This is a genomic window from Kitasatospora sp. NPDC057015, from assembly GCF_042673745.1.
Classification (GTDB): domain Bacteria; phylum Actinomycetota; class Actinomycetes; order Streptomycetales; family Streptomycetaceae; genus Kitasatospora.
On record NZ_JBHUSG010000001.1, the window covers coordinates 204,817 to 259,758 of the forward strand.

Consider the following 54,942-nt stretch of genomic DNA (forward strand, 5'->3'; position numbering starts at 1 on the left):
GGCCGCCCAGCGCGACCCGGCCCCGGACCCCCCGCGTGCCCCCGCCCGGCCGGGCCACCGACGGTGCACCGACCGAGCGGGTCCACAGGTCCACCGGCCCACAGGTCCACCGGCCCGCGGGTCCACGCGCGCCCGCGGACGGTCAGCCCCGGCGCGGCAGGCTCACTCCCCCGGTCCGGCCGCTCCGGCGGCGGTGCCGGGGGCGAAGTCCACGTCGGCGGTCTCGACCGTGCCGGCCGTCCGGCCGGGGGCGCGGTGGTAGCGCCAGTAGAGGTTGGTGTGGGCGATGACCTGGTCGGGCGACGGCGCGCCGTAGGCCGAGAGGTCCTCCGTCGTGTGGGCGTCGCTCACCAGGGCGGCGTCGTAGCCGCGGGTGATCGCGCCGTGCAGCGTCGCGCGGATGCAGGCGTCGGACTGCGCGCCCACCACGACGAGCCGGCCGACCCCGCGCGCCGCCAGCACCGGCTCCAGCTCGGTGTCCTCGAAGGAGTCCCCGTACTCCTTCTGCACCAGCGGCTCGGCCTCGCGCCGCACGAGCTCGGGGACGTAGCGCCAGCTCTCGCTGTCCCGGGGCAGTTCCTCGCTGTTGTGCTGGACCCAGACGACCTCGACCCCGGCGGCGCGCGCCCGGTCGACCAGGGTGCCGATGTTGGCGACGACCTTCTCCCGGTCGTGGGCCTCCGCCACCACGCCGTTCTGCACGTCGACGACGAGCAGGGCGGTGTTGGGCCGGTCGGTGAGCGTGGTCATGAGGCCTCCCGTGACGCGCGGCTGGTAACACCTCTCATGCTAGGTCGGCCCACTGACAGAGCCCCGTGACCTCGCCCGGCGGCGACGGCCCCGCGCCGGTTCATCGTTCGTCCCGTCCGTCCGCCGGCGCGGCCCGCGGGCCCACGGGACGAACGGAGTTCACGCGTGCGGTTCGGCCGGCGGGCCGACGGGGTGGACGGCGCCGAGCGGCGCCAGCACCGCGGCGGCCGATGCCAGGGAGTCGGCGAGCAGGGCCGCCGTCCGGCCGGCTTCGTACAGTTGCTCGCGCGCGTCGCGGGCCGCCCGGAGGGCGTCGTAGCCGGTACCGGCACCCGGGTCCTCTCCGGGGCCCGGGCCTATCCGCCCCGCCGCCTGCTCACTGCTGAGGAACGAGGCGAGCAGGTCGAGGAGTTCGGGCAGCCGCGCGGTCAGCCCCGCCAGCGCGGCGGCGGTCTCGGCGGCGTCCGACGGGTGCACCAGCCCCGGGCGACTGCTCCGTGCCGGAGTGAGGACGGCACTGCGCATCAACTCGGCTGCCTCGGAGGTAAGTTCCGCGATCGACAGGGATGCGGACACGGGATTGCTCACAGCGGTCTCCCTCGGATTTCCACGCTCCGCCCCGCCGGAGGGTCGGGACGGTCGGCGATCCGTCTGCCCCGTCACCGCGACGGCAGGCCCGGCCGTCCGCAGATTGGCCGAGAAACGACCCGCCGGCCCTGGACGCCGTACCCGGGACCTCGTGCCCAGGACACCTGCCCGGTACGTCCCCGACCGCGCCGCCGCGGTTCGCCGCCGACCCCGGGTGGTTCGCGGCCGACCCACGTCCGCTACCGTCTGCCATCATGCAGAAGATCACACAGGTTGCGGCGATCGCCGCCCTCGCCGGCGCGTTCGCCCTGGCGGCGGGCTGTTCCACCGCCCAGCAGGCGGCCCCTCCCGGCGCCACGCGGCCGGCTTCGCCTTCGCCCGCACCGGCATCGCCGTCACCGTCCGTGGCGGACCAACCGGTGGTGGCGAGTCGGGCCGAGTCCGCCGTGGCCGGCGCCGCCGCCGTGATGAACATCCTGTACCGGGGCGGCCGGCCGTCGGCCGAGACGTGCGCAACGCAGTGGAACGAACTGTCACCGGCCAAGCAGGCGAGCCTGGACCGCGCCGGCTTCGACGCGGGCTGCTTCGGAAGCTCCACGCCGGACGTCATCACCTTCGGCCCGGGCGGCGGCCCGAGCCCCACCGGGACTCCCTGACCTCCGGCTCCGGCCACGGCTCCCGCCACGCTCCGGCCACGGTGGGCCCGGGCGCCGGCGATCCCCGCGCGCGATCCACCTGTGCGATCCGCCGGGAGAACGCCGTGCGCCTGGTACTCACCACCAGTCGTCGGTGCGGCTGCGGCGCTGCTTGAATCGGTCACGACCCCGGCGCCACGGGTCGAATCGGGGCGCGGGGGACGGTGCGACGGGCCTGTCTCCTCAAGCGGGCCGGTCGCGCAGTCCCCCGCGCCCCGAACAGTGCACGCCCCCCTCGGAGCGCCCGTGCCGGTCAGGACCCGCCGACCGCGTCCGCGTCCGCCCGCGCCGGCGCGGCGGCGAGGTAGGCCCAGGCCTTCGTGCCCGACTGCAGGACGACCTCGGTCCTGGCGTAGTCGTCGACCTCGTAGTCGTCGGCCGCCGCGAGTTCGGCGTCGGTGATGGCGAAGACACTGCCGTCCACCGCGTCGGAGCCGTCGGAGGAGGCGACGACCAGGGGGTGGCGATCGGTGCCGCTGGCCGCGATCACCTCCGGGTCGGTGATCTCGATGTAGGTGAGCCGGTAGCCGGGCAGTGCGTCGGGGCTCCCTTCCAGCCGCCGGCCGAACCGGCCGAGCTGGACCTCGGGGAGTTGCAACGTCCCGTAGGAGAACAACCGGTGGTACGCCTGCTCGGCCATCAGGAGGGGCCCTTCCGTGGAACGCGACTGCCGGACACGGTGTCCCAACCTATCGAAGGCGCTGCGGACATGACGCCACCGGGCGGCCGCGGGCGCCGGGGCCGAGCGCCGACGGGCCCGCGGGGCCGTGCCGGCGGGCCCGCGGGGCCGTGCAGCCCGGGTTCAGGTCGGGCAGCCGACGTGCGCGAGAGCCCGCTTGAGCAGTGCGCCCCGCCCGCCCGGCATCTCCTGCTGGACCAGCGGCGACGCGGCCTCCTCGGGGCTGAACCAGACCAGGTCGAGGGCGTCCTGCCGCGGTCTGCAGTCGCCGGCCACCGGGACGATGTAAGCGAGGGAGACCGCGTGCTGGCGGGGGTCGTGGAACTCGGTGATGCCCGGCGTGGGGAAGTACTCGGCGACGGTGAACGGCTGGAGCGAGGCGGGGATCCGCGGCAGCGCCACCGGGCCGAGGTCCTTCTCCAGGTGCCGCAGCAGGGCGTCGCGGACCCGCTCGTGGTGCAGCACCCGGCCGGAGACCAGGGTCCGGCTGACCGTCCCGTCCGAGCCGATCCGCAGCAGGAGCCCGATCCGGGTGACCTCTCCGGCGTCGTCGACGCGCACCGGCACGGCCTCGACGTACAGGATCGGCAGCTGGGCCCGGGTGCTCTCCAGGTCCTCGGGAGCGAGCCAGCCCGGCGTGGTTTCCGTCATGTCAGACATTCAGCGATCGTATGCTTTCCGGCGCGCCGCGGGGGTGAAGGCGGTGCGGCGAGCTCGGGCGCGCCGCCGCCCGGGTATGCTCCCGGCCCGACCCGGGGAGCCGGTCCGGCCGCCCGGCGGGCCGCCGCCGCGAGGTGATCGCCGGTCACATCCCGCCCTGGTGACGGCGAACTCCGCCGAAAGATCCTTCTTCCCCTGTACGGCGGATCGAAACCTTCACCACCCCGCGCGGCCACCCGAACGTCGCCACCGTCACAACATCCCCGCAATCGACGGCGGTGGCGCGCACCTCGCGGATCCGTGCGCAGGACCGACCGGTTGGGCGGTGACACCGGCGCCGATCTGCGACAACTCCCTTTAGTACCTCTGGAAGAGACGCATTCTCACCTGTCGACTACTCGTCAAAGGACACGATTGAGCGATGATACGATCATCGCGCTTGCGGAGCGGCAGGCTCACCCTGCACAGCGGGGCATTCAGCAGTCAGCCGTCAGTTCGCCCGAAGAGAGTCCTATGACGAAATACACAGCGAACCCAGTGCTTTGGGGTCTTGCCCTCATCCTTGTCGTCGCGGTCGCCATCGTCGTCCGCCAGCGCAGGGCGGCCCTGGCGTTGCGGCAGGAGCTCGCCGGGCTCAGAGATCACTACTCGGATCTCGAGCACCACTATACGCAGTCCGTCGAGGCAGCCCATGAGCAGGCTGACGAGGCGACCAAGACCGTGCTGAAGTCCGCGATGCGGACCCTGCAGGGCCTTGCCGCCGAGCAGCAGCTGATCCTCTCCCGACTGCAGAGCAAGTACGGGGAGTCGGTCATCCTCCAGGACCTGCTGGAGGTCGACCACACCAACTCGCAGTTCGGGCGCCGCGCCCAGTCCATCGCCGTACTCTGCGGCGGCTGGCTCGGACGTCACCGCGACACCGCCTCGGTCTACGACGTGGTGCGCAGCGCACAGGGCCGCATCCGGCACTTCCGGCGCGTGGAGATCCTGTCCCAGGTGGACTTCGGCGTCTCCAGCCGGGCCGTCGAGCCGGTGGCGCTGGCCCTCGCCGAGCTGCTCGACAACGCCACCAGCTATTCGAGCCCGGACACGGTCGTCGAGATCAACATCCGGACCGTCCCCAAGGGCGTCGTCATCGTGGTCGACGACGCCGGCGTCGGGATGAACGACGAGGAGCGGGCGCGCGCCGAGAAGCTGCTGAGCAGCGAGCGGGTCACGGGCGTCGCGGGCCTCGGCAATCCGCCGCAGTTCGGACTCGCGGTCATCGGCGTCCTCTGCGAGCGCTTCGACTTCGAGGTGTCCGTGGACTCCTCCTCCCCCTACGGAGGGGTGCGCGCGGTGCTCCTGCTGCCGCACGAACTGCTCACGGGCATGCCCGACAAGAGAGTTCCCGCTCCCGCCCGGGCGTCCGCTCCGGTGATGGCGCCGAGCGTGTCCGAGCCCGAGCCGGCCGTCACCTCGACCGCCTCGGCCGGCTCGACCTCCGACGGTCTGCCCCTGCGGCGGCGCAAGCGGCCGATGGCCATCGTGCCGCCCAGTACGGCCCTCCCGGCCGGTTCGGCGCGCTCCGGCTCGGAGACCGCAGCGATCATGGGCGCCTTCCAGCGGGGCACCCGGTCCGGCCGGGCCACACACCCGGACGCGGACCAGACGACCGGCACATCTGGTGCAAGCAGTGAAGGGCCTGAGTTCTCGTGAACGACGATCTGTCATGGATGCTCGACAGTGCCCTGGAGATTCCCGGGGCCCTGCACGCGGTCCTGATCTCCGCCGACGGGCTGCTGATGGCCCGGACGAAGGACTTCCACAAGGACAACGCGGACCGGGTCGCCGCCGCGATGAGCGGCGTGCAGTCGCTCAGCCGCTCGCTCGCGTTCTTCGCGAACGACCCCGGGCAGCGCTGGCAGCAGACGCTGGTCGAGTTCGACGGCGGCTGGGTGTTCCTGATCTCCGCCGGTGAGGGCGCCTACCTCGGCGTCTCCGCCTCCCAGGACATCGACATGCAGGACATCACCTTCCGGATGCAGCAGCTCGTCGGCCAGCTGGGCAAGTTCCTGGCGGCGCCGCCGCGCGAGAACCTGGGGGCCTTCCAGTGACCAATCCCGAGGAGTTCGAGCTCTCGGCCGGTGGCTTAGTACGGGCGTACATCATCACCAAGGGCCGCGGACTGCCCGACGACGACCAGCTCTCGCTGATCACGCTCCTCACCGCGGCGCCGGAGCAGGGGCAGCAGTCCCTGCGGCTGACCCCGGAGGAGCAGCGGCTGCTGGACATCTGTTCCGCCGGCTACCTCTCGGTCGCCGAGATCGCCGGGCACACCAGGCTGCCCCTGGGCGTGGTGCGGATCGTCCTGGCCGGCCTCACCGAGGGCGGCCACCTCGTCACCCGTCCGCCGGTGCCCCGCGCCCGCAGGGCCGACAGGGAGATCCTGCAGGAGGTGCTCAATGGTCTCTACACCAAGTTCGGCTGACAGACAGCGCCTGAACGAGCAGGACTACGTCCCCGACGGTGCGACGCAGACGGCGGTCAAGATCCTCGTCGTCGGTCACTTCGCGGTGGGCAAGACCACGTTCATCGGCTCGATCTCCGAGATCGAACCGCTGTCCACCGAGGAGACGATGACTCGGGCGGCGGAGACGGTCGACGACCTGAAGGGCGTCAAGGGCAAGACCACCACCACGGTCGCCATGGACTTCGGCCGGCTGACCATCAGCGAGCGCGTGGTCCTGTACCTGTTCGGCACGCCCGGTCAGCTGCGGTTCGTCCAGTTGTGGGAGGACATGGCCCGCGGCGCCCTCGGCGCACTGATCCTCGTCGACCCCGAGCGGCTGGCCGACTCCTTCGCGGTCATCGACCTCATCGAGCAGTACGGCCTCGACTACGCGATCGCGGTGAACCACTTCGACGGCAATCCGCAGCGCGCCGAGGCGGCGCTGCGCGAGGCGCTCGACCTCCTCGACGACACCCCCGTCGTCACCTGCGACGCGCGCGACGAGAAGTCGTCGGCCGCCGCACTCACCACACTGGTCCGCTTTTTGCTGGACCGTGCCAGCTAGGAGCCACAACCCGACATGGACGCTCGATCCTCCGCCCCGGTGCCCCCGCCCGGCTGCCCTGCGCACGGCACCGGTGGCCGAGTGCCGCTGTACGGGCCGGAGTTCGCGGCAGACCCGCACGCCTACTACTCCTACCTGCGCAGTTACGGGCCGGCCGCGCCGGTCGAGCTGGCTCCCGGGGTGGAGGCCACGCTCGTCACCGACTACTCGGCGGCGCTGCAGCTGCTGCAGGACTCCGCCTCCTTCCGCAAGGACTCGCGCCGCTGGCGGGCGCTCAACGAGGGACACGTGCCTCCGGACAGCCCGGTCGTGCCCATGCTGGCGTACCGGCCCAACTGCATGTTCAGCGACGGCGTCGAGCACTTGAGGCTGCGGCAGGCCGTCACGGACAGCATGGCCCGCATCGACCAGCGCCGGCTGAGCCACAGCACCGAGCAGGTGTCCAACTACCTCATCGCCCAGTTCGGCGAACGCGGTTCGGCCGACCTGCTCGGTGACTACGCCAAGCAGCTGCCGCTGTTCGTGTTCAACGAACTCTTCGGCTGCCCGGCCGACATCGGCGACCGGGTGCTGTTCGGCATCTCCGGCATCTTCGACGGCATCAACGCCGAGAAGGCGGCCGAGGTGCTGTTCGGCGCCGTCGGTGAGCTGGTGGCACTCAAGCGGAGCCGGCCCGGCGACGACGTCACGTCGTGGCTGATGCAGCACCAGGCCAATCTGACGGACGAGGAGATGGTCCACCAGCTGGCCCTGTTGCTGGGGGCCGGCGCGGAGCCGCTGCGCAACCTCATCGGCAACACCCTGCACCGGTTGCTCACCCACGACGCGTACGCCCACCGGGGCGGACTGATCAACGAGGCCATCGACGACACGCTGTGGGAGAACCCGCCCGTGTCCAACCTCGCGCCGCACTATCCGGCGGCCGACATGGAGTTCGGCGGCCAGCAGCTGCGGGCGGGCGATCTCGTGCTGGTCAGTTTCGCCACCGCCAACAGCAGCCCGGTCCTTTCGGCCGCGCGGCAGGCGGGCAGCCGGGCCCACCTGGCGTGGAGCGCGGGCCCGCACGCGTGCCCGTCCAAGGACCCTGCCCGCCAGATCTCGGTGACCGCCATCGAGAACCTGCTCAACAGGCTCCCCGACGTCGAACTGGCCGTGCCGGACGACAGTCTGACCTGGCGGCCCGGCCCGTTCAACCGGGGCCTGGCCTCGCTGCCCACCCGGTTCACCCCGGTCGAGCCCGCACACCGGCCCACCGGGCGGGTCCAGCCGGAGCCGTCGGTGCGTTCCGAGCGCAGCACCCAGGCGCAGCCGGCGCCCGAACGGGCCGGTCGGTGGAGCCAGTTCCTCAACTGGCTTGTGAAGTGACGCAGACAACATCCCCCTGAATCCCATATTCCGCATAAAGGTTCGACATGAGGGGTATTCAGCAGCGCGGTAGCCCACGTTGTTGATCTAGGACAGGAGGGTGTCATGGAGCAGGTTTCCACCGACGCCGCATTCATCCGACCCCCGGCAGCATCACACCCTCCGATACCCGCCCCACGGGGCGGGTATCTCCTTTTTCCCTCCGAGCTCGGGCAGGCGGCCCGATGATCGACGTCGAGCGCAGATCCCCCTTCGGCGTCCGCTCCACGACGCCCGCCCCGGCCACCGCGGACACCCTCGGCGGGCACACGGCAGGGCAGCTGCTGCGGCTGTGCGAGGTCGCCGGGCTGAGCGGAGCCGACGCGGCCGGCTACGCGCAGGTCCTGACCACGGCGCTGGGCCCGGTCTCCTGCCGGCCTCTGGCGCTGGCGTCCCCCAGCCCCTCCTTCCTCTCCGACGACCACACGCCGGTGGAGTTCTCGCTCTCCTTCGAGCCGGGCACCGCCCCCACCCTGCGCGTCCTGCTGGAACCCGGCAGCGGTGTCGGCACGCTGGCCCAGAGCGGGCGGGCCGGGCTCCGGGCCGTCCGCGAGCTCGCGCGCCGCTGGGGCTTCGCCACCGACCGGCTCGACGAGCTGGAGGACCTCTTCTTCCCGCTGTCCCCCCAGGGGCCGCTGGCGCTGTGGTGCGCGCTGGAGCTGCGCCCCGGCGGCGTTCCCAGGGTCAAGGTGTACCTGAACCCCGCGGCGTCCGGGGCGGAGCGCGCGGCCGAGACGGTACGGGAGGCGCTGCGCCGGCTCGGCCACCCGCAGGCGTTCGACGCGCTGCCCGAGTCCGACCGGATCCTGTTCTTCGCCCTCGACCTCGGCGACTGGGACGTCCCCCGGGCGAAGGTGTACACCGCGCACCACAACCTCTCGGCCACGGCGGCGGGGGGTCTGTCCCGCATGGGGAACGGTCCCGGTGCCACCGAGATCGAGGCGTTCTTCCACGCGGCCTCGGGACTGGAGGACGGCCGGGACACCGTGCTCGACCGGCGCCCCGGCCTGGCCTGCCACGCCTTCACGGAGTCGGCCACCGGCCTGCCGACCGGCTTCACCTTCCATGTGCCGGTACGCGACTACGTCCGGCACGACGGGGAGGCCCTTGAGCGGGCGTCGGCCCTGCTGCGGCACTACGGCGCCGACCCGACCCCGCTCCTCGAATCCGTGGCCGCCGTCACCTCGCGGCGGCTGGAGGACGGTACGGGACTCATCGCCTACCTGGCGCTCGCCCACCAGGAGGGCCGTCCGCCCCGGGTGATGGTGTACGTCTCCTCGGAGGCCTACGGGGTGCGGCCGCCGGCCGCGCTGTCGCCACGGGCCGAGGCCGCGCACTGAGACAGCCCGTAGGAGGGGAGCTCTCGTGGACCCCGCGCCCCCACGAGAGCCCCGCGGACCGGCCCTACGCGTCCTGCAGCTCCCGCAGGTACGGGCCGACGTCCACCTGGACGGAGGAGCCGGCGCTCAGTCCGTAGCGCTCGGCGATGCCGCTCAGGTACCCGTCGATCTCCTTCTGCATGACGTCCGCGGGCGGCAGTGCGACGTCGCCGGCGACGATCCGCGCCGCCCAGCGCGCCTGCGCCTCCACCAGGCGCGTGATGGAGCCCACCGGGCGGATCAGGCCCAGGAAGAGCAGACCGGGCCGGTTCGGCGCGACGATCCGCCGGTACAGCTCCACCGGCCCCTGCGGGCCCGCCGGGCACCCGGCGGGCAGGAAGGGGAAGGCCATGTGGAAGCCGGTGCAGTAGACGATCGCGTCCGCCTCCACCGACGTCCCGTCGGTGAAGGACACCCGGTCGCCGTCCAGCGAGGCGATCGCGGGCCTGGGGACCACCGCGCCGTGCCGGATCCGGCTGAGGATCTCGTCCGAGATGGTCACGGCCGAGGAGAAGACCGGGTGGTCGGGCTCGGGCAGGCCGTAGTCAGACAGCCTGCCGCGCGCCACCAGCAGCGCCTCCTCGACGAAGCGCCGCTGCTCGTCGAAGGACTTGCCGGTGAACCACGGTGCCTCGGCGATCAGGTCCACCGAGATGCCGTAGAGCTGCTTCGGCACGATGTGGAGGCCGCGCCGGACGGAGATCACCGTCTGCGCGGCGTGCCGTGAGAGGTCCGCGGCGATGTCCACCGCCGAGGCCCCGAGTCCCACCACGACCACGCGCTGCCCGGCGAAGTCCCTGCCGTCCAGGAAGTCCGTCGAGTGCAGGATCCTCCCGGTGAAGGAGTCCGCGCCCGGCGGCAGGGGGTTCGGCAGGGCCGGGACCGAATGGTGCCCGGACGCGACGATCACCTGGTCGAACCTGCGGACGGCCTCGACTCCCCGGGCGTCACGGCTGGTGACCGTCCACACCTCGTCGGCCCCCTGGCGGACGTCGACCACCTCGGTGCGCAGCTCGATGTGCGGCAGCAGCCCCGCCGACTCGGCGAAGGACCGCAGGTAGGCGGCGACATCGCTGTGCCGGGGGTAGAGGGGCAGCCAGGACGGCATCGGGAAGCCGGCGTACTCGGTCAGCTGCCGGGCGGTGTTCAGGTGCAGGGACCGGTAGGCCGGGCCCGGTTCACCGGCGCCCGGCATCCGCCAGATGCCGCCGACGTCCGGCGCCTTCTCCAGACAGACGAAGTCGACTCCCCGCTCCCTGAGCGCGTACGCGGCAGCCATGCCCGAGAGACCCGCGCCTATCACGCACACGCCCACTGTGTTCCTCCACCGGCCCGGAGCGAGAAGTTCCCGCTCAAATACGGATCTTGACTGCCCAGCTTATTCACCGTTCACACCGGTGACGAGGGCGGCGCCGACGGCCGCCGCCGGCCGTCGCGCGGGGCCCGGCCCGGCCCGACCCGGCCGTCGACGCGTTGGGGCAACCGGTCGACATTCCCCGGCCGACCGGGGCGCCGCCCGGGGCCGTGACGGCGCCTCACCTAATCTGCCGACACCGACGCCCGTCCTGAAAGGGAGAATCCCGTGCCTTCTCGACTCAACCCGTACATCAGCTTCGACGGCGACGCCCGGCAGGCCATGGAGTTCTACCGGGGGATCTTCGGCGGCACCCTGACGCTGAACACCTTCGGTGACTTCGGCCAGAAGGAGGCGCCGTTCGCCGACAAGGTCATGCACAGCATGCTCGAAACCGACCAGGGGTTCACGCTGATGGCCTCGGACCTCCCGCCGGGGATGGAGTACCGGCCCGGGAACAACATCACGGTGAGCCTGAGCGGGGACGACGCCGACGAACTGCGCGGCTTCTGGGGCGAACTCTCGGACGGGGGCACGGTCTCGGTCCCGCTGGAGAAGCAGATGTGGGGCGACGTCTTCGGCATGTGCGCGGACCGCTTCGGCATCACCTGGCTGGTCAACATCAGCCAGCAGCCGGCCTGACCGGGCGGCCCGGCGGCCCCCGCCGGGGGCGGCCCGGGCCGCCGGCCGGCCCGCGCGAGGCACCGCGGCTACGGCACGACGGCCGTGGCCTGCACCCCTCCCCCGGCCCGGAGCCGGGCGCCCGCGCCGCCGCACATCGCCTGCCGGTACAGCGCCGTCAACGCGGCGTCGACGGGGTGCGGCTGCGGCCGCCCCGCGGAGTCCGGCGTGTTCCACCGCATGAGGTTGACGGCCAGGGACATCTGGCGCCGGCCGTCGGCCCGGGTCAGCGACATCGTTCCGGCGCCCCAGACGGAGCCGTCGCTGCCCCAGAAGGTGCCGCCGCCCGGGACGTCGACCCGGTGGAGTCCGAGGCCGTACTCGATCGTCGATCCGTCCAGGGCGCGGACCGGGACGGTGCGCTGCATCTGCTCCAGCGAGGAGCGGCCGACGATCCCGCCGGCGAGCAGCCTGCCGTAGAAGAGGTTGAGATCCGCCATGGTCGACACCAGGGAGGCCGCCGGCCCGACCCAGGACATGTCGTACACGCTGTAGTCGCGCGGCGGGTCGATCAGGCCGTACAGGGCCTCGTACATCCGCGAGTGCGGTCCTTCGACCCGCGGCCCGGCCGGAAAACCGGTGTGCCGCAGCCCGGCGGGCCCGATCACGTGGCGGGTGACGTACTCCTCGGCCGTGCTGCCGGTGACCTGCTCCAGGAGTCGGCCGAGGAGCAGGTAGTTGGTGTTGGAGTACACCCCGGTGGGGCCTCCGGGCTCGCCGACCGGCGGCGCCGCCAGCCCCGTCTCGATCAGCTCGGCGGGGAGGAACCGCCGGAACCGGTTGTCGTCCAGGCTCGCGGCCGAGGCCCCCGGCCCGGCGGGGAGGCCCCGCAGGGACGGGAACGCGTAGGGGAGGTAGTCGCCGATGCCGCTGGTGTGGTTGAGCAGCATCCGCACCGTGACGCCGCTGCCGCGCTCCCCCGGCACCAGTTGTGGCAGCAGGCCGCCGATCGGCTCGTCGAGCCGGATCCGGCCCCGCTCGACCTGCTGCATGACCGCGACGGCGGTGAAGGTCTTGGTGATGCTGCCGACGCGCTGACGCATGTCCGGTGTGACGGGACGGCCGGTGTCGAGGTCGGCGACCCCGCAGGCGCCGCGCCAGACCCGGCCCGTGTCGCGCACCTCGCCGTACACCCCCGGCATCCCCGCGGCGTGGAGACCGTCCATGGCGGACTGCAGCGCTGCGGGATCGAGGCCCGGTGAACCCGCGGCACCCGTCCCCTCCCGGTCGTCGGGTGTGCCGGGGGCTCCGCCCCGCTGCTCCGCGCCGGCCACGGCTCACACCGCCAGGGCGCGGCGCAGCACGGCGCCGAGTTCGGCGTTCTGACGCTGCGAGACCTCGGCCGACAGGATCGCCTGCGACCCGTGGAAGGTGCCGGGCCACTGGTGCAACTCCACCGACACGCCCGCCTGCAGCAGGCGCAGCCCGTAGGCGAGGTCCTCGTCGCGGTTCGGGCAGAGCTCCGCGGTGGCGATGTGCGCCGGCGGCAGGCCGGACAGGTCGGCGGCCCGCGCGGGGGCTGCGTACGGCGTGGCCGTCCCGGAGCCGAGGTAGTGCCGCCAGGCCGTGGCGACCTTGTCGCGGGTGAGCCAGGGCGTGTCGGTGAAGTTCCGCGCCGACCAGGTCTCCTGGCGGTCGTCGAGCCCGGGCTGGTTGAGCAGTTGGAAGCGGATCGCCGGCCCGCCCTCGTCCCGCGCCCGCAACGCCACCGCCGCGGCGAGCCCGCCGCCGGCGCTGTGGCCGCCGACCGCGATCCGCTCCGGATCGATGCCGAGTTCGGCCGCGTGTCCGGCCGTCCAGGTCAGCACGGTGTAGGTGTCGTCCAGGGCGGCCGGGAACGGGTGCTCGGGGGCCAGTCGGTAGCCCACCGAGATCACCACCGCGCCGGACCCCGCCGCGATCCGGGTGGCCCACGGGTGCTCGCTGTCCAGGTCCCCGGTCACGAATCCGCCGCCGTGCAGCCAGATGACGGCGCCCCGGGCCCGGTCCGGTCGGTAGATCCGCACGGGGACGTCCGGGTCGCCGGGCACGGTGCGGTCCTCGACCTCCATGCCCGTGGTGTCGGGTGCCGGGAGCGCGGCGGCCAGGCCGGCGAAGCTCCGGCGCGCGGCGACCGGGTCGGTCAGGTCGGCCTGGGGGAACAACGGGACGAATGCTTCGAGTTCGGGATCCATGACGACCATCCTCACGGTCGCTCCCCGCGGGGTCACCCGCCATCCGTCGCGGGTCCCCGCCGGATCGCGCACCGACCGGCGCGCCCCGGCCGTCTATCCTGCTGGAATGGAGGCACTGGCCGTACGACTGTCTGGCTTGGATCCGTACGTCGACGGCGCGATCCGGATCATCGCGTTCTACGACACGTTGATGCGCCGACGCGTGGATCTTCCGGCGCTCGCCCGCGCCTCAGCGGGCCTGGCCGAGTGCGTCGCCGGGATCGGACTGCACGGCGGCGGGCGGGCGATCCGCGTCTCGCCGCACGGCACCGACGCGCCCGCCCCGTCGGCGCCGGCGTCCACCAGCACGCCGGTCACCCTCGACGAGGAGGAGATCGGCACGGTGTGGCTGGAGCGCCCGGGCCCGCCGAACCCGCTCGACGAGGTCCTCCTCGACCGGCTCGCCATCGCCGCCGCGGCGGCCGTCGAGCGCTACGGCCCGGCCCGCACCACGATGGCCGACCCCGCCCTGGTCGAACTGGCGATCAGCTCCGGCAGCGACGAGGCGTCCAGGGCACGGGCGTTACGACTCCTGGGGTTCGCCGCCGACCTGCCGGTCCACGCCGTCGCCGTGCGCTCACGGCTCCCGCTCGACCGGATCGGCGGCCTCCTGTGCCCGGCCCGCCCGGTGAAGGCGGCGCCGCTCGCCGGCGTGGGCGTCATCCTGGCCACCACCGTGGACCCGGCCCGGTTCCCGGCCGGGGTACGCGCGGGCGTCGGCGCCGCCGGCGCCCCCGACGCGTCCTGGCGGCAGGCCCGTACCGCCCTGCGCTTCACCACCGGGCGCGAGCCCGTCGTCCGGCACGCCGACCTGGGCGCGCTGGCACTCCTGGCGGAGATCCCCCGGCACGCCGCACGGGAGAACGCCGACGTGGCCGCCGTCGCCCGGATCTCCGACGACCCGGAGGACCTGGACACGCTGGACGCCTACTGCGCCACCGGCTCCCTGCGCCGGGCCGCCGACCTCCTCCACCTGCACCACAGCAGCGTCGCCCGCCGGGTCGACCAGATCGCCAAGGCCCTCGCCATCGACCTCACCGGCCCCACCGGACTGGCACGGGCCAGGATCGCCCTCACCACCTGGCGGCTGCTGGACGGCGGGGAGTGAGCCGCGCCCGGCCGCCCGAACCGCCCCCTCCACCAGGGCGGCCGACCGGCGCGGCCGAGCCGGTGGCGGGCCGGACCGACGGGCCGGCCGAGCGGTCACCGTCCGAGGTCGAGGCCGCCCCGCCGGCGGCCCGACCCGCCGCTGACGTGCTGTTCGTCCTCGCCGGGGCGGCCACCGTCCGTAAGCGCCGAACGGCCGACTTGCCTGATCGCGAAATGTGAACTATAGGTGGGTATTGGCGAGTTGATAACCCCAAGGCTTTCCGGCCCCTGAGGTTCCGCAGCCCTCGTGGAATCCCGCAGACCTCTCCCGGCCAGTTGACGACCGCCGCGGATCACCGTCGCACACCCGGGACCGCACCCGGCCGACGGATCGGGAGGACCCCCGCAGTACTTGAGACGGATGCGTCATGAAGGACAACTTCCGCATTGCACTCCGAGCCGAGCCGACCTACCGACTCGGCGACCCGGTCCCCGTCACCTTCGAACTGACCAACACCAGCGACCACGACTTCCGGGTCCTGGTCTGGGACACCCCCCTGGAGCAGCACGAGGCCCAGGAGGTGTTCCAGTACTTCAAGGTCCGAAGGGGCGAGCTGCTCGTCCCCTACGACGGCCGGTTCGTCAAGCGCGGCGACCCGGACCCCTCCGCCTACGTCCTCGTCCGCGCCGGTGAGAGCACGGTCGAGACGGTCGATCTGACGACGGCCTTCCCGATCACCGACCCCGGCACGTACACCGCCACGCTCGACTCGCGCATCCTGGACGTCATCACCCTGGACCGGGACGCACCGGGCGCCCGCAACCGCGACGAGCACGTGGGCTTCGACCTCGACCCGCTGACCGTCACCTTCGAGGTCGTCGGCGACGGCGCGGCCCGCGCCACCATCGCGGAGAGCCTGCGCCGCGAACTCGGCCCCCCGCTGGACCCGACGACGGTCAGAGCCCTGGTGGCCAAGCTGGCACCGCTCGATCCCGTGCTGATCGGCGGAACGCCGGCCCAGCAGGGGGACGTCCGTACCGCGCACGAGAACGCGGGCGCCTTCGCCGAGGCGTCCATGCGCCAGCTGGACTGGACCGCCGGAGGAACCAACGCGCTGTCCACGGAGTGGTTCGGCGCCTTCGACGCCGGGCGGTACGCCACCGTCCGCCAGCACTACGCCGACAGCAGCGCGGTCATCGCCGGCCAGCAGCTGACCTACGACCTCACCGGGTCGGGATGCCAACCCGGCTGGTTCGCGTACACCTACAAGGGCACCCGCAAGGTCTGGCTCTGCTCCAGCTTCTGGAGCGCCGGGGCGACCGGAACCGACTCGAAGTTCGGCACGCTCGTCCACGAGCTCAGCCACGCGGTCTCCAGCACCGACGACGTCGTCTACGGCCCGGTCAACGCGCGGAACCTCGCGAGCACCAAGCCGGCCGACGCGATCCGCAACGCCGACAACCACGAGTACTTCGCGGAGGGTCTGTCCGACCTGCTGGTGACGGCGCCGGTGGTGTGGAACAACGGCAAGGCCTACCTCTTCACCGCGGGCCGCTACTACCGCTACGACATAGCCGCCGACAAGGTCGACCCCGGCTACCCGCTCGCCATCGCCGGGAACTGGCCCGGGCTGTTCCCCGACCGGGTCGACGCGGGCGTGGTCTGGAACAACGGGAAGGCGTACTTCTTCCGCGGCTCGCAGTACATGCGCTACGACATCGCGGCCGACCGCGTCGACCCCGGCTACCCACTGCCGATCGCCGGGAACTGGCCAGGACTCTGGGGCGAGGGCATCGACGCCGCCGTGGTGTGGCCGAACGGCAAGGCGTACTTCTTCCGCGGCTCGCAGTACATGCGCTACGACATCGCCGCCGACCGCGTCGACCCCGGCTACCCGCTGCCGATCGCCGGGAACTGGCCCGGACTCTGGCCGGCCGACCTCACCGGCGGCGTGGTCTGGCCGAACGGCAAGGCGTACTTCTTCCGCGGCTCGCAGTACATGCGCTACGACGTCGCCGCCGACCGCGTCGACCCCGGCTACCCGCTGCCCGTCAATCCCTACTGGCCGGGTCTTCCCTAGGGCCTTTCCGGGGCCCGGGGCCCGGCACCACGATCCGGCCCGCCGGCCGTCCGGGGCCCCACCTGCCGGACGGCCGCGGGCGGGCCGCGGCGCCGACGAGGCATACCCTACGGATGGCCGGGTGCGCTCCCGGCATCCGAGACAGCCGAGGACCGCACATGACCGTCCCCCTTGCCGTGGTCCTGCTGGCCCTGGTGCTCCCCTGGGGCGCCGCGGCGGCGGCCCGCCGGTTGGCATCGGCGCTTCCACCGCGGGAGGCGGCCGTGGCCGTGACCGGGGCGGCGGTGCTGCTCGCGGGCGGCACCGTGGCGGCCCTGGTCGGCCTGTTCCACGTGCCGTTCCTCGCCGGCCTCGAACGGGTGCCCGTGTCGCGGGTGCTCGCCGAATGGCCCGCCGCCGTCCCGGTCGCCGCGGTCGCCGGCGCCGTGCTGGCGCTCCAGTCGGTGCGGGTGGCACGGCGCTGGTTCGAACACCGCCGGCTGGTCCGCGACGCCTGGGCCGCCACCGCGCGGGCGGTGCCCGAGGGCGACCTCCTGGTGGTGCCGGGCTCCGCCCCGGACGCCTTCGCCCTGCCCGGACAGCACCGGCGCGGCGGGCGGGTCGTCGTGACGCAGGGCATGCTCCGGGCCCTCGGCCCGGCGGAGCGCGAGGTGCTGCTCGCCCACGAGCGGGCCCACCTGGCGGGCCACCACCACGTACTGTCCGTCACCGCCTACCTGGCCGCCGCCGTCCATCCGGCCCTGCGCAGCCTGCTGCCCGTCCTGGACTTCCAGCTGGAGCGGTGGGCGGACGAGGCCGCGGCCGCCACGGTGGGCGACCGGCGGCTCGCCGCGACCGCGATCGCGCGCGCGGCGCTGGCCGGATCCCCGGGCCCGCGGGAGCGCGGGAACCGCAACCCGCTGCTGTCGGTGAGCACGGGGCCGGTCCCGCTGCGGGTCGAGGCCCTGCTCGGTCCGCTGCCGGTGCGACCGGGGGCCCGCCCGGCCCGGGCCGCCGTCGCGGGGCTCGTCACGGCGGTGGTCGCCTCGGCCCTGCTGGCCGCGGGGCTGGCGTACGGGCTGCACGAGTACGTGGAGTTCGCCGCCGGGGCGATCCGGGGCCGCTGACACGCCGGTGCCGCCCCCGGTCACCCCGCAACGGCCGTGACCGGCCTCCCCGCCGAGCCCCGCACCGGGCCGCTGCCAGTAGGGTGCGACGGTGCACGATCAGAACGACGCTCCGGGGACACCGGACATCCGCAGCCCCGCCCGCTACCTGACCTGGCTGACCGCCCGGCAGAAGCGGCGGGTGGCCGGCGGGGCAGTGCTGAGCATCGCCTGGATGCTGATGCTGACCCTGCAGCCGTACCTGTTGTCCCGCGCCGTCGACGACGGCCTCCGGGCCGGGCACGCGCCCGCGCTGGTCGGCTGGACCGCCGCCATCCTGGTGGCCGGCCTGCTGAACTCCGGGATCAGCATGCTGCGCCACCGGACCATGACCAGGCTGCGGATGGACGCCACCTTCCGCACCGTCCGGGTGGTGATCCGGCAGTCCGTCCGGCTCGGCGCGGCGCTGCCCCGGCTGGTCACCACCGGCGAGGTGGTCACCATCGGCATCGGCGACGTCGGCCAGATCGCCCGGACCCTGACCTTCGTCGGCCCCGGCATCGGCTCGCTGATCGCGATCGGCACGGTCGCCGTCCTGCTGCTGTCCGTCTCCCCGCTGCTCGCCGCCGTCGTGCTGCTCGGCGTCCCGCTGATGGCGGTGGCGGTCGGTCCGCTGCTCGGCCGGCTGCGCGGCGCGGAGACCCGCTACCGCGAACGGCAGGGCCGACTGGCCGCCCGGTTCGAGGACATGGTGGGCGGGCTGCGGGTGCTGAACGGCCTGGGCGGCAAGGAGACCTACGCCGGGCGCTACCGGCGCGACTCGCAGGAGCTGCGCGCCGACGGCTACCGGGTCGGCGCCGTGACCAGCTGGCTGCAGTCCTTCGGTGTCGGCCTGCCCACGCTGTTCCTCGCGGCCGTGACCTGGCTGGCCGCCCGCCTCGCCGCCTCCGGTGACATCACGGTGGGTCAGCTGGTCGCGGTCTACGGGTACGTCGCGGTACTGGTCTTCCCCGTCCAGTTCCTGGTCGAGAGCGGGCAGGACATCAGCCGCGGCCTGGTCGCCGCCGCCCGGGTGGTCCGCTTCCTGGCACTCGTCCCGGGCACCCGCCCGGACGGCGCGGACGCACCCGGCTCGCCCGGCGTGCTGCGCGACCCGGACTCCGGGGTCGAGCTGCTCCCCGGCCGGCTGACCGCCCTGGCCTGCGCCCGGCCGCAGGACGCCGCCGCCGTGGTCGACCGGCTCGGCCGGTTCGCCGCGACCGCCGCCGAGTGGGGCGGCGTCCGGCTCGACTCCCTCGCCCTGCCCGCCGTCCGGGACCGGATCCTGGTCGCGGACAACGAGGCCGCCCTCTTCGCCGGCCCGCTGCGCGAGGTCCTCGCCGGCCGCCACCGGCCCGACGACCGGGCCCTGCTCGCCGCCCTGGAGGTCGCCGCCGCCCTCGACGTCCTGCGCGGACTGCCGGACGGCCTGGACTCCGCGATCGAGGCGGACGGCCGCAACCTGTCCGGCGGCCAGCGCCAGCGCCTGCGGCTGGCCCGGGCGCTGGCCGCCGACCCCGAGACGCTGCTCGCCGTCGAACCGACCTCCGCCGTCGACGCGCACACCGAGGCCGCGATGGTCGCCGGCCTGCGCCGCGCCCGCGCCGGACGGACCACCCTGGTCACCGGCGTCTCGCCGCTCCTGCTGGACCGGGCCGACACCGTGCAGTACCTGGTCGACGGCCGGGTCGCCGCCACCGGCAGCCACCGCGACCTGCTCCGCGACCACCCCGGGTACCGCGCCCTGGTCTCCCGCGCCGAGGCCGAGGACACCGCCCTGCCCACCCCGCGCCGCGCCGGGGCCGGGGAATCCGCCCCGCCGGCCCCCGACTGCGCCGAGGAGACCGTCCGATGAGCGCCCGCCTCCCCGTCGCCGGCCCCGCGGCGGTCCGCCGGGCCGCCCTGGCGCTGATCCGCCGGGACGTCCGCGGCTTCACCGCCCTGCTCGCCCTCAACGCGCTGGCCGCCCTCGCCGGGCTGGCCGGCCCCTGGCTGCTCGGCCGGATCATCGACGAGGTGTCGGCCGGCGCGGGCGCCCGCAGCATCGACCGGCTGGCGCTCGCCATCGTGGCCGGCGCGCTCGCCCAGCTGCTGCTCTCCCGGCAGGCCCGCTACGTCGCCCACCGGTTCGGGGAGCGCACCTCGGCGCGGGTCCGCGAGCAGTTCGCCGACCGCGCCCTGGCCCTGCCCCCGGCGACCGTCGAACGGGCGGGCACCGGCGACCTGACCACGCGCGGCACCACCGACGTCGCCGCCGTCGGCACCGCGATGCGGGACGCCGCCCCGGACGTCTTCGTCTCCCTGGTGCAGGTCGTCTTCGTCATCGGCGCGATCATCGCCGTCCAGCCGCTGCTCGGTGCCTGCGCGACGGTCGGCATGGCCGGGATCTGGTCCGGCGCCCGCTGGTACCTGCGCCGGGCCCGCTCCGGCTACCTCGACGAGGGCGCCGCCAACTCCGCGCTGGCCGAGATCCTCGCCGCCACCGCCGCCGGCGCCCGGACGGTCGAGGCGCTCGGCCTCCAGGAGCGCCGGATCGCGACCGGCGAGGCCGCCGTCGAGGAGTGCCGCCGCACCCGCGAGCGGACCCTCTTCCTGCGCAACGTCTTCTTCCCGATCGTCAGCGCCTCCTACACCGTTCCGGTGGTGGTGGTCCTGCTGACCGGCGGGCTGCTGCACGCGCACGGCATGGTCAGCCTCGGCTCCGCGGTCGCCGCCGCGCTCTTCGTCCGCCAGCTGGAGCCGCCGCTCGACATCATCGTGGTCTGGATCGACCAGCTGCAGAGCAGCGGCGCCGCCTTCGCCCGGGTCGAAGGGCTGGCCGACGCCCCGCGGACCTTGCCGGCCCGCTCGGCCGAGCCGGTCGACGACCGGATCGAGGTCGCCGACGTCCGCTACGCCTACGACGGCCTCGGCGACGTGCTGCACGGGGTCGACCTGACGATCCGTCCGGGCGAGCGGCTGGCCGTGGTCGGCCCGTCCGGCTCGGGCAAGACCACGCTCAGCCGGCTGCTGGCCGGCATGGACGAGCCGCGCACCGGCACGGTGACCGTCGGCGACGTCCCGATCGGCGGCCTCGACCCGGACCGGCTGCGGCGTCAGGTCGTCCTGGTCACCCAGGAGCACCACGTCTTCCTCGGCACCCTGCGCGACAACCTGCGGATCGCCGCGCCGGACGCCGGGGACACCGAACTGCTCGCCGCCCTGGCCGCCGTCGGCTGGTCGCACGAGCTGCCGAACGGCCTGGACACCGAGCTGGGCGCCGGGGGTCACCGGCTGGACGGCGCCCGGGCCCAGCAACTCGCCCTGGCCCGGGTGGTCCTGGCCGACCCGCACACGGTGGTCCTGGACGAGGCCACCGCGCTGCTCGACCCGACGGCCGCCCGTCACACCGAACGCGCCCTGGCCGCCGTCCTGGAGGGCCGCACCGTCATCGCGATCGCCCACCGCCTGCACACCGCCCACGACGCCGACCGCGTCGCCGTGATGGAGGACGGCCGCCTCACCGAGGTCGGCCCGCACGCGGAGCTGGTCGCCAACGACGGCCCCTACGCCGCCCTCTGGCGGTCGTGGAACCACTAGGGCGCGTCCGACCGTTCGGCCCGGCCGGAACCGTCGGACGCGCCCCGACCCGCTCGGGCCGCGACCCGGCGGTGGTCGGCCGGGGCGGACGCACCCGGACCACCGAGGGTGAGGACGTGGTCGGCGTGGGCCGCCACCAGCGGGAGGTCGTGGCTGACGAGGACGACGGCCAGACCCCGGCTGCCGCGCAGCCGACCCAGCAGCGCCATGATGCCGGCGGCGGTGTCGCCGTCGAGGGCGGAGGTGACCTCGTCGCAGAGCAGGACGCCGGGTTCGGCGGCCAGGGCGCGGGCGATGGAGACGCGCTGGCGCTGCCCGCCGGACAGCTGGTGCGGGTACCGGGCGGCGAAGTCCACCGGCAGGCCCACGGCGGTGAGGAGTTCCGCGACCCGGGCGGCGCGCCGGTCGGCGGGCAGGGCGTGGTGGAGCTTGAGGGGGCGGGCGAGGGTGGCGCCGACGGTCCGGGCGGGGTTGAGGGCGCCCAGGGGGTTCTGCGGGACGAGCTGGACGCGACGCAGTTGGTCGCGGTCACGCCGCCGGTGGCCGCCGGTGAGGAGCCGGCCGTCGAGGGTGAGGGTCCCCGCTCCGGCCGGGTGCAGCCCGGCGAGGGTGCGGACCAGGGTGGTCTTTCCGCAGCCGGAGGGGCCGACGACCGCGGTCAGGGTGCCGGGGCGCAGGTCGAGGTCGACGCCGGCGAGCACCTGGCGGCGGGTGCGGCCGGCTCCGACGTGGGCGTCCAGGGACCGCACCGTCAGGACGGCCTCGGCCGGACGGGGCTCGGCGGGCGGCGCGGGTGCGTCCACCGGTACGGGTACGGCTGCTGGTACGGGTACAGCTGCTGGTAGGGCTGCGGCTGCGGGGCGGACCGCGGGTGCACCCCGGTCGGGGGCCGGGGCGGCGGGCGGCCGCAGGGCCAGGACGTCGTCGGCGCAGCGGGTGACGAAGTCGGGGTCGTGGCTGGAGAGCGCGACGGCGAGGCCGTGCCGGTGGGCGAGTTCGCGCAGCAGGTCGGCGATCTCGTCGCGCAGGGCCGCGTCGAGCCCGGCGGTCGGCTCGTCCAGCAGGAGGATGTCGGGGCGGCGGGCGAGCGCGCGGGCCAGGGCGACCCGACGTTGCTGACCGCCGGACAGCGCCGCCGGGCGGCGGCGTTCGAGCTGCTGGTCGGTGGGGAGCCGGACCATCGCGAGCAGGCCGAGCAGGGCGGCGCGGGACGGGTCCGCCGCCGTCTCGGTGATGAGGCGGTCCACCCGCATCCGGGGGTTGAGGCCGGAGCCCGGGTCCTGGCCGAGGTGGGCGAGGCGCTCGCGGCGCAGGCGCCGCAGCGGCTCGGGCGCCAGGGCGAGGACGTCGTGCCCGAGGACGGTGACCGTTCCGGCGGTGACGGCGGCGCCGGGCGGGAGGGCGCCGGCGAGTGCGCGCAGCAGCGTGGTCTTGCCGGCTCCGGACGGGCCGGTGACGGCGTGGACGCGGCCGGGCTCCAGGGTGAGGGTGGCGCCGTCGAGCAGCGGGGTGCCGTCGGTGAGGGCGATGGACAGCCGGGTGACCCGGGCGGCCGGGGCGGGGTGGCTCACAGGGGGGTCTCCGGGGTGGGCCTGGCGGGGGCGAGGGCTTCGGCTGCGAGGTTGACGCTGATGGCGAGCAGGCCGATGGCCAGGCACGGCGCGGCCACCGCCCAGGGGTTGAGCACGATGCCGGGGGCGTTCTCGCGGATCATCAGGGCCCAGTCGGCCTCGGGTGGTTGTGGCCCGAGTTGGAGGAAGGCGGCGATGGAGACGACGTAGACGCCCTCGACGAAGCGCAGGCCGAACAGGGCGAGCAGGGTGGCGCGGAGGTTGGGCAGCACTTCACGGGCCATCAGGTACCAGAGGCGCTCGCCGCCCGCCGCGGCGGTCTCGACGTATCCGGTGGCGGCGACCGGTGCGGCGGCGGCTGCGACGACCCGTACGGCGTAGGGGATACCGAGGACGGTGGCGGCGGCGCCGACGGCCAGGCGCCCGCCGGACGGCCAGGCGAGGGCGACGAGCATGATCCCGAGTACCGCCGGCAGCAGGATGGCGAGGTCCGCGGTGCGTTCGACCCAGCGGCCCAGGCGGGGGCGCAGGGCCGCGAGGATGCCGATCGCGCCGGCCGCGGTGGTGACCAGGACGGCGACGGCCAGGGCGGTGGCGATCAGTGGGGCGCCGCCGGTCAGCAGTCGGCTGAGGACGTCGCGCCCGAGCTGGTCCCCGCCGAGGGCGGCGCTGCCGTCCGCCGGGCCGTACGGGGCGGTGACGGGCCGGTCGACGGGGTGCGGCGCGAGCAGCGGGCCGGCCAGCGCGAGGGCGACGAGCAGCAGCGCGGGCAGTGCCCGGGCCGGCACCCGGACACGGGTCGGTTGCCTGCGCTGGGCCGGGTGTCGACGCGCGGCCGGGGTCGGGGAGGGCGGGGCCGGCGGGGAGGGCGGGGTCATCGGGGCGCTCCCAGGGTGCGGTCGCGTATCAGGTCGGCCAGCAGGAGGAGGGTGCTGATGGCCGCGCCGGTGGCCGCGACGACGCCGGCGACCAGCGGGGTGTCGCGGTCGGCGATGGCGCCGGCGAGCACGGCGCCGATGCCGGGGTAGTTGAAGAGCGTCTCGACGACGACGGCTCCGCCGAGCAGCATCCCGGCGGAGGTGGCGGTGGAGACCGCGACGGCGGGCAGGGCACCCGGCAGCATGTGGTGGGTGAGGATCCGGCGGCGGGGCAGGCCGTCGAGGATCGCGGCCTGGACGTGCGGGAGGGCGGCCTGGTCGGCGAGGGCGCCGCGGACGATCCGGGTGTTCCAGCCGATCTGGGGGATCGCCAGCGAGAGCAGCGGCAGGACGAGCATGTCCCAGGAGGCGGGCGCCCCGTCGGGGCCGGTGAGGGTGACGGCGGGGAGCCAGCCCGTCCACTGGGAGAGGACCAGCAGCAGGGCGACGGAGACCACGAACTCGGGGAGGGCGAACGCCGCGGTGGAGGCGGCGGCGATCGTCCGGTCGACCCGGCCGCCGGGCCGCAGGGTGGCCCAGCCGCCGAGGGCGAGGGCACCGGCGACGGCCAGCGCGAGGGCCAGGGTGCCGAGCAGCAGGGTGTTGGGGAAGGGGCCGGCCAGCACGGTGGTGACGGGCTGTCCGTGGGCGGTGGTGCCGAGGTCACCGGTGGGCAGGCCGGTCATCCAGTCCAGGAACCGTTCGGCGACCGGGCGGTCGAGCCCGAGTGCGGCGCGCCGGGCGGCCATGTCGGCGGCGCTCTCGCCGCGTTCGGAGGTGGAGGCGGCGGCGTCGCCCGGCAGCACCTCGACGGCCGCGAAGACCGCGGCGAGCAGCAGGACGAGCAGGCCGAGGCGGCGGGCGACCAGCCGGCCGGCCCGGCCCGCACCGGGGAGGATGCGGGCCGGGCCGGACCGGGCCTTCGGTGCGGTCGCACCCCCGGCGGCGGGTGCCGGGATCAACGGGCCAGCCAGGTCTTCTCGAGCTGGACGCGGCCGTAGCCGGGCAGCCCCGGCAGGTTGCGCACGGGCGCGCCGGCGAGGTCGATGCCGTCGGCCATGCCCCACAGGAGGTAGCCGGACTTCGCGTACTCGATCTCCTGGAGCTGGTGCAGCGCCTTGGCGCGTTCGGCGGCGTCCGCGGTGCCGAGCGCCTTGCGGTACGCCTCGTCGAAGGCGGGCTCCTTCCAGCCGGCCTCGTTCTGGCCGGCCTCCGAGACCATGGTCTTGGAGGCGAAGAAGATCACGGAGTCGTTGGTGCCCCAGTAGGTGGTGTAGAGCGGCGCCTTGAGCCAGGTGGCGTCCCAGAAGATCTTCGGGTCCTGCTTCACCACGTTGATCTTCACGCCGGCTTCGCGGACCTGGGTGGCGAAGAGCGTCGCGGACTCCGCGAGGCCGGAGATGTCCTCGGTGGTGAGCAGGTCGTAGGTCCTGGCGGTGTCGAATCCGGCCTCGGCCAGCAGTTGCCTGGCCTTGTCCAGGTCGCGCTTTCGCTGCGGGAGGTCCTTGGCGAACGCCGGGTCGCCGGTGCCGAGGACGTCGTTGCCGATCGTGCCGTAGCCGGACAGGACCTGCTTGACCATCGCGTCGCGGTCCACCGCCAGCCGCAGTGCCTCGCGGACCTTCGGGTCGGCGAACGGGCCGTCGGCGGTGCGCATGACGATCGGCATCGCCATGTCCTGGGGGCGGCGCAGGATCTGGACGTCCTTGCGGCTCTCGGCGGTGCGGGCGGCGACCGCGCCGACGTTGGAGGCGACGTCGATCTGGCCGGCGAGCAGGGCGTTGGCCATCGCCTGCGGGCTCTCGAAGATGCTGACCTCGACGGCGTCCAACAGCACCCGGCCGCCGTACCAGTCGTCGTTGCGCACCAGGCGGGCGTTGCCGTCCCGGAACCAGTCGAGCTTGAAGGGGCCGGTGCCGGGTGCGCCGGCGATCGCGTCGTCCTTGGTGTCCTTCTTGACCACGAAGGTGGTCAGGCGGGTGAGCAGCGGCAGGTCGGCGTTGGCGTAGTCGGAGACCAGGACGACCGTCCTCGGGTCCGCGGCGCTGATGCCCTCGGGCTGGATGCCGGGCAGTCGGGAGGCGCCCGCGGGGGTGGCTCGCAGGCGCTTGAGCGAGAAGACCACGTCGTCGGCGGTGACCGGGGTGCCGTCGTGGAACTTCGCGCCGTCGGCGACGGTGAACCGCCAGGTCTTGAGGTCCTCCGAGGGCTTCCAGCTCGCGGCGAGTCGCGGGGCCGTGTTGGTCTTCTCGCCGGGCACCGCCAGGGTGTCGTAGATCAGGCTGAGGATCAGGTAGTCGCTCTCGTTGGCCTGGGAGCCGTGCGGGTCGCGGGTGACGGAGGACGCCTTGCCGAGCGCGCCGACCTTCAACGTGCCGCCGCTGCGGGGCTGTTCGGAGGACGCGCCGGACGCCGCGGCGTCCTTGGAGGCGCCGTTGCCGCCGCTGCAGGCCGCGAGCGCACCGGCCGCCCCGATCCCGGCACCGGCCCACAGCAGCTGTCGTCTGGTGACGCCCACGTCGTTCCTCGTTTCAGGTCGAGCAGAAGTTGCTTAGGGTTACCTATCCTAAGTTTGCGGATCTCCGCAACCCCGCGCGGAGCAACTCGGCCGACAACCGACTCTCCCGACAGGGCGTCAGGCGCCTTGCGCTGCAAGCGCGTTGTCATTCCGGGCATCGGTCGTGCGCCGACTCTCGAATGACGACACAAAAGTAGACAATCAGATTGGTAAGGCTTGCCTTACCTTCCAGACGTTGTTACGTTCCTCGGTGTCCGGCTGCCGAGCCGCGCCGGACCCGACGCCTCCCACGTCGCTCCCACCTCCCTGCCGGGCCGCGCCACAGCCGTGCGCCCGCACTCCCCCCTGCCCACCCAACGGAAGGTGCCTCCGTGCCCACCGCCGCCCCCGCCCCGGTACGGCAGCTCGACGCCGACCACATCGCCGAGCTCACCGCCGTCGCGGCCGAACTCCTCGACGCCCACGGCTCCGCCACCCACCCCGCACTGCTCGCCGGCCTCCCCGCCGCCCGCGCCCGGCTCGGCCCCGCGCTCCACCACGCGCTGCGCCCGGTGGACACCGCCGACGGCCTGTTCGTGCTGCGCGGCCTGCACGTCGACGACGCCGAACTCGGCCCCACGCCCGACCACTGGTCCAGCGTCGGCCGGGCCGGCGCCCACTGGGACGTCGTCCTGCTGCTCGTCTCCGCGCTGATGGGCACTCCGATCGCCTGGGACGGCCAGCAGGACGGGCGCTTCGTGCACAACATCGTCCCCTCCCCCGGCCACGAGACGATCCAGACCGGGGCCTCCAGCAGCGTGCTGCTCACCCCGCACACCGAGGACGCCTTCCACCCGGGCCGGGCCCACCTGCTCCTGCTGTGCTGCATGCGCAACCACGACCGCATCGCCACCACCGCGGCCAGCATCCGCCGCACCGGGCTGTCCGAGGAGGACGTCGCCGAACTCACCCGCCCCGTCGCCCCGATCCTGCCCGACGACGCCTACGAGGAGGCCCAGCGGTTCGGCGGCCGGCCGGCGCCGGTGCCGACCCTGTTCGCCGGCGAGGGCGGCCTCACCCTGCGCTTCGACCCCGCCTACACCCCGATCGACCGGGCCACCGACTCCTGGCGCGCCGCCTACGACCGCCTGCAGGACCAACTCGCCCGCGTCTCGGTCGCGGTGAGCCTTCAGCCGGGCGACGTCCTGGTGGTCGACAACGACCTGGTCGTCCACGGCCGGGTCCCCTTCACCGCCCGCTACGACGGCACCGACCGCTGGCTCAAGCGCGCCTCCGTCCGGGTGCCCGGCCGCCGCACCCGCCCGGAGGCCGAGGCCGTCGAACACGGCTACGGCCAGGCCGCCCTCGAAGCCTGGGCCGGCTGAACCGGACCGGCCCGACTCGCCGCACCCGCACCCGCACCCGCTCACCCACCCGCTCACCCACGCACCCGCCCGCTGAAGGGACACCCCGATGACCACCCGGGACACCGTGACGCCCCACGACGGCACCCTGCGCGTCCTGAGCACCAGCGACCTCGCCGGCATCGACATCACGCTCACCGACGTCGTCGACACCGTCGAACAGGCCTACCGCACCCTCGCCGCCGGCCACTCGGACAACCCGCGCAAACTCACCGTCAAGCCCGCCGACGGGCACTCCGTCGCGTACGCGATGCTCGGCCGCGACGGCGTGCGCGACGTCGTCGCCATCAAGACCTCGTACAAGCACGGCCTGCACGAGAGCCGCGAACGCCAGCACTACTACACGACGCTCAGCATCTACGACGACGTCACCGGCCTGCCGGTGGCGATGATGGACTGCGGCCGGATCGGCTCCCTCCGCACGCCCGCCGTCTCCGCCCTGCTGGCCCGCGAGTGCGCCGCGCCGGACGCCCGCACCGCGCTGGTCATCGGCACCGGCACCCAGGGCCGGCTCGCCCTGCCGTTCCTGCTCACCACCCTCCCGCAGCTGGACCGCCTGATGCTCTCGGGCACCCACCCCGAGGGGTTGGCCGCCGTCCGTGCGGAACTCGCCCGGCACTTCCCCGACCGCGAGCCGGAGGTGGTCACCGACCTGCGCCGGGCCGCGGGTGAGGCGGACGTCGTCGTCGCCACCGCCGGCGGCCACACACCCGCCGCCGTCGAGGCCGACTGGCTCAGGCCCGCGGCCGTCACCATCCTGGTCGGCCACGGCCTCGCACCCTCCACCCTGCACCGGGCCGACCGCGTGATCGCCACCAGCGAGGCGCAGATGCAGGTCACCGGCACCGACATGGCCGACGCGGACGGCAAGCTGCCCGCCGTCGACCAGGAGCTGCCCGCCGTCCTCTCCGGGGCCGCCCGCGCCCGCACCGCCCCCGGCCAGCGCATCTTCGCCTACAACAGCGGACTCGTGATCACCGACATCGCCCTCGGCCACCGCTTCGCCCAACTCGCCGCCGAACAGGGCCTGGGCACCGAGGTCGCACTGTGGCGCTGACCCTGCCGGCCCACCCCGACGCCGACCACGACGAGATCCTCCGCAGCGGACTCCTCCAGGAGTTGTCCCACGCCGTCGGCGGCCCCTTCCACTTCCTGCGGCCCGACCGGTTCGACGCCAACCGGGCCGCCCTGCGCGCCGTCCTCGACGGCGCCGGGGTCGAGAGCAGGGTGTACTTCGCGAAGAAGGCCAACAAGGCCGCCGCCTTCACCGAACGCTGCGCCGACACCGGCACCGGAGTGGACGTCGCCAGCCACGGCGAACTGCGCGAGGCGCTCGGCCACGGCGTCCGGGGCGAGGACCTCGTCGTCACCGGACCGGCCAAGGCGGACCAACTGCTGCGCGTCGCGGCCCTCCAGGGGGCGCTGATCGCCGTCGACTCCCCGGACGAGCTGGAGCGCGTCCTGTGCCTGGAGACGCCCCGGCCACCCCGGATCCTGCTGCGCCGCCGCCCGCCGTCCCAACCCGAAAGCCGATTCGGGCTGGACGACGGCCAGTTGGACGCGGCGCTGCTGCGCTGCGCGGCGGCCGGCGACCTGGTCCGGATGGAGGGCCTCAGCTTCCACCTCTCCGGCTACGCGGTGCAGCCGCGCACCGACCTGGCCGGCGAACTCGTCGAACTCTGCCTCAAGGCGAGGATGCTGGGACTCCAGGCCGACCGGATCAGCATCGGCGGCGGCCTCGCCGTCGACTACACCGCAGCCACCCACTGGCAGGCCTTCCTCACCGCACAGGGCCCGGACGACTACCACGCCCGAAAGTCCTTCGCCACGGCCGACTTCTACCCCTACCACTCCCCGGTGGCCGGGGCCGACGCCCTCCGGGCCGTCCTCACCGCCCGCCCGCACGGGCGCGGCGCGACGCTCGCCGCCCGACTGCGCGAAGCCGGCGTCCTGCTGCTCCTGGAGCCGGGGCGCGCGCTCCTCGACGGCGCCGGATCCTCGGTGTTCCGGGTCCAGGGCGTCAAGGACCGCGCGGGGTACGGCATCGTCACCGTCGACGGCACCAGCCTGAGCCTGTCCGAGCAGTGGTTCAACAGCGAGTACCTGCCCGACCCGGTGCTCCTCACCGAGGGCCGCACCGGCACCGGCGAACCGGACGCGGACGACCCGGCGTACCGGGCCTGCGTGGGCGGGGCGAGCTGCCTGGACTCCGACCTGCTCAGCTGGCGCAAGATCGCCTTCCCCCGCCGGCCCCGCGTGGGGGACCTGATCGTCTACCCCAACACCGCCGGCTACCAGATGGACTCCAACGAGTCCCCCTTCCACGACCTCCCGCTGCCGCCCAAGGTCGTGGTCCAGCACTCCGACGGCCGGTTGCGCTGGCGGTTCGACCGCCGCCCGACCCGGTAGCACGCCGATCCGCCGGACAGGCCCCGACACCCTTCCGCCCCCCGACCGCGAGGGAAAGCCCCCACCATGACCGACGCACTCTCCCGCCCGCCGGTGGTCACCCGGATCTCCGACCTCATCGGCTACACCCCGCTGTTCGAACTCGCCCGCGCCGACAACGGGGCCCGCCTCCTGCTCAAGCTCGAAATGTACAACCCCACCGGCAGCGCCAAGATCCGCATGGCCCGGCAGATGATCACCGACGCCGAGGACCGCGGCGTACTGCGCCCCGGCGGCCACATCATCGAGTCCACCTCCGGCAACACGGGCCTGGGCCTCGCCGTGGTCGCCGCCGAACGCGGCTACCGCTTCACCGCCGTCGTCGACAACCACGCCGCCGTCGACAAGCTGCGCGGCATGCGGGCGATGGGCACCGAACTCGTCCACGTGGCCGAGGACGGCGGCGAGGAACTGAACACCGCCGCCCGCGAGGAACTCGCCGAGGAGCTGGCCCGAGGGAAGGACAACACCTTCTTCACCGAGCAGCACAACAACCCCAGCAACGCGGTGGGTTACCACGCCGTCGGCCGCGAGATCGCCCAGGCGCTCGACAACCGCGTCGACGTGTTCATCGGAGCGGTCGGCACCGGCGGCGGCCTCTGCGGAACCGCCCTGGAGCTCAGGAGGCACGTCCCCGAGGTCACCGTCATCGGCGTCGAGCCCAAGGGCTCCATCGCCTTCGGACCGCCCGCCCACGACTACTACCAGTCCGGCACCGGCACCCCGGAGGGCGCCACGCTCGGCCTGCTGGTCGACTTCGACCTGATCGACCAGGGCGTGAAGGTCGGTGACGTCGAGGCCTTCGCCACCGCCCGGGTCGTCGCGCGCCGCACCGGGCTGCTCATCGGCGGCTCCGCCGGCGGCGTCGTCCACGAGGCCCTCACCCGCCTCCGGAGCCTGCCACCGAACGCCGTTATGGTCGCCTTCGTCAACGACGGGGGCGAGAAGTACCTGGACACCGTCTTCGACGACGACTGGATGACCGCCCGCAACCTGATCGACGAGGCCGTCGAGGCCGACGTCGACGAGACCCTCACCAAGCTCCGCAGGCCCTGACCTTCAGGAACGTGACTCCCACCATGCAGCAGCTGACCGCCCTGGCCCGCGACGGCCGCGCCCTCGCCGTGCTCGCCGTCCCCCTCGCCCTCACCCAGCTCGCCCAGGTCGCCCTGACCACCACCGACACCGTCATGATGGGAGTCCTGGGCACCGAGGCCCTCGCGGCCGGCGGCCTCGCCCTGGTGATCTTCAACCAGCTCCGCACCATGGGTGTCGGCCTGGTCACCTCCGTCGGCAACCAGGTGGCCGCAGCCGCCGCCCGCGCCGAGCTCGCCGCCGAACCCGGGGCCGAGGCAGGGGCAGGGGCCGGAGCCGGGGCCGGGGCTGGGGCAGGGACCGAGCCGCCGGCCGGTACGACGGCGAAGTCCGACGCGGAGGTCCGCGACCTGCTGCGGGCCGCCATGGCCGTCGCCACCATCGCCGGAACGGCCGGCGCGGCCCTGATGATCCTGATCGGCCAGGCGGCGACCCTCCTCGGCCAGGACGCCGCCGTCGCCCACCGGGCCCAGGGGATGCTCGCCGCCCTCGCCCCCGGCCTGCTGCCCTGTCTCTGGTTCCAGGCGATCCGCCAGTTCACCGTCGGCATGCGCCGCCCGCAGGCCCTCCTGCGGATCACCATCGCCTCCGTCGCCGTCAACGCCGGCCTCAACTGGGTCCTCATCCACGGCAGCTGGGGGCTGCCCGCGCTCGGACTCACCGGGATCGGCGTCGCCACCAGCAGCGTCCACCTGCTGTCCTTCCTCGCCCTGTACGCCAGCGCCCGCCGCGACCCCAAGCTCGCCCCGCAGCTCAGCCTGGACTTCTGGCGGGCCGACGCCCGGACGGTGCGCCGCCTGCTCGCCCTCGGCACCCCCATCGCGGCCACCTACGGCTCCGAGGCCGGGTTCTTCTCCGTCACCGCCCTGCTGGCCGGCAGCTTCGGCGCAGCCGCGCTCGCCGCGCACACCGCCGTCAACCAGCTCGTCTACCTCGTCTTCCAGGTCGCCGTCGGTCTGTCCCACGCGGCCTCCATCAACGTCAGCCGCGAAGTCGCCCGCGGCGAGTTCGACGCCGCACGCCGCATGAGGAACACCGCACTCGCCTCCGGCGCGGTCGTCACGGCCGTCGTCGGCGCCGTCTACCTCGCCCTGCCCGACCTCGTCCTGCGGCCCTACTTCGACCCCGGATCGGCCGGCGAGCAGCAGGGCCTGCAGATCGCCACCGGCCTCCTCGCCGTGGCCGCCGTCCTGCAGTTCTTCGACTGCGCCCAGAACATCGGTGTCGGTCTCCTGCGCGGCCTCGACGACACCCGCAGCGGACTGCGGATCACACTCGTCGGCTACTGGCTCGTCGGCCTGCCCGCGTCGTGGCTGCTCGCCTACCCGCTGGGCGGTGGGACCCGCGGCCTCTGGCTCGGTCTGCTGATCGGCCTCGCCACCACCGCCGTACTCCTGCTGCGCCGCTACGGCCGGGCGCTCGGCGTCCGGGCCCGCGCCGCCGGTGGCGTCCCGGCGGCGCTGCCCGTGACCTGAGCGACGCGGGCCGGCCCGGTCCTGAGCGGTCAGGACCGGGCCGGTCGGGTCACAGGGTGGTCAGTCGTCGTAGACGGTGCCGGGCGGCGGTGTCCGCCCGGTGAGCAGGTAGGCGTCGATGGCGTCCCTGGTCCGGCCGACGCCACGGGCCAGGTAACTGGTGTGGCCGTCGCCCTCCCGGGTCACCAGCACGCTGGACGGCAGTTCGCGCTGGAGGTGCACGGCCCACGGGTACGCCGTGGAGGGGTCGTGGGTCGCGTTGGTGATCAGGATCGGCGGTGCGTGCCGGACGACGGCCGGCCGCGGCGGGTTGACCACCGGCGCCGGCCAGCCGACGCAGCCCGTGAGGATGGTCCACGACTGGGACGCGCCGCCGAGCCGGGGGGCGACCGTCCGACCGAGCCGCTGAAGTCGCCGCAGGTCGTCCAAGGTCCGGATCGGCGTCGGCCAGTCGAGGCACTCGATCGCGATCGCGCTGCCGTTCATCTCCTCGTCGCTCGGCCCGGTGGCGACGGGCTGCGAGAACGCCGAGGCGTCGCCGCTGCGGGCCTGCTGCAGGGCGAGGGCGAGATCGCCCCGTCGGGACGGGAACAGCAGCAGCCCCTGCAGGGTGAACCGGATGTCCTCGCCGGTCACCGCCGGGCGGCAGGTGCCCGCCTCGACGCACTCCGGCGCCGGGATCGGCGCCCGGTCGGCCGCCGCCACCAGGTCGTCGAAGAGCCGCCCCACGTCGGTGCCGTGCAGGGCGCAGGAGGTGTCCGTGGCGCACCAGTCGACGAACCGTCGGAAGGAGTCCTCGTAGGCGCGCGCCTCGTCCTTGAACAGGGTCGTCGTCGAGAGTGAGTGATCCAGGGCGCCGTCCAGGGCCAGCGTCCGGATCCGGTCGGGGAAGAGTTCGGCGTACGTCGCGCCCAGCTGGGACCCGTAGGACAGGCCGAGGTAGTTCAGCGGCCCCTGGCCGAGTGCTCGCCGCAGCGCCTCCAGGTCCCGCGCGGCGCTGACGGTGTCGAGGTGGTCCAGGAGCGGACCGGTGAGCCGGCGGCAGCTCCGACCCAGCTCGCGGTTGTGCTCGACGAGGCGCTGGAACCCGGCCTCGTCCGTCGGGAACAGCGGGACCTGACGGTTGAGCAGTGCCGGGTCGCAGCGGACCGGGCTGCTGAGCCCGACGCCGCGCGGGTCCAGACCGATCAGGTCGAAGTGCTCCCGGGTCGCGGCGGAGAACACCTCGAAGCCGAGGGACTCGGCGCGGACCAGCTGGGTCCCGGACCCGCCGGGGCCGCCCGGGTCGAAGAAGAGACTGCCGACGGGGTGCGCGCCGGTCGCCGGGAGGCGGTCCACCGTGACCGTGATCGTCTCCCCGCGGGGGTGCGCGTAGTCCAGGGGCACCTGGATGGAGGCGCACTGGAGCGCCTCGGGTGAACCGGGGAACGGGCAGGCCGTCCAGTTCAGGGGCGAGGGCACAACGTCGGTGCCCGCAGCGTCGGCGGCGGCGGTGGCGGTGGCAGCGACGGCGGTCGCGGTGGCATCGGCGGTGGCGGCACTCGCGGTGGGGGCCACCAGGGTCGCGGTGACCAGCGCCGCCGCCCCGGCCACGCCGACCGTCCGGATCGCCCAGGTCCGCCTCGGCGACCTGCCCGCCCTCGCCGGGCGCGCCCGGCGGGGGCGTTCGCGGGCGGGCGGGTGGTGCAGTGGTGTCGTCATGCCGCCCACCCTCCCGCGGGCGGCAGGGCGCAGTCCCTGGTGCCAGCAGGAGAGTTGGGACTGGGGCCTGCCCCACCCCCGGAGGTGTTCCGACCCCGCGGGACGGACCCGGGGCGGACGGGGCGCGGACCGGACGCGGGGCGGACGGGGCGCGGACCGTCCGCGGGGCGTCGCTCCGGCGGTCAGTCCGTCAGGACCTCGGTCCGTGCGCCCGCCAGGGCGTCGGCGATGGTCTGCGCCGTCCCGCTCTGGAAGCGGCCCCAGCTGAACCGGCTCGGCTCGGCGACCCCGGTGAAGCGCACCTCCATCGACAGGGTGAGCAGGTGCTTGCGGAGCGGCCCCGCCGTGATCTTCTCCCGTGGCGTGGCCGACACGATCGACCGGCCCACGGTGCCGTTGTTGTTGTCGACGAGGTACAGCCGGCGATCGGTCAGCACCATGAAGTAGGCGCGGGGCTGCACCGCGGCGATCACGGTGCCGCCGCTGGCGACCCCGACCAGGGCGGCCGTCGCCACCCGGCGCCCGGCGGACACCCTCCCGATCTGCAGCACGTCCACCAGCTCGATCCGCTCCTGCGGTGCGAGTGCCGGGGCCACCACGGCGAGGCACGTGCGCGTGGACTTCTCGTTCATCGGGGTCCTTCGGGTGAGGCGCGGGTTGCGCGGCGCTCAGCGTAGGGGCAGCGCTGACCTGGTGCAATAGCCGTTCGCTGACGCATCAACGCCCCTGATTGCCCCGATTCACCGGGGCCGCGCGACACGACTGCACAACGATCGCCCGGCGGATCTTCAGCTCGACCGCTCCGGGCACCTACGGTCTGGCGACACCGCACCACCCTTGAGCAAGGAATGATCTTGAGCACTCCCCCGGTCTCCGACACCCCCCACCAGCTGCCGGAGTTCCCGCCCGGCGTCAGCACCGAACCCCCCGTCAAGCCGAGCGCCGGCAAGAAGGTCAAGAAGGTCCTGGGCATCGTCCTGGTCGCCGTGGTCGCGTTCATCGCGTTCGGCTTCTACATCCACGACGACCCGTCGATCGCCGAGGCCGGCAACTGCGTCCACAACAGCGGCAGCAGCGACAAGCCCAAGGTCGCCATCGTCGACTGCGGTGCGGCCGACGCCGAGTTCAAGGTGGTGAAGGTCGTCCACAACACCAGCGACACCAAGACCTGCGAAGCCGTCGAGGAGGCCGAGGCCGCCTACCTGGAGGAGTCGTCCGACCCCTTCGTCCTCTGCCTGGCCAAGAACCACTGACCCCCGGCCGCAGAGCCTGACCGCGTGCCCGGGCCGCCCCCACGGCCCGGGCACGCGGCGGCGCGCCGGGCGTACGAGGCGACCGCGGGCGTACGAGGCGGCGCCGACGCCCTCGCGTCACTCGCCTGCGGACTCATCTGCCGGCGACGCCTCAACCTGCCGACACAGTCGTCGTGTTACGAGTTCCCAGACGACGGGCCTGCATGAGTGATGACGGTGACTTCTCCCGCATCCACCTTGCCGGCGCCATCCCCGACCAGGGTCAGTCGATGAGGATCCGCCGGTGGAACGAGGCGACGAAAGCACGGAAAAGACCGAAGTGATCGAGGGAAAGAGGGCGATGACTCTGACGTGATTCTCAGAATCCGATTCGACGAAAAAAGCAGGTCCCCCTCCGACCGGGAGGAGACCGACATGACGATGACCGAAGCCATCCGGTCCATCAGCCCGAAGGAGATCGTCGACGGGGCGTACGCCGGCGAGAGCACCGCGTGGTTCTCCCTGCGCGAACCCCAGGCCAAGCACCCCGGCGGCCTGCCGAAGAACGCGTGCCCGGACTTGCGGCGGTCGACCGGCGACGGCCCGGTCGCTCGGACACAGCCGGTCGTCCACGGGACGCCGGCCCGGTGATCGCTCCGGCCGGGCCGGCAGCAGCGGCTCGATCCGGGCCCACAGCTCGCCGTCCATGATCCACGGCTTGGTGCTCACGCCATCACGAACGGACGAATCGTCACATCGGTCACGCCCCGGCAGCAACGATCAGCAAGATCATGTCACGAACTCCAATTGCGAGGAATCCCGGCGATTCCTCGTCCGGGCCCCCGGCGAAGCACAACGCCGCTCAGGGTGGAGAACGCAACCCGAATCCCAGGGCGATGATATTCAATTGGTGCCCGAATCCGTGAACTTCGATCAGCCCGTGCACTCAATGGGATGCACATATCACCACGGGTTTCAGCCGGAGGATGCCCCTGAGGTGAAATGGGGCCCATGAGTTTGGCTTCAATCACCCTGGTCGCGTGCTGTGTCGGCGCCTCGATCCTCGTTCTGGTCCTCATGGTCCGATACGTTCCGCAGCGCTGGCGCGAAGGATCCACCCTGAAGGACGGGGTCGAACACTTCTCCACCCTCAACAGGACGTTGTTCAGCTTCATCCTGGCCCTCTCGATCGTCTCCGCCGGCACCAGTCTGAGCAGAGCCGGTGACGAGGTGAGCAATGAGGGTGCGAGCCTCGTCAACCTCTACTGGGCGACGCGGCCGCTGTCGGACGCCTCACGCACGGAGGTCCGCGAACTGACGCGCCAGTACACGGTCACGGTGATCGACGAGGAGTGGCCGGCGATGGCCGAGGGCGGGACCAGTGCACAGGCCCAGGAGTTGTACGACAGGCTGCGGCGCGTACTGCAGGACACCTCGGGTGACTCCAAGCAGGAGCAGACCTTCGCGCGGGACTCCCTGCTGGCCCTCAGGGAGGTGGGGGACGCCCGGCGCGCACGCATGCTGGCGGTCTCCCAGGAAGTCCCCGACTACCTGTGGATCGGCCTGATCCTGTCCGCCATCCTCCTGGTGGCCGCCTCCGCGCTCCAGATCCAGGAGCTGACCTGGCCGGGGATCGTCGGAATCGGCGGGCTCGCCCTGCTGGTGTCCGGGGTGCTGACCCTGTTGTCCGCCATGAACCACCCCTTCAGCGGGGGGATCCACGTCGAACCCGACGCGTTGAGGTTCGCGCTCCAGCGGTTCAGCGTCATCTGACGCCGGGTCGGTCGGTGGAACGCGGCACCTCCCGACGGGGGACCCGCCGGACACCCCCGAGGATCCCGGCCGCCGGCCGGCTTCCATACTGGTCGGCACCGCGGTGGGCCCTTGTCCGGTGGACGAAGGCCGGCGCCGTGGCCGCCGACACCCGGCCGAGCACCCGCATCACCCCCGCCGACCACCGGCCGCACCGAAGGAGAGCCAATGACCGGGACCGCCCGCCCCGCCGGGCCCGCGGACGCCGACGAACTGCTGCGGCTGCGCGTCGCCGTGCGCGACGGCGGCCCCCTCACCGAACACTGGCGGCGCGTCTTCCGCGACGACATGCGGGCCCGCCTGGGCACCGACCCCGACCTGCTCGCCTACGTCGTCCCCGTCGACGGCGGGCTCGCGGCGTGCGCCATCGGCATCGTCCACCGCGGCTACCCGGGCCCCGCCCACCCCACCGGCCGATGGGGGCGGATCCACACCGTCGCCACCGACCCCGCCCACCGGCGACGCGGCTACGGCCGCGCCGCGACCTCCGCGCTCGTCGAGGCCCTCAAGGACGCCGGCTGCGGATCCGTCGAACTGCGCGCCACCGAGGCGGGCGCCGGCCTCTACCGCGCCCTCGGCTTCGAGCCCGTGGACGGCTTCATGGCCCTGCGACCCGGCCCCGGAGGGTGGGTGCGGTGAGCGCCCGCGGCGGTGCTCGCCGACCGCCCGACGGGCCCCGCCGACCCCGCGGCCGGCATTAATCGCGGCGGCCGGTCGCACCTACCCCTATGATCACCACGACCCGCCCGGAACGGCCGGAAGTCGAGGTCATCGTTCTCTGGGGGCGACACCGTGGGTGTCATCGTGGGTGCAGTTCTCGCCGTGCTGGTCGCGGCGCTGGTGTGGTGGGTCGTCAGGACGTACAACCGTCTGATCCGGTTGCGCAACCAGACGCAGGCGTCCTGGGCGCAGATCGACGTCCAGCTGAAGCGGCGGCACGAGCTGATACCGAACCTGGTCGAGAGCACGCGCGGGTACGCCACCCATGAGCGCACCACGCTCGAAGCCGTCGTCGCCGCCCGCGGAGCGGCCGCGGACACCGACCTGGGCGTCACGGACAAGGCGGCCGCGGAGGACCTGCTGACCGCGTCCCTGGGCAAGCTGTTCGCGCTCGGTGAGAGCTACCCGGAGCTGAAGGCCGACCTACGGTTCGCCAAGCTCCAGGAGGAGCTGACCACCGCGGAGAACAAGATCGCCTACGCGCGGCAGTTCTACAACAGCGCCGTACAGAGCTACCACACCGCCCTGGAGAGCTTCCCCGGGAACCTCGTGTCCAGGCTCGGCGGCGCCCACGGCCTGCGTGAGTACTTCGAGGGCGGGACCGCGGCCCGGGAGACGACCCCGGTGACGTTCGCATGACCCTCGACGCCGAGCTCTACTGGGGCGGCGCCGGGCTGATCGTGCTCTGGCTCGCAGCCTTCGCCCTCTCCCTCGCCGCGACCCGCAACGGCGCCGTCGACACCGGCCCCGCCACGCAGGAGCTGGGCTCCGAACCCGAGTCACCAGCCCTGGTCGCCCTGCTCGCCAACCGGTGGCGGTCCGTCGACCACGCCGCCGCGGCCACCCTCCTGGACCTCGCGGCCCGCGGCCTGCTCGAACTGCGCCAGCCCGCCGACGACCCGGCCCACAGCACGGTGCACGTCACCGGCGAGGTGGCCGCGGACCTCACCGCGTACGAGCGCCGGGTCCTCGCCCGCGTCACCGAGCGGGCCGGCGACGAGGGTGCCCCGATCGGGGCGATCGCCTTCCGCGCGGAGGAACGCGCGAGCTCGTGGAACGGCGCGCTGCGCCAGGAGATCGTCGCCGAGGCCCGGCAGCGCGGGCTGTCCCGGCCGCGGTTCCCCCGGCTGCTCGCGAGCGCCCTGTTCGTCTCCGCGTTCGGCCCCGGCGTGCTGTTCGCGCTGGGCGCCGTCACCGGCGGGCACAACGTCCGCGGCGCGGTCGTGGTCGGGGTCCTCCCGGCGATCGCGCTGATGTACCTGCTGAGCAGGTCGCTCGGCGAACGGGCCACCCGGCGCGGGCTCGAACGCGCCGGTCACTGGGCCGGGGTCGAGGCCTGGCTCCGGGCGCACGAGGACTTCGCCCAGCTGCCGCCCGCCGCCGTCACCGTCTGGGACCGCTACCTCGGCTACGGTGCCGCGCTCGGCGTCACCGGTCGGGCGGCGCGACTGCTGGGCTTCGACGCGGGTGACAGGCGCCGCGTCTGGTCCTCCTACGGCGGCACCTGGCGCCCGGTACGGATCCGCTACCCACGCCTGCGACCCGGCTTCGGCGCCACCTCCGCACGGCTGCTGCAACTCGCCGGCGCCGCGGCGGTGGTGGGCGTGGGCCTGATCCTCTTCGCGGTCCTGCGCCAGCCCGACTGGGCGGTCACCGACGGCCCGGATCCGAGCCACTCGCTGCGCCGCCCCGGGCTGCTGCTGACGCTCGGCTGGGTGGTCATCGGGATGCTCGCCGTCGCCTCGGCGGGCCGTTTCGGCCGCTGGACGCTGTTCGTGGCCTTCCTCGCGTCGATGCCCGGCAACTACGCCAGCAGCCACGGCTGGCTGAGCCACGCCATGGAGCACCCGGGGCCCCTGGCGGGTGAGACGGTGGCGATCGCCTGTTCCGGCGCGTTGACCGCCTACTACCTGGTCCTCGCCGTCCTGGAGCGGCGTGCCGCGCACACCCTCACGGGTGAGGTGCTGCGCATGGAGCCACGCAAACGTGACGGTGCACCGCGCTTCCTCGCCCTGGACACGGGCGACGCGGACCGCACCGTGGCCTGGGCACTGCCGGCCGGAGCCCCGGTCGTCCTGCCCGGAAGCGTGGTCCGCCTCTCGGTGTCACCGGCGACCCGGGTGGTCAGGTCGGCGGAGCCGGTCACCGCCTGACCTCGGTACGCCCGGTGCGGCACCTCCGGTGCCCCGGCGCCGGGGCGGGGCTGCCGGGGCCATCGGGGGGCGGGGCCACCGGAGGGCGGGGCCATCGGGCGGGCGGGTCAGGGCTGCCCGGCCGGCCTGCCGGTGGGGACGACCGGGAGCACGATGCCCCCGTTGATCAGGCCGACCCGCGGCAGGGAGTCGCCCGTCCTGGCGGCGGTGAGCAGGTCCGGGATCTCGTACGGCTCGGCCTGGTCCACGTCCACCTGGTAGCCGAGGTCGCCCAGACTCGCCGCCGTCATCCGGCTCAGCGGATTGCCGGCCGCGGCGATCTGGGGGGACATCAGCTCGTTGTGGAACACCGACTCCCGCCAGTGGCTGTCCCGCGAGCCGGGCCCGCCGACGTTCGCGACCGGCACCGGGGTCGGCTCGCCGACCCCGAGGAGCTTGCCGAACTCGCTCATCGCGCCGAAGCCGGTGAAGGTCGGATTGTTGGTCCCGGCCCCCTGCAGGAGGTCGAAGTCGGTCCAGATGCTGCCGACGCCGAGCACATGGCCCATCTCGTGGGTGATGACGTCGACGATGGTGTGGTCGGCCACCATCTGATCCAGGTCCGCGGAGTCGAACCGCATGACGCCCTTCGCCGGGAGCCGGGCCCCCGCGGTGGCCGAGGGCTTCCGGAAGTCGGTGGGCCCCGCCATGCCCAGAATGCCGCCGACGCCGTCGATGGCGACGCCCTCGGCCTCGATCAGGAGGTCGTCGATGACGTCCTCGCCGACGACCGCGGTGTCCAGGTCACCGACGATGACGCGCGTCCAGCGGTCGGCGGCCTGGGCGAAGGCGTCCTCCTGGGTGGCCGTCAGGCCGCCGAGGAAGCGCACCTCGATGGTGAAGGGCGAGGTCGTCGCGGCGATCTGCTGGGCGCGGTCCAGATCGGCCACTGCGCGGTAGGACTTGAAGGCGCTCGTACTGTACTTACCCATGACAACTCCCGATTGGGTGCGTTGCGTGTCGGACTGACCCCCCGGCTCCCGCTCGGCGGCCCGCGCCGGCGGGGCGGCCGGGCCCCGCGCACCGCCGGCCGGATCCCGTGGCGTCCCGTGCCCGTGCAGGGCGTCGGCGCGCGCGTCGGCAGCGGCGTGGTGCTCGGCGCCGAGCAGGAACTCCCGTACGGCCCCGGGCCCGTGGAGGATCACCGTGGTCATGTGCCGCTCGCCTCGCTGCTCCGGGTGCCGCGATCGGCACGGCCCGGGATTCCAGTCGTACGGCGGGGGCCGGCCGGCCGTCGCCCGCGGGTTCGGTGTGCCGGCCCCGAACGCGGCCCGCAGGAGCAGGGCGCTCACCCGCGCGTCCGCGGCCCGGGCTACCCGGGCGCGGTGCGGTGGGAACGCGGCAGGGCGACCCGGGCACGGCGGCGAGTCCGGACGAGAGAGGCGTAGCCGGAGGGTGGAGGTGTTCGCACATGACGCACCGTCCTTCGACGGTCGCTTCCATCTTCCTCCTCGACCGGGCCCCGGTACAGCGTTCGCCTCCGCCGACCTGGCGCGACCTCGGTGACAACTCACCTGCGGGCCAGCGCCCTTCGGGGTAGTTCCACCCCTGCCGGTGCAAGCCGACGGGCGTCGGCCCGCGGTCGCCCCCGGGAGAACCGGCAGGCCACCGCCACGCCCCGGGCGAGCGGGCGGGTCGACGACGGCGCCGGCCGTGCCACCACCCGCGGCCTTTCTACCCCTCACCTCTGTGTGGGCATTTCTACCCCCTCAGCGGCGGGTGCCCGGGCCCGGACCGCCCGTGGCCGCCCGGCTCACGGGCGCGGAGCGGCCAGGAGCGGATCCGTGACGCCGGCCGGGCAGGCGAAGCCGGCGATGTCCCAGCCGGCGCGCACGGCCCCGGCCCGGTACGCGCTCTCGTAGAAGGCCAGGACGGCCGCCCGCGGGTCGGCCTCGGCACGGGCCGCGTCGTAGGGCAGCACCGCCAGGTGGCCGGAGTCGCGGGCGACCCAGCGCGCGGAGGCCGGCATGAGCGGCTCCTCGATCAGCCGCGCCGGCTCGGGAGCCGTGTAGGAGTAGAAGGCGGGCTCGCCGAGCGAGGCGTCCCCGAACCAGAACCCGAAGCTGATCAGCTCCCGCGAGTACGCCTCCCGGGTCACCGGGTCGACCTGGGCCGACTGCTCGGCGGGCCGCCCGGAGAACCGGCTGTGCGCGATGTCGAAGGAGTGCCAGAAGTGGTGGACGGGACTGGCCTTCCCGCTGAATCCCGCGGCGAACTCCTCCAGCAGCAGGGAGACCTGGGTGAGCACCAGCCAGTACCGGTACGCCAGGGCGGGATCGTAGCTCGCGTGCTCGTGGTCCTCGGCGAACGGTCGGGCCACGTCGGGCAGGTCGTAGGGCCGGGGAACGGCGATCCCGGCCCGGACACCGAGCGTGGACAGCGCCGCCGTGACGGCGTGCTGGAACGAGGCGACGGACTGCCCGGCCAGCGGGAGGGTGCGCAGGTCTCCGTCCGCCGTGGTCACGACCAGCCGGTGGTCCACGAAGTCGAAGTCGATCGTGAAGATCGGACCGCCGGGCCGCCCCATGGGACGCGTGGTGAGCCCGCGCCCGGTGAGGTGGAACGCGACGTTCCACCAGTGGTTGCGCCGCGGGCTGGAGGCGAGGCGGATCTTGCCCACGATCTGCGCGAAGCGGTGCAGCGTCTCCTTGGTGTCCCGCCACTCGTCGAGCGGCATCGGCGGGAACAGGTCCATCGGGTATCCCTTCGGGCGCTCCGGGCCGGCGGCGGCCGGACGTGGTGGAGCTCCGAACGCCTGCTCCCCACGGAGATCCCCACGCTAACCCCCGACCGCCCGTACCCGGCTGATCCCCGCCGCCCCGCCGTGTCGGCCCGGTGAGAACCGGTGCGGACCGGGTGCCCCGGCCGGCGGGCCGGCGGCCGACCGGACCGGGCCGGAGGCCGACCGCGGGCCGGGCACGGCGCCCGGCGCGCGCCGCCGACGGTCACACGGTGTCGCCGACGGGGTCACGGGGGGGGTTGGCAACGGTCACGGGGTGTCGGCGACCTGGACGATCATCTTGCCGGTGTTGGCCCCGCTGAGCATGCCGAGGAAGGCGTCCACCACCCGGTCGAAGCCGCGCACCACGGTCTCGTCCGGGACGACCCGGCCCGAGCGGATGTGGGGGACCAGGACCTCGTACAGCTCGTCCCGGGCGTCCAGGTGCTCGCGGACGAGGAAGCCCTCCAGCCGCAGGGCCTTGTGGACCACGTCGTAGAGGTTGCGCGGCGCCGCCGGCGGCTCGGTGCTGCTGTACTGGGCGACGGCTCCGCACCAGGCGATCCGGCCGTGCTGTCGCAGGCCCCGGAGCGCGCCCTCCAGGTGGTCGCCGCCGACGTTGTCGAGGTAGACGTCGATGCCGTCCGGCGCGGCCGCGGCAAGCAGGTCGCCGACCGGTCCGTCGTGGTAGTCGAAGGCGGCGTCGAAGCCGAGCCGCTCGGTGAGGTGCTTCACCTTGGCGGGCGAGCCGGTGCTGCCGACGATCCGGCCCGCGCCGAGCAGCCGGGCGATCCGGCCGGCCGCGCTGCCCACCCCGCCGGCCGCCGAGGAGATGAAGACGTCCTCACCGGGCTGCAGACGGGCGATCCGGGTCAGCGCGACGTAGGCGCTGAGGCCGGTGCCGCCGAGGACGCTCAGGTGCGCGCTGAGGGGGACGCCCGCCAGCGGCGGCAGCACCCGGGCCTCGGCCTCGGTGACCAGGGCGTGGGTGCGCCAGGCCTTCCGGTGGAAGACCACGTCACCGACCGCGAGGCCGGGCGTGCGGGACTCCACCACGCGCCCGATCGAGCGGCCCTCCAGGGGCGCGTCCAGCTGCCAGCCGCCCTCGTCCATCTCCTCGCGCATGTACGGGTCGACGGACAGGTAGATGTTCTCGACCAGGGCACTGCCCTCGGCGGGCGCGGGCAGCGGCTCCTCGACGAAGGCGAAGTTCTCGGCGGTCGGCCGGCCGTGCGGGCGGGACACCTGGTGGACGTACCGGGCGGTGGTGGTCATGGTGGGACTCCTCGGAGGGGCGGGCTGGATGCCACCACGGTAGGAAGGCCGGCGCCCGCCGGGCAGGGGCCGTCGTCGATGGAAGACCCCCTTCCATGAGCCGGATCGATGGAAGGCGGTAGATTCGCCGCATGAGCGACCTCGGGCCGCATGAACTGCGCATTCTCGTCACCGTCGAACGGGAGCGGGGCTTCACGGCCGCCGCGGTGAGCCTGGGGATGACGCAGTCCGCCGTCTCGCACGCCGTCCGGGCCTGTGAACGCAAGATCGGCGCGGTGCTCTTCGATCGGGGCCGTCACGGCGCGCGGCCGACCGCTGCCGGCGCCCGGGCCGTCGCGCACGCCCGGCGGATCCTCCGCCTGCTGGACGCCATGGGCTCCGACGTCCGGGCGGCCGAGAGCGGCACGGTCGCCGGGACGGTGCGGATCGCGGCCTTCCGCAGCATCGCCGCCCACCTGTTGCCGGCCGTCCTCGCCGGGCTCACGGCCCGGCATCCGCAGCTCGTGCCGCAGGTGACGATCGTCCGGGAGGTCGGGCGCGGCACCGCCGGCGAGGTCGCGGACGGCAACGCCGACGTGGGCCTCGCCACCCTGGACGCCGACGCGACCGCCGTCCCGGGCCTTCTGGCGGGCCGTCTCTTCGAGGAGTCGTACGCCCTCGCGCACCCGCGCGGGCAGACCCGGCCGCGCGAGCTGCCGCTGATCGACTGGGACGAGAACTGCGGCTCCTACACCGCGCACTGGTGGGCCCGGCAGGACTGGATCCCGCCCGCCACCATCACCGTGGAGGACGACACCGTGGTGCTGTCCCTCGTCGCCCGGGGCATCGGCATGGCGATCATGCCCCGGCTCACCCTGCTCGGCGCACCGGAGGGCCTGTCCGTCACCGAACTCGGCCCGCAGCCGCCCACCCGCCGGGTCGGGTACGTCACCACCCCCGAACTCGCCCGCACAGCGGCCGTCCGCGCGCTGATCCGCGAACTGCGCTCCGTCCCGCTGCCGTCCGGGACCACGCCGGTCGCCGCCGGTGGCGGCCGAGGGGGCGCCGGCTGAGCGGGCCCGGCGCCGGCCCGCAGGCTCCTCGTCGACGGTGCCTCCCCCCGCCGGAGACCGCCGGGCGCCGCTGGACGAGCGCCCCGCCACGGCCGCGCTGCGGGACCGGTTTGCCCCCGGGGCGCCCGGGCAGGAGACTGGGCGGCCGGTCCGTCGCCGACGGTGACCGGGCGGCGCGGCACCACCACGGAGGGCGGACATGCCGGAGATCCAGAGCGAGGGGCACACCGTCGACCTGACGGGATACCAGGTCGACGGTGTGGACGGCCGGATCGGCAAGGTCGACCGGCACTCGGACTACGTCGACGAGCAGCACCTGGTGGTCGACACCGGGATCTGGGTGTTCGGCCGGGAGGTGATCGTGCCGATGACGGCGGTCACCGATGTCGACGAGCAGCGGCGGACGGTCACCCTCTCGCTCTCGAACGCGGACGTCGACCGGCTGTACGAGGAGGAGACCGCCCACTGAGGCGGGCGGCGTCGCTCCCGCCGGCCCCGGGGCCGGCGGTTCACTCGTTGAGGATCGCCATCCACCACTCCGGCGCCGGCAGCGGGACGAACCCGGCCCGGGCGTAGACCTCGTGGGCGTCGGCGGTGGCCAGCAGGATGCGTCGCAGGCCGAACGGGGCGAGGTGGTCGCGGATGGCGGTCACCATCGCGGTGCCCAGCCCCTTCCCGCGGGCCGCCGGGGCGATGTAGACGTCGCAGAGATAGGCGAAGGTGGCCCGGTCGGTGATCACCCGCGCGTAGCCGACCTGGGCGCCCGAGGCACCGTCGTGGACGCCGAAGTTCAGGGAGCCGGCGATGGCCGTCTCCTGCTTCTCGCGGCTGCGTCCCAGTGCCCAGTAGGCGTCCTCCGACAGCCATCGGTGGACCAGGGCGACGTCGAGGCGGGCGGGATCGGTGGAGATCTCGTACCCGCCGGGAAGTTCGATGCTCATCACCGCATGAGATCAGGCCCGCCCGCCCGGTGGCCAGCGATATTCGACAGCCGGACGGCGGCCGACGGGCCGGCCCGCGGACGGTGGCGGCGGGCCGACCGCGTCCGCGCGGCGGGTGGCGGTGGGCGGGCCGACGGCGTCCGCGCGCGGCAGGTGGGGGCACCGGACTGCGGATACGCTCGAAAGTGTGTCCGCACCGGCCGGCCGTGAGGCCCCGGCGGCCGGGCGGGACGGACTGGAGGACGCCATGCCCGAGGACGCCGTGCCCGAGGACGGGAGCCCCGCAGGGTCGGCCGGTTCCGCGGCGGCCGTCGGCGGCGGCTACGGGGAGTCCCTGTTCGAGCCCTGGAAGCCGGGCGAGGGCGAGCGGATCGACCTGGGTTCGCTGGCCTACGACGGATTCACCCGCGCCCGCCTGCGCGCCCTCGGCGCCGGCCCCGGCATGCGCTGCCTGGAGGTCGGTGCCGGTACCGGGACGATCGCCCGCTGGCTGGCGGGCGAGGCCGGCGTGGACGAGGTGCTGGCGGTCGACCGGGACGTCCGGTTCCTGGAGCCCTACGCCGGCGGAGCCCTGCGGACGCTCGCCGCCGACGTCACGGCGCCCGACTTCGCCCCCGGCCGCTTCGACCTGGTGCACGCGCGGTTCGTGCTGATGCACCTGCCCGAGTACCGGCAGGTGGCCGCCCGACTGTGCGGACTGCTCGCCCCGGGCGGGCGCCTGGTGCTGGGCGACGCGGTGGACCTCACCACCGCCGGGCCGCCCGACACCCCGTACCGGCTGGCCATGCGCGCGATGTGGCAGGCCCTGCGGGCGGGCATCGGCACCGACGTGGACTGGACGCCCGGGTACCCCGGGCTGCTGCGGGAGCTGGGGCTGACCGAGGTCGGCGCCGAGATCCTGGTGCCCCCGTTGACGGTGGGCAGCCCGATCGCCGCGTTCTGGCTGGACACCTGGGAGCGGACCAGGGAGGAGATGCTCGCCACCGGGATCGTCGACGCCCGGCAGCTGGCCGAGGCCGAGGCCTCCCTCGCCTCGGGCACCGCCGCGGACCTCTCCCCCGGACTGGTCACCGCCTGGGGCCGGCTCCCCTGACCGCCCGCCGCGACCGGACCGGCCTCGGCACGGCGACACCACCGGACAACGGCCCCGGCCGTTCAGGGCACGTCGCCCTCCCAGTCCCAGCGGAACGGGTCACCCGGGCGAGGCCCGTAGCAGGCCCGGCCGCCAGCACCGTGGGCGCCGATCTCGGTGGGGAGGGCCGCACCGTCCGCGAGTTCCGCCGAGGTCCAGCCGGTCACGTCCAGCAGCAGACCGTCCAGCGGCCCGGCCACCAGCTCCCGGTAGGCGCGCCCCGATCTCGGCCCCGGGTCCGGGTCCTCGTGGTCCGTCCCGTACACCCGCCCCCGCATCAACTGCTCCTCCTCGTCCATGACCGCAGCATCGCACCCGCCACCGACACTTCGACCGGCGGAACCGCCGACCGGGCGACCGACGGCGGACCGAGGGAGAGCGGGGAGCGGGGCGGCGACCCGGACGGTCAGGGGCGGGGCCAGGGCCGGCCGTCCAGGTTCTCGATGTCGGTGTTGAACCGCTTGAGGTAGGCGGCGAAGCCGGCCACCTCCTCGGGCGTCCAGTCGGCCAGCACCCGGTCCAGGCCGCTCACCAGCTCCGTCCGTGCCTCCTCCAGCCGGCGAGCCCCCTCGACGGTGACCCGGAACTTGCGGGCGATGCCGCCCTCGGCGTCGGGGATCCGCTCCACCAGGTCGGCCCGCATCATCGCGGCGGTCTGCCGGTTGAGCGTGGAGGTGTCCAGGCCGAACGCCTCGCTGAGCTCGCCGATGGACATCGGGCCCTCCATCCGGAGGCGGCTGAGCAGGATGTAGGCGCTGCGGTCCAGGTTGCCGCTGGTGCGCTTGCTACGGGCGCCCATGTGGACGTACCGACCCAACAGCATGGTCTCGTACTCGATCGAGCCCGTGGGCTTCTCCATGCGCACTGTCTCCGATTCCTCGCGCCCGAAGGGCCAGTATGCCCGGCGCCGGCGGTGCGCATCGTGCCGGGAAGTGCCCCTGACCTGGTCGATGCCCCGGGGAGCGCCGGTGACGCGCCGACCCGGTTCCGCACGGACCGCGGGCGTCTGACGGACCGGCGGGAGCCGGGGCGGCTGGGGAGCAGCGGCCCCCGGGAGCAGCGGGGGAGGCGGACCGGCGACCGGGGACCTCCGACGGCCGGGGCGAGGTCGTCCGCGCGGGGGCGCTCGCAGAGGGGTGCCTGCTCGCTCTCCGCGAACAGCCTGGGCAGCCGGCCCGCCCGGTGCTTGAGTGCTCGTATGAAGATCCTGGTACTGGGTGGAACGGCGTGGGTCGGTCGCGAACTGTCCCGGCAGGCGATCGACCGCGGGCATCAGGTCACCTGCCTGGCGCGCGGCGAGAGCGGTGACGTCGCGGACGGCGCGGTGCTGGTCACCGCCGACCGGCGCGACCCCGCGGCGTACGAGCCGCTGCTCGGCCGCGACTGGGACGCGGTCGTCGAGGTGTCCTGGCAGCCCGGTTTCGTCCGCGCGGCCCTCGCCGCGCTGGCCGACCGGGCCGGGCACTGGTCCTACGTCTCCTCGGTCAGCGCCTACGCCTCCCACGCGCAGCCCGACGCCGACGAGTCCACGCCGCTCCTCACCGCGACGCCCCTCCCCGAGGTGGACCGCGAGGCGTACGGCGAGGCGAAGGCCGCCTGCGAGGCGGCGTCGACCGACGCCGTGGGCGACCGCCTGCTCGTCGCCCGCGCCGGACTCATCGGCGGCCCGGGCGATCACAGCGGACGGTCCGGCTACTGGGTGAGCCGCGCGGCGCGGGATCCGCACGGACCGATGCTGGTGCCCGACACCCCCGAACTGCCGACCCAGGTGGTCGACGTCCGGGACTTGGCGGGCTGGCTGCTGGACGCCGGGCAGGCCGGCACCACGGGCACCTTCGACGCCGTCGGCCCGAGCCTCGCCTTCGGCGACTGGATCGCGCTGTCCCGCGCCGTCGGCGGCCATGTCGGGCCGGTCGCGTCCGCCGACCCGGCCTGGCTGCTCGACCAGGGGGTGGCGCAGTTCATGGGGCCGGAGTCGCTGGCCATGTGGCTGACCGAACCCGGTTGGGAGGGCTGGTCGGCGCGCAGCGGCGCGGCGGCCCGGGCCGCCGGGCTGCGCCACCGGGCCAGGGCGGACCTGCTGGCGGACACCCTCGCCTGGGAGCGCGCCGAGGGCCTCGACCGCAGCCGGCGGGCCGGCCTCAGCGCCGGTCGCGAACGCGAACTCCTCGCCGCGCTCGGCTGACCGCCTTCGATCCGGCACGGCGGACGGCCCCCGGACAGCCCACGGGACGGGCCCGCGTCCACTTCCCCGGCCCGTGCGCCGGCTACCCGCGCGGGGCCGGCCGGTAGGTGCACACGTTCACCCCCGTACCGCTGGTCACCGTGGAGACCAGTTCGAGGGTGCGCAGCGCGCCGTCCTCGGGGAAGATCGACTTCCCGCCGCCGAGCAGCACCGGCATGATCATGAGCCGGAGCTCGTCGACCAGGCCCTCGCTCAGCAGGGTGCGGACCAGGCTGGGGCTGCCCATCATGGCCAGGTCGCCGCCGTCGGCGGCGCGCAGCTCGCGGATCCGGGCCACCGCCTGGTCACCGGGGACGAGCGTGGTGTTGGCCCAGGTGAGCTCGGACTCGCCGAGCGTCTGCGAGACCACGTACTTCGGGATGGAGTTCATCCGGTCAGCGAACGGGTCCCCCGCGCGCTCCGGCCAGGCCGCGGCCATCGTCTGCCAGGTGCGACGCCCGAACAGCAGCGCCTCGGCGCGGTCCAGCACCTCGGTGAAGGCCCCGCCGACCACCTCCGCGTCGAAGAAGGGGTGGGACCAGCCGCCGTGGGCGAATCCGCCGTCGGTGTCCTCGTCCGGCCCACCGGGCGCCTGCACGATGCCGTCCAGACTCATGAACTCACTGGCCACGATGCGCATGGGACGCACTCCTCCTCGTCGACAGGGGGTGATGACGGCGGCTCCCGTCACCTGAAGGACCATCTCATCGAGCACTGACAACGCCTCAGCTGACGCGCGGGGGCGGGCCGAAGGCACCGCTGGAGGGGCTCCGACAGCACCAGCGAGAGCGGGCGTCAGCCGACCGGCGCCCGGTGCCAGTGGGCGTCCGGGTCGTCGAAGGCCTGCTGGTAGTCCGGGGTGGCGATCGGGCGGGCGGCGAGGAGTTCCTCGGGCAGGTCGAACGCATCGACGAGCCGGCCGGCGTGGTCGGCGAGGCGGGCGATGCTCTGCTCGACCAAGTCCGGCAGGGCGGCGACCTCGCCCCCGTCCAGCCGGCCGGCGGCCAGCAGCGGCCCGGTGTGGGCGCTGATCCGGCGCAGGGCGAAGAGGCGGTGCAGGTCGTGCAGCAGGGCGGCCGCCGCGGGGTCGGCGGCCTGCTGGGCGAGGTCGAGCAGGGCGGCGCCCGCGAGGCGCTCGGCGCGCACGGTGACGGCGGTGAGCGCGAACGGCACGGCGGCGTTCCACCGCCGGAGGCTGTCCCCCGGTGGTGCGGTGCGCATTCGGGTCCGGGCCCGGGCGAAGTACTGGTCCTCGGCGGCACGGAGCAGCGACTGCAGGAAGCCTGGTTCGCCGAGCCGGCGGCTCGGGGCGGCGGAGTCGGCACCCCGGCCGGCCTCCCAGCCCGGCCCCTGCCCGGCCGGGGCAGGAACGACACCCCGGGCCGGTGCGGTGTGCGGGGCCGGTGCGGCGTCCGGGGCCGGGTCCACGTCCGGGGCCAGGAGGAGTTCGGCGCCGGCCTTGGCCCACAGGGCGAGGTTGTCGCCCTCCGCGGTGATCGTGCCCTCGATGTCGATGGTGGCCGTGACGATGCCGTTGACGGGCAGCAGCCCCTGGGCGCCGCAGCGTTCGCGGCACTCCGTCAGGACGGCGCGGGCCTGCCAGGTGGTCCAGCCCTTGGTGACGGCGACCAGGCGCTGGGCGTCGGCGACGTCCGCCGGGTCGGTGCGGTCGTGTCCGGCCCAGCGGTCGACGGCGGTGCGGTGCAGGGCGTTCATGGCGTAGGTGGTGGCGAGTGCCTCGACCAGCGGGCCGTGGTGGCTGCGATGCGACCAGACGGGCGTCCGGACGCCGGGGCGGGCGCCGGCGACCTGGCGGTGGTGACCGTAGCGGACCGCGGTGGCGAGGGCGGCGCGGGATACCCCGAGCGCGCTGGCGCTCATGCAGAGCTTGCCGAGGGTGACCCTTCCGATGCTGGTGAGGAACCGTTTCCTCCGGCTGCCGAGGGCGCTGTGGAAGGTGCCGTCGTCGGCGAGCCGGCCGTGGTCCCCGCCGAGCAGCGCCTCCTGCGGCAGGACGAGCTCGTCGAACGAGGTCAGGCAGTGGTCGACCGGGCTGCCCGGGCGCAGCGGCAGCGGCCGGACGATGACGCCCGGTCGCGGGCCGGCCTCGTCGCCGAGGGGTACGAGGAAGAGGAAGATGCCGTGGTCGGCGCCCCCGACGAGCAGCCGCGCGGCGACGACGGCGCTCTTGGGGCCGCCGGCCGGCCCGGTGTTGGGCATGAACTTCTGGGCGGCCGCGCTGGGCGTGTGCAGGGTGAAGGTGCGGTCGTCGGGGTCGTACCTGGCGACGGTCTCCAGCGCGGCGGCGTCGTTGCCGTGCCCGAGTTCCGTGCAGAGGAAGGTGCCGACGCGGTCCATCGCCGCGTACTCGTCCAGGGTGCGCTTGGGGTGCGGGTCGTGGTCGACGAGACTGCCGAGGAAGAGGTTGTAGTGGATGCCCATCAGGACGGTCAGGGCGCCGTCCAGTGGTCCGGTCCACTCGTGCAGCGCCGTGAGGCCGTACGGGTCGCGGGCGAGGGCGGTGGCGTCGACTCCCTCGTTCAGCAGGTGGAGCCGGCGGTAGGAGTCCTCGGTCTGCTCGGCGGCGCTCGCGTCGTGGCGCGGGCGGAACCGCGGGTCGGTCCCCAACCGGCGCCAGCGGCCGTGGACCTCCTCGCGGTCCTCGCCGAAGAGCAGGCGGGTCAGTTCGGCGGTGGTGCCGCGGCCCGCGGTGTCGGCGCTGCGCGCCGCGGGCGGGCCGCCCAGTGAGGTGATCATGTCCTGCTAAAGATCCACCGCACCCGGGGACACGGCTCTGTGACCGGCATCACGGGCGCCCGTCGGGATTCGCCGGCGGCAAAGGCGGAAACGGAGCGGAATTGACGGAACGTCACACTCGACTCCCGCGAGCACCTAGAGTACCGAGCGGTGTGCGCTCCGCGACCGGCGGGCGCCGGTGCCGCGGGCCAGAGGGGCCGCGCGGGGATCGGGGAGCAGGGTGGGCGGGGATGTCATCCGCGAGTCGGCCGAGGCGGGCCGGGTCGTGCTGTGGGAGGAGTCGGCCCGGGACGGCGCGCAGGCCAAGACCCTGATGCCCGCGGAGTTCCGGGTGCGGCTGGCCAGGGAGCAGGGGCGGCTCTTCGGCTCCGCCGGGCCCCGGCACGTGGTGTTCGCGGCGGGCTTCCCGGCCGTCTGCGGCGAGGAGTTCGAGGCGGTGCGCCGGGTGGCGGCCGAGGCCGAGGGCGCGGTGAGCGTGGCCGCGGTGTGCCGGGCGGGCTCGGCGGACGTACGCCAGGCGCTGGCCGCCGTCCGGGGCAGCGCGCACGCCCGGATCATGATCGTGGTGCCCGCCTCCGAGGCGATGGCCCGGGTGATGACCCACCGGGCGGCCCGCGAGGCCCTGGAGGCCGGGGTGGCCCTCGTCAAGGAGGCCAGGGACCTGGACGACGAGGTGGCGGCGGACCTCTGCTTCGCCGACGCCTCCCGTGCCGACCACGGGCTGACCGCCGAGTACGCGGCGGCGGCGACCGCGGCCGGCGCCGGCACGATCGTCCTCGCGGACACCGTCGGCCGCCAACTGCCGGGCGAGGCGGCGGCGATGTTCGGGGCCGTGCGGGCCGGAGCCGGACCGGGGACGGTGCTCGCCTCGCACCTGCACAACGACCTCGGGCTCGGCCTGGCCAACACCCTGGAGGCCCTGCGGGCCGGCGTCCGCGTCGTCTCCGCCTCCTGGCTGGGAATCGCCGAGCGCAGCGGCATGGTGGCCACCGAGCAGCTGTTGTTCCTGCTCGCCCACGACCCGCGGCCCGCGGCCGCGATCCTCGGCGCGGACGCCGAACCCTGGTGGCAGGCCCCGGACCTGACCCGCCTGCCCGGCATCGCCCGGATGGTGTCGGAGCAGACCGGGGTGCCGCTGACCGTGACCACACCGATCGTCGGCAGCGGCGTGGCCACCATCTCCACCGGCACGCCGTTCGTCCACCCCGGGCTCTTCCAACCCTTCGACCCCGCGCGGACCCTGGGAGTCGAGCCCACCGTGGTCCTCACCCAGCTGGCGAGCGCGCGGGTGGTGACGGCGGTCGCGGCCCGGCTCGGCCACCGGCTGGAGGACGCGCAGGCGCGGGCCGCGATGCGCTGGGTGAAGCAGCTGGCCTTCCGCTCCGGTCGGGCGGTCGTGCCGGACGCGGTGTTCGCCGGCTATCTGGACGGCCTGCGCGACGCCGCGGAGGGCACCCCGTGACCCCCGGGGGCGACTCCCCTCGCCGTACCGGTGCCGGCACCGGACCCGACGCCGGCACCGTGGACGCCGCCGGCGCGCGGCTGGCGCTGGGGCGGGGGTCGGCGGTCGTCCTCCCCAATCCGGCGCCGCTGACCCGGGTGGTCGCCGGCACCGACCCCCGGGCCGTGAACACCGCCAAGGGCCGCCCCGCCGACCAGGCCGTCGCGCTCTGGGCCCACGATCCGGCGATCGTGCCCGCACTCGACGCGGCCCTGGACCTCGACGCCCGGCTCCTCGCCGCGGCCCACCGGCTGCTGGAGGAGGAGCGGGTGACGCTGCTGCTGCCGCTGCGGGCGGCGGGCCGCGTCCCGTCGTGGCTCGAACCGGCCTGCCAGGACGGCTGGACCCTGCTGTTCGGCGCCCGCTGGACTCCGCTGCTGCCCGTCCTCGCCGGGTTCCCGGTGCTCTACGTGAGCAGCGCCAACCGCACCGGCCACCCGCCCGCCGCCACCGCCGCCGAGGCGGTCGCGATGTTCCCGCCGGACGTGCCGGTCCTCGGGACGGACGCGCCGGCCGACGCACCGCCGACCGGCCGGGGCCTGGCGGGGGCACCGCGCGCCGCCACCACGACCCTGCGCCTGCACCCGGACGGCACGGTCGGCCTGCACCGCCGGGGCGCCCAGGACGCGGCCCGTCCGGACGCCGGCGACTACCTGCGGTACGTCCGGACGGCCTACACCGATCCGGGGACGGCCGGGCCCCTCCGCTGACCACCGAGTCGGTCGGGGGCCGTCACCCGCGGAGTCGAGGCCGCCTCCGGGGCCCGTCCGGGTGGCTCCACCGGTCCGCCGCCGAGGGCGGCTCCGCGTCCCAGCTCACGATGATCCGCCCGGCGCCGACGATCCGCTCCCCGCCCTCGGGGGCGGGGACGCGCAGGTCGACGCGGAACAGCAGCATCTCCTCCCCCGCCGCCCCGAACCTCGGG

52 protein-coding genes and 1 pseudogene (1 of these 53 only partly in view) are annotated in these 54,942 nt (G+C 74.2%); 30 read left to right on the plus strand and 23 right to left on the minus strand.

Annotated elements, in window-relative coordinates:
• Nucleotides 1-162: 162 nt before the first annotated feature.
• Nucleotides 163-750: an isochorismatase family protein gene (locus ACFTWP_RS00885; RefSeq protein WP_380261191.1), complete on the minus strand. Its 588-nt coding sequence runs from the start codon at nt 748-750 to the stop codon at nt 163-165.
• 159 nt (nt 751-909) lie between these two features.
• Nucleotides 910-1,338 carry a hypothetical protein gene (locus tag ACFTWP_RS00890; RefSeq protein ID WP_380261193.1) on the minus strand — a complete coding sequence of 143 codons (429 nt, stop codon included), beginning with the start codon at nt 1,336-1,338 and terminating at the stop codon, nt 910-912.
• 254 nt (nt 1,339-1,592) lie between these two features.
• Between ACFTWP_RS00890 and ACFTWP_RS00895 the strand changes: the two genes are divergently transcribed.
• Nucleotides 1,593-1,994 carry a hypothetical protein gene (locus tag ACFTWP_RS00895; protein WP_380261195.1) on the plus strand — a complete coding sequence of 134 codons (402 nt, stop codon included), beginning with the start codon at nt 1,593-1,595 and terminating at the stop codon, nt 1,992-1,994.
• Between the two features lie 292 nt (nt 1,995-2,286).
• Here the strand turns inward: ACFTWP_RS00895 and ACFTWP_RS00900 are convergent, their stop codons facing one another.
• Both ACFTWP_RS00900 and ACFTWP_RS00905 read right to left on the minus strand, forming a co-directional pair.
• A complete protein-coding gene (locus ACFTWP_RS00900; protein ID WP_380261197.1) occupies nt 2,287-2,673 on the minus strand; it encodes a gamma-glutamylcyclotransferase family protein in 387 nt (128 codons plus the stop codon).
• 162 nt (nt 2,674-2,835) lie between these two features.
• Nucleotides 2,836-3,363: an NUDIX hydrolase family protein gene (locus tag ACFTWP_RS00905; RefSeq protein ID WP_380261596.1), complete on the minus strand. Its 528-nt coding sequence runs from the start codon at nt 3,361-3,363 to the stop codon at nt 2,836-2,838.
• A gap of 522 nt (nt 3,364-3,885) precedes the next feature.
• Between ACFTWP_RS00905 and ACFTWP_RS00910 the strand changes: the two genes are divergently transcribed.
• The 6 genes from ACFTWP_RS00910 (at nt 3,886) to ACFTWP_RS00935 (ending at nt 9,172) form a co-directional block, all read left to right on the plus strand.
• Nucleotides 3,886-5,070: an ATP-binding protein gene (locus tag ACFTWP_RS00910; protein WP_380261199.1), complete on the plus strand. Its 1,185-nt coding sequence runs from the start codon at nt 3,886-3,888 to the stop codon at nt 5,068-5,070.
• Nucleotides 5,067-5,468 (plus strand): roadblock/LC7 domain-containing protein, encoded by a 402-nt coding sequence (locus ACFTWP_RS00915; RefSeq protein ID WP_380261201.1) that lies wholly within the window; start codon nt 5,067-5,069, stop codon nt 5,466-5,468. The genes ACFTWP_RS00910 and ACFTWP_RS00915 overlap by 4 nt, the downstream gene beginning before the upstream one ends.
• Entirely contained in the window at nt 5,465-5,842 is a 378-nt protein-coding gene (locus tag ACFTWP_RS00920; protein ID WP_380261203.1) for a DUF742 domain-containing protein, read from the plus strand. The genes ACFTWP_RS00915 and ACFTWP_RS00920 overlap by 4 nt, the downstream gene beginning before the upstream one ends.
• Complete coding sequence (locus ACFTWP_RS00925) at nt 5,817-6,428, plus strand: ATP/GTP-binding protein (protein WP_380261205.1); 612 nt, start codon at nt 5,817-5,819, stop codon at nt 6,426-6,428. Before ACFTWP_RS00920 ends, ACFTWP_RS00925 begins: the two co-directional genes overlap by 26 nt.
• A gap of 15 nt (nt 6,429-6,443) precedes the next feature.
• Entirely contained in the window at nt 6,444-7,793 is a 1,350-nt protein-coding gene (locus tag ACFTWP_RS00930; RefSeq protein WP_380261207.1) for a cytochrome P450, read from the plus strand.
• Between the two features lie 224 nt (nt 7,794-8,017).
• Nucleotides 8,018-9,172 (plus strand): tryptophan dimethylallyltransferase family protein, encoded by a 1,155-nt coding sequence (locus ACFTWP_RS00935; protein WP_380261209.1) that lies wholly within the window; start codon nt 8,018-8,020, stop codon nt 9,170-9,172.
• Nucleotides 9,173-9,236: 64 nt separating this feature from the next.
• Here the strand turns inward: ACFTWP_RS00935 and ACFTWP_RS00940 are convergent, their stop codons facing one another.
• The gene (locus tag ACFTWP_RS00940; RefSeq protein ID WP_380261211.1) at nt 9,237-10,526 is read right to left on the minus strand and encodes a flavin-containing monooxygenase; all 1,290 of its coding nucleotides are present in this window, start codon (nt 10,524-10,526) and stop codon (nt 9,237-9,239) included.
• A 267-nt stretch (nt 10,527-10,793) separates the two neighbouring features.
• On the opposite strand from ACFTWP_RS00940, the gene ACFTWP_RS00945 reads away from it, so the two are divergent.
• A complete protein-coding gene (locus tag ACFTWP_RS00945; RefSeq protein ID WP_380261213.1) occupies nt 10,794-11,207 on the plus strand; it encodes a VOC family protein in 414 nt (137 codons plus the stop codon).
• A gap of 68 nt (nt 11,208-11,275) precedes the next feature.
• Here ACFTWP_RS00945 and ACFTWP_RS00950 read toward each other — a convergent pair whose 3' ends face one another.
• Nucleotides 11,276-12,412 carry a serine hydrolase domain-containing protein gene (locus ACFTWP_RS00950; RefSeq protein ID WP_380261215.1) on the minus strand — a complete coding sequence of 379 codons (1,137 nt, stop codon included), beginning with the start codon at nt 12,410-12,412 and terminating at the stop codon, nt 11,276-11,278.
• A 111-nt stretch (nt 12,413-12,523) separates the two neighbouring features.
• On the minus strand, nt 12,524-13,420 hold the full coding sequence (locus ACFTWP_RS00955; RefSeq protein WP_380261217.1) for an alpha/beta hydrolase: 897 nt from the start codon (nt 13,418-13,420) through the stop codon (nt 12,524-12,526).
• A gap of 106 nt (nt 13,421-13,526) precedes the next feature.
• On the opposite strand from ACFTWP_RS00955, the gene ACFTWP_RS00960 reads away from it, so the two are divergent.
• From ACFTWP_RS00960 to ACFTWP_RS00980, 5 genes are all read left to right on the plus strand, one after another.
• Entirely contained in the window at nt 13,527-14,567 is a 1,041-nt protein-coding gene (locus tag ACFTWP_RS00960; RefSeq protein ID WP_380261219.1) for a helix-turn-helix domain-containing protein, read from the plus strand.
• A gap of 409 nt (nt 14,568-14,976) precedes the next feature.
• Nucleotides 14,977-16,629, plus strand: a complete 1,653-nt coding sequence (locus tag ACFTWP_RS00965; protein WP_380261221.1) for a hemopexin repeat-containing protein — start codon at nt 14,977-14,979, stop codon at nt 16,627-16,629.
• A 158-nt stretch (nt 16,630-16,787) separates the two neighbouring features.
• The gene (locus ACFTWP_RS00970; RefSeq protein ID WP_380261223.1) at nt 16,788-17,735 is read left to right on the plus strand and encodes a M56 family metallopeptidase; all 948 of its coding nucleotides are present in this window, start codon (nt 16,788-16,790) and stop codon (nt 17,733-17,735) included.
• A 91-nt stretch (nt 17,736-17,826) separates the two neighbouring features.
• Complete coding sequence (locus tag ACFTWP_RS00975; protein ID WP_380261225.1) at nt 17,827-19,608, plus strand: ABC transporter transmembrane domain-containing protein; 1,782 nt, start codon at nt 17,827-17,829, stop codon at nt 19,606-19,608.
• Nucleotides 19,605-21,332: an ABC transporter ATP-binding protein gene (locus tag ACFTWP_RS00980; protein WP_380261227.1), complete on the plus strand. Its 1,728-nt coding sequence runs from the start codon at nt 19,605-19,607 to the stop codon at nt 21,330-21,332. Before ACFTWP_RS00975 ends, ACFTWP_RS00980 begins: the two co-directional genes overlap by 4 nt.
• On the opposite strand, the gene ACFTWP_RS00985 is transcribed toward ACFTWP_RS00980, so the two are convergent.
• Genes ACFTWP_RS00985 through ACFTWP_RS01000 form a run of 4 tightly spaced genes read right to left on the minus strand, consistent with a single transcriptional unit; the run spans nt 21,329 to nt 26,338 of the window.
• Nucleotides 21,329-22,903 carry an ABC transporter ATP-binding protein gene (locus ACFTWP_RS00985; protein WP_380261229.1) on the minus strand — a complete coding sequence of 525 codons (1,575 nt, stop codon included), beginning with the start codon at nt 22,901-22,903 and terminating at the stop codon, nt 21,329-21,331. The two genes, ACFTWP_RS00980 and ACFTWP_RS00985, sit on opposite strands and share 4 nt — an antisense overlap.
• Nucleotides 22,900-23,781, minus strand: a complete 882-nt coding sequence (locus ACFTWP_RS00990; RefSeq protein ID WP_380261231.1) for an ABC transporter permease subunit — start codon at nt 23,779-23,781, stop codon at nt 22,900-22,902. Before ACFTWP_RS00990 ends, ACFTWP_RS00985 begins: the two co-directional genes overlap by 4 nt.
• On the minus strand, nt 23,778-24,794 hold the full coding sequence (locus ACFTWP_RS00995) for an ABC transporter permease (protein WP_380261598.1): 1,017 nt from the start codon (nt 24,792-24,794) through the stop codon (nt 23,778-23,780). The genes ACFTWP_RS00990 and ACFTWP_RS00995 overlap by 4 nt, the downstream gene beginning before the upstream one ends.
• Nucleotides 24,779-26,338 (minus strand): ABC transporter substrate-binding protein, encoded by a 1,560-nt coding sequence (locus ACFTWP_RS01000; protein ID WP_380261233.1) that lies wholly within the window; start codon nt 26,336-26,338, stop codon nt 24,779-24,781. The genes ACFTWP_RS00995 and ACFTWP_RS01000 overlap by 16 nt, the downstream gene beginning before the upstream one ends.
• A gap of 371 nt (nt 26,339-26,709) precedes the next feature.
• Here ACFTWP_RS01000 and ACFTWP_RS01005 point away from each other — a divergent pair, with 371 nt between their 5' ends.
• The 5 genes from ACFTWP_RS01005 (at nt 26,710) to ACFTWP_RS01025 (ending at nt 32,759) form a co-directional block, all read left to right on the plus strand.
• Nucleotides 26,710-27,702 (plus strand): TauD/TfdA family dioxygenase, encoded by a 993-nt coding sequence (locus ACFTWP_RS01005; protein ID WP_380261235.1) that lies wholly within the window; start codon nt 26,710-26,712, stop codon nt 27,700-27,702.
• An 88-nt stretch (nt 27,703-27,790) separates the two neighbouring features.
• Nucleotides 27,791-28,798, plus strand: a complete 1,008-nt coding sequence (locus ACFTWP_RS01010; RefSeq protein WP_380261237.1) for an ornithine cyclodeaminase family protein — start codon at nt 27,791-27,793, stop codon at nt 28,796-28,798.
• Entirely contained in the window at nt 28,789-30,150 is a 1,362-nt protein-coding gene (locus ACFTWP_RS01015) for a Y4yA family PLP-dependent enzyme (RefSeq protein WP_380261239.1), read from the plus strand. Before ACFTWP_RS01010 ends, ACFTWP_RS01015 begins: the two co-directional genes overlap by 10 nt.
• A 66-nt stretch (nt 30,151-30,216) precedes the next feature.
• Nucleotides 30,217-31,245: a cysteine synthase family protein gene (locus ACFTWP_RS01020; RefSeq protein ID WP_380261241.1), complete on the plus strand. Its 1,029-nt coding sequence runs from the start codon at nt 30,217-30,219 to the stop codon at nt 31,243-31,245.
• Nucleotides 31,246-31,268: 23 nt separating this feature from the next.
• Complete coding sequence (locus tag ACFTWP_RS01025; RefSeq protein ID WP_380261600.1) at nt 31,269-32,759, plus strand: MATE family efflux transporter; 1,491 nt, start codon at nt 31,269-31,271, stop codon at nt 32,757-32,759.
• Nucleotides 32,760-32,819: 60 nt separating this feature from the next.
• On the opposite strand, the gene ACFTWP_RS01030 is transcribed toward ACFTWP_RS01025, so the two are convergent.
• A complete protein-coding gene (locus tag ACFTWP_RS01030; RefSeq protein ID WP_380261243.1) occupies nt 32,820-34,460 on the minus strand; it encodes an alpha/beta hydrolase in 1,641 nt (546 codons plus the stop codon).
• Nucleotides 34,461-34,642: 182 nt separating this feature from the next.
• Nucleotides 34,643-35,092, minus strand: a complete 450-nt coding sequence (locus tag ACFTWP_RS01035; RefSeq protein ID WP_380261245.1) for a hypothetical protein — start codon at nt 35,090-35,092, stop codon at nt 34,643-34,645.
• 222 nt (nt 35,093-35,314) lie between these two features.
• Here ACFTWP_RS01035 and ACFTWP_RS01040 point away from each other — a divergent pair, with 222 nt between their 5' ends.
• Complete coding sequence (locus ACFTWP_RS01040) at nt 35,315-35,713, plus strand: hypothetical protein (RefSeq protein ID WP_380261247.1); 399 nt, start codon at nt 35,315-35,317, stop codon at nt 35,711-35,713.
• 414 nt (nt 35,714-36,127) lie between these two features.
• A complete protein-coding gene (locus ACFTWP_RS01045) occupies nt 36,128-36,343 on the plus strand; it encodes a hypothetical protein (RefSeq protein WP_380261617.1) in 216 nt (71 codons plus the stop codon).
• Here the strand turns inward: ACFTWP_RS01045 and ACFTWP_RS01050 are convergent.
• Nucleotides 36,314-36,400: pseudogene (locus tag ACFTWP_RS01050) on the minus strand (IS5/IS1182 family transposase); the annotation flags it as partial. The gene ACFTWP_RS01045 and the pseudogene ACFTWP_RS01050 overlap by 30 nt on opposite strands.
• A 303-nt stretch (nt 36,401-36,703) precedes the next feature.
• Here ACFTWP_RS01050 and ACFTWP_RS01055 point away from each other — a divergent pair.
• The 4 genes from ACFTWP_RS01055 (at nt 36,704) to ACFTWP_RS01070 (ending at nt 40,377) form a co-directional block, all read left to right on the plus strand.
• Nucleotides 36,704-37,465, plus strand: a complete 762-nt coding sequence (locus tag ACFTWP_RS01055; RefSeq protein WP_380261249.1) for a hypothetical protein — start codon at nt 36,704-36,706, stop codon at nt 37,463-37,465.
• Nucleotides 37,466-37,672: 207 nt separating this feature from the next.
• Nucleotides 37,673-38,143, plus strand: coding sequence for a GNAT family N-acetyltransferase (locus ACFTWP_RS01060; RefSeq protein WP_380261251.1), 471 nt, complete (start codon nt 37,673-37,675; stop codon nt 38,141-38,143).
• 165 nt (nt 38,144-38,308) lie between these two features.
• Nucleotides 38,309-38,863, plus strand: coding sequence for a LemA family protein (locus ACFTWP_RS01065; protein ID WP_380261253.1), 555 nt, complete (start codon nt 38,309-38,311; stop codon nt 38,861-38,863).
• Nucleotides 38,860-40,377: a DUF2207 family protein gene (locus ACFTWP_RS01070; protein ID WP_380261255.1), complete on the plus strand. Its 1,518-nt coding sequence runs from the start codon at nt 38,860-38,862 to the stop codon at nt 40,375-40,377. Before ACFTWP_RS01065 ends, ACFTWP_RS01070 begins: the two co-directional genes overlap by 4 nt.
• 107 nt (nt 40,378-40,484) lie before the next feature.
• Here ACFTWP_RS01070 and ACFTWP_RS01075 read toward each other — a convergent pair whose 3' ends face one another.
• The 3 genes from ACFTWP_RS01075 to ACFTWP_RS01085 all read right to left on the minus strand — a co-directional run bounded on the left by ACFTWP_RS01075 (nt 40,485) and on the right by ACFTWP_RS01085 (nt 44,410).
• On the minus strand, nt 40,485-41,570 hold the full coding sequence (locus tag ACFTWP_RS01075) for a leishmanolysin-related zinc metalloendopeptidase (protein ID WP_380261257.1): 1,086 nt from the start codon (nt 41,568-41,570) through the stop codon (nt 40,485-40,487).
• A 599-nt stretch (nt 41,571-42,169) separates the two neighbouring features.
• Nucleotides 42,170-43,111 carry a DUF5996 family protein gene (locus ACFTWP_RS01080; RefSeq protein WP_380261259.1) on the minus strand — a complete coding sequence of 314 codons (942 nt, stop codon included), beginning with the start codon at nt 43,109-43,111 and terminating at the stop codon, nt 42,170-42,172.
• Nucleotides 43,112-43,405: 294 nt separating this feature from the next.
• Nucleotides 43,406-44,410, minus strand: a complete 1,005-nt coding sequence (locus ACFTWP_RS01085) for an NADP-dependent oxidoreductase (RefSeq protein WP_380261261.1) — start codon at nt 44,408-44,410, stop codon at nt 43,406-43,408.
• A 131-nt stretch (nt 44,411-44,541) separates the two neighbouring features.
• Here ACFTWP_RS01085 and ACFTWP_RS01090 point away from each other — a divergent pair, with 131 nt between their 5' ends.
• Both ACFTWP_RS01090 and ACFTWP_RS01095 read left to right on the plus strand, forming a co-directional pair.
• Entirely contained in the window at nt 44,542-45,462 is a 921-nt protein-coding gene (locus ACFTWP_RS01090; protein ID WP_380261263.1) for a LysR family transcriptional regulator, read from the plus strand.
• Between the two features lie 199 nt (nt 45,463-45,661).
• The gene (locus ACFTWP_RS01095) at nt 45,662-45,931 is read left to right on the plus strand and encodes a hypothetical protein (protein WP_380261265.1); all 270 of its coding nucleotides are present in this window, start codon (nt 45,662-45,664) and stop codon (nt 45,929-45,931) included.
• Between the two features lie 40 nt (nt 45,932-45,971).
• On the opposite strand, the gene ACFTWP_RS01100 is transcribed toward ACFTWP_RS01095, so the two are convergent.
• Nucleotides 45,972-46,403: a GNAT family N-acetyltransferase gene (locus ACFTWP_RS01100; RefSeq protein WP_380261267.1), complete on the minus strand. Its 432-nt coding sequence runs from the start codon at nt 46,401-46,403 to the stop codon at nt 45,972-45,974.
• A gap of 187 nt (nt 46,404-46,590) precedes the next feature.
• On the opposite strand from ACFTWP_RS01100, the gene ACFTWP_RS01105 reads away from it, so the two are divergent.
• A complete protein-coding gene (locus ACFTWP_RS01105; protein ID WP_380261269.1) occupies nt 46,591-47,496 on the plus strand; it encodes a class I SAM-dependent methyltransferase in 906 nt (301 codons plus the stop codon).
• A gap of 62 nt (nt 47,497-47,558) precedes the next feature.
• Here the strand turns inward: ACFTWP_RS01105 and ACFTWP_RS01110 are convergent, their stop codons facing one another.
• On the minus strand, nt 47,559-47,834 hold the full coding sequence (locus ACFTWP_RS01110) for a hypothetical protein (protein WP_380261271.1): 276 nt from the start codon (nt 47,832-47,834) through the stop codon (nt 47,559-47,561).
• A gap of 107 nt (nt 47,835-47,941) precedes the next feature.
• Nucleotides 47,942-48,394, minus strand: coding sequence for a MarR family winged helix-turn-helix transcriptional regulator (locus ACFTWP_RS01115; RefSeq protein ID WP_380261273.1), 453 nt, complete (start codon nt 48,392-48,394; stop codon nt 47,942-47,944).
• 339 nt (nt 48,395-48,733) lie between these two features.
• On the opposite strand from ACFTWP_RS01115, the gene ACFTWP_RS01120 reads away from it, so the two are divergent.
• On the plus strand, nt 48,734-49,720 hold the full coding sequence (locus ACFTWP_RS01120; protein ID WP_380261275.1) for an NAD-dependent epimerase/dehydratase family protein: 987 nt from the start codon (nt 48,734-48,736) through the stop codon (nt 49,718-49,720).
• A gap of 82 nt (nt 49,721-49,802) precedes the next feature.
• Here the strand turns inward: ACFTWP_RS01120 and ACFTWP_RS01125 are convergent, their stop codons facing one another.
• Nucleotides 49,803-50,399, minus strand: coding sequence for a dihydrofolate reductase family protein (locus ACFTWP_RS01125; protein WP_380261277.1), 597 nt, complete (start codon nt 50,397-50,399; stop codon nt 49,803-49,805).
• Between the two features lie 155 nt (nt 50,400-50,554).
• Complete coding sequence (locus ACFTWP_RS01130) at nt 50,555-52,516, minus strand: acyl-CoA dehydrogenase (protein WP_380261278.1); 1,962 nt, start codon at nt 52,514-52,516, stop codon at nt 50,555-50,557.
• 220 nt (nt 52,517-52,736) lie between these two features.
• On the opposite strand from ACFTWP_RS01130, the gene ACFTWP_RS01135 reads away from it, so the two are divergent.
• Both ACFTWP_RS01135 and ACFTWP_RS01140 read left to right on the plus strand, forming a co-directional pair.
• Complete coding sequence (locus tag ACFTWP_RS01135) at nt 52,737-53,978, plus strand: 2-isopropylmalate synthase (RefSeq protein ID WP_380261280.1); 1,242 nt, start codon at nt 52,737-52,739, stop codon at nt 53,976-53,978.
• The gene (locus tag ACFTWP_RS01140) at nt 53,975-54,727 is read left to right on the plus strand and encodes a hypothetical protein (RefSeq protein ID WP_380261282.1); all 753 of its coding nucleotides are present in this window, start codon (nt 53,975-53,977) and stop codon (nt 54,725-54,727) included. The genes ACFTWP_RS01135 and ACFTWP_RS01140 overlap by 4 nt, the downstream gene beginning before the upstream one ends.
• A 22-nt stretch (nt 54,728-54,749) precedes the next feature.
• Here the strand turns inward: ACFTWP_RS01140 and ACFTWP_RS01145 are convergent, their stop codons facing one another.
• Nucleotides 54,750-54,942, minus strand: the end of a protein-coding gene (locus tag ACFTWP_RS01145; protein WP_380261284.1) for a hypothetical protein. Its footprint extends 329 nt past the window's final position; the window shows 193 of its 522 coding nt (coding positions 330-522); its start codon lies beyond the right edge, outside the window; its stop codon occupies nt 54,750-54,752.

What these genes read in the sequence shown, in the direction of transcription:
- ACFTWP_RS00885 (WP_380261191.1), bottom strand. Translation starts at nt 750, where the DNA reads ATGACCACGCTCACCGACCGGCCCAACACCGCCCTGCTCGTCGTCGAC.
- ACFTWP_RS00895 (WP_380261195.1), top strand. Translation starts at nt 1,593, where the DNA reads ATGCAGAAGATCACACAGGTTGCGGCGATCGCCGCCCTCGCCGGCGCG.
- ACFTWP_RS00900 (WP_380261197.1), bottom strand. Translation starts at nt 2,673, where the DNA reads ATGGCCGAGCAGGCGTACCACCGGTTGTTCTCCTACGGGACGTTGCAA.
- ACFTWP_RS00905 (WP_380261596.1), bottom strand. Translation starts at nt 3,363, where the DNA reads ATGACGGAAACCACGCCGGGCTGGCTCGCTCCCGAGGACCTGGAGAGC.
- ACFTWP_RS00910 (WP_380261199.1), top strand. Translation starts at nt 3,886, where the DNA reads ATGACGAAATACACAGCGAACCCAGTGCTTTGGGGTCTTGCCCTCATC.
- ACFTWP_RS00925 (WP_380261205.1), top strand. Translation starts at nt 5,817, where the DNA reads ATGGTCTCTACACCAAGTTCGGCTGACAGACAGCGCCTGAACGAGCAG.
- ACFTWP_RS00930 (WP_380261207.1), top strand. Translation starts at nt 6,444, where the DNA reads ATGGACGCTCGATCCTCCGCCCCGGTGCCCCCGCCCGGCTGCCCTGCG.
- ACFTWP_RS00935 (WP_380261209.1), top strand. Translation starts at nt 8,018, where the DNA reads ATGATCGACGTCGAGCGCAGATCCCCCTTCGGCGTCCGCTCCACGACG.
- ACFTWP_RS00950 (WP_380261215.1), bottom strand. Translation starts at nt 12,412, where the DNA reads ATGGACGGTCTCCACGCCGCGGGGATGCCGGGGGTGTACGGCGAGGTG.
- ACFTWP_RS00955 (WP_380261217.1), bottom strand. Translation starts at nt 13,420, where the DNA reads ATGGATCCCGAACTCGAAGCATTCGTCCCGTTGTTCCCCCAGGCCGAC.
- ACFTWP_RS00960 (WP_380261219.1), top strand. Translation starts at nt 13,527, where the DNA reads ATGGAGGCACTGGCCGTACGACTGTCTGGCTTGGATCCGTACGTCGAC.
- ACFTWP_RS00965 (WP_380261221.1), top strand. Translation starts at nt 14,977, where the DNA reads ATGAAGGACAACTTCCGCATTGCACTCCGAGCCGAGCCGACCTACCGA.
- ACFTWP_RS00970 (WP_380261223.1), top strand. Translation starts at nt 16,788, where the DNA reads ATGACCGTCCCCCTTGCCGTGGTCCTGCTGGCCCTGGTGCTCCCCTGG.
- ACFTWP_RS00980 (WP_380261227.1), top strand. Translation starts at nt 19,605, where the DNA reads ATGAGCGCCCGCCTCCCCGTCGCCGGCCCCGCGGCGGTCCGCCGGGCC.
- ACFTWP_RS00990 (WP_380261231.1), bottom strand. Translation starts at nt 23,781, where the DNA reads ATGACCCCGCCCTCCCCGCCGGCCCCGCCCTCCCCGACCCCGGCCGCG.
- ACFTWP_RS01010 (WP_380261237.1), top strand. Translation starts at nt 27,791, where the DNA reads ATGACCACCCGGGACACCGTGACGCCCCACGACGGCACCCTGCGCGTC.
- ACFTWP_RS01020 (WP_380261241.1), top strand. Translation starts at nt 30,217, where the DNA reads ATGACCGACGCACTCTCCCGCCCGCCGGTGGTCACCCGGATCTCCGAC.
- ACFTWP_RS01025 (WP_380261600.1), top strand. Translation starts at nt 31,269, where the DNA reads ATGCAGCAGCTGACCGCCCTGGCCCGCGACGGCCGCGCCCTCGCCGTG.
- ACFTWP_RS01030 (WP_380261243.1), bottom strand. Translation starts at nt 34,460, where the DNA reads ATGACGACACCACTGCACCACCCGCCCGCCCGCGAACGCCCCCGCCGG.
- ACFTWP_RS01035 (WP_380261245.1), bottom strand. Translation starts at nt 35,092, where the DNA reads ATGAACGAGAAGTCCACGCGCACGTGCCTCGCCGTGGTGGCCCCGGCA.
- ACFTWP_RS01045 (WP_380261617.1), top strand. Translation starts at nt 36,128, where the DNA reads ATGACGATGACCGAAGCCATCCGGTCCATCAGCCCGAAGGAGATCGTC.
- ACFTWP_RS01055 (WP_380261249.1), top strand. Translation starts at nt 36,704, where the DNA reads ATGAGTTTGGCTTCAATCACCCTGGTCGCGTGCTGTGTCGGCGCCTCG.
- ACFTWP_RS01060 (WP_380261251.1), top strand. Translation starts at nt 37,673, where the DNA reads ATGACCGGGACCGCCCGCCCCGCCGGGCCCGCGGACGCCGACGAACTG.
- ACFTWP_RS01070 (WP_380261255.1), top strand. Translation starts at nt 38,860, where the DNA reads ATGACCCTCGACGCCGAGCTCTACTGGGGCGGCGCCGGGCTGATCGTG.
- ACFTWP_RS01075 (WP_380261257.1), bottom strand. Translation starts at nt 41,570, where the DNA reads ATGACCACGGTGATCCTCCACGGGCCCGGGGCCGTACGGGAGTTCCTG.
- ACFTWP_RS01080 (WP_380261259.1), bottom strand. Translation starts at nt 43,111, where the DNA reads ATGGACCTGTTCCCGCCGATGCCGCTCGACGAGTGGCGGGACACCAAG.
- ACFTWP_RS01085 (WP_380261261.1), bottom strand. Translation starts at nt 44,410, where the DNA reads ATGACCACCACCGCCCGGTACGTCCACCAGGTGTCCCGCCCGCACGGC.
- ACFTWP_RS01090 (WP_380261263.1), top strand. Translation starts at nt 44,542, where the DNA reads ATGAGCGACCTCGGGCCGCATGAACTGCGCATTCTCGTCACCGTCGAA.
- ACFTWP_RS01095 (WP_380261265.1), top strand. Translation starts at nt 45,662, where the DNA reads ATGCCGGAGATCCAGAGCGAGGGGCACACCGTCGACCTGACGGGATAC.
- ACFTWP_RS01100 (WP_380261267.1), bottom strand. Translation starts at nt 46,403, where the DNA reads ATGAGCATCGAACTTCCCGGCGGGTACGAGATCTCCACCGATCCCGCC.
- ACFTWP_RS01110 (WP_380261271.1), bottom strand. Translation starts at nt 47,834, where the DNA reads ATGGACGAGGAGGAGCAGTTGATGCGGGGGCGGGTGTACGGGACGGAC.
- ACFTWP_RS01115 (WP_380261273.1), bottom strand. Translation starts at nt 48,394, where the DNA reads ATGGAGAAGCCCACGGGCTCGATCGAGTACGAGACCATGCTGTTGGGT.
- ACFTWP_RS01120 (WP_380261275.1), top strand. Translation starts at nt 48,734, where the DNA reads ATGAAGATCCTGGTACTGGGTGGAACGGCGTGGGTCGGTCGCGAACTG.
- ACFTWP_RS01125 (WP_380261277.1), bottom strand. Translation starts at nt 50,399, where the DNA reads ATGCGCATCGTGGCCAGTGAGTTCATGAGTCTGGACGGCATCGTGCAG.
- ACFTWP_RS01130 (WP_380261278.1), bottom strand. Translation starts at nt 52,516, where the DNA reads ATGATCACCTCACTGGGCGGCCCGCCCGCGGCGCGCAGCGCCGACACC.